This window comes from Sorangium sp. So ce327, assembly GCF_051530205.1.
GTDB classification, from domain to species: Bacteria; Myxococcota_A; Polyangia; order Polyangiales; family Polyangiaceae; genus Sorangium; species Sorangium cellulosum_B.
The window spans coordinates 11527918-11584108 of the sequence record NZ_CP150330.1 but is presented as its reverse complement, the minus strand read 5'-3'; the positions used below and the strand labels follow the sequence as shown (position 1 = coordinate 11584108).

Annotated in this window: 54 protein-coding genes and 1 pseudogene (2 of these 55 running past the window's edge); 37 read left to right on the top strand and 18 right to left on the bottom strand. The window is 71.0% G+C overall.

Annotated features, from left to right (window positions below; all coding sequences use genetic code 11):
• The 3 genes from WME95_RS43495 to WME95_RS43485 form a co-directional block, all read right to left on the bottom strand.
• Positions 1–522: the 5' end (the start) of a hypothetical protein gene (locus WME95_RS43495; RefSeq protein WP_437905108.1), read on the bottom strand. 912 nt of this gene lie to the left of the window's left edge; only the first 522 of its 1434 coding nucleotides appear in the window; it begins with the start codon at positions 520–522; the stop codon falls past the left edge of the window.
• A gap of 355 nt (positions 523–877) precedes the next feature.
• A complete protein-coding gene (locus WME95_RS43490) occupies positions 878–1774 on the bottom strand; it encodes an SUMF1/EgtB/PvdO family nonheme iron enzyme (RefSeq protein ID WP_437905107.1) in 897 nt (298 codons plus the stop codon).
• Positions 1775–2096: 322 nt separating this feature from the next.
• Positions 2097–2825: a hypothetical protein gene (locus WME95_RS43485; RefSeq protein ID WP_437911090.1), complete on the bottom strand. Its 729-nt coding sequence runs from the start codon at positions 2823–2825 to the stop codon at positions 2097–2099.
• 630 nt (positions 2826–3455) lie between these two features.
• On the opposite strand from WME95_RS43485, the gene rplV reads away from it, so the two are divergent.
• From rplV to rplQ, 24 genes and pseudogenes are all read left to right on the top strand, one after another.
• A complete protein-coding gene (gene rplV / locus WME95_RS43480) occupies positions 3456–3794 on the top strand; it encodes a 50S ribosomal protein L22 (RefSeq protein ID WP_012240567.1) in 339 nt (112 codons plus the stop codon).
• A 17-nt stretch (positions 3795–3811) separates the two neighbouring features.
• Positions 3812–4504, top strand: coding sequence for a 30S ribosomal protein S3 (rpsC, locus tag WME95_RS43475; protein WP_061609597.1), 693 nt, complete (start codon positions 3812–3814; stop codon positions 4502–4504).
• A 12-nt stretch (positions 4505–4516) separates the two neighbouring features.
• A complete protein-coding gene (gene rplP / locus WME95_RS43470; RefSeq protein ID WP_012240565.1) occupies positions 4517–4930 on the top strand; it encodes a 50S ribosomal protein L16 in 414 nt (137 codons plus the stop codon).
• Positions 4931–4938: 8 nt separating this feature from the next.
• Positions 4939–5142 (top strand): 50S ribosomal protein L29, encoded by a 204-nt coding sequence (gene rpmC / locus WME95_RS43465; RefSeq protein WP_437482390.1) that lies wholly within the window; start codon positions 4939–4941, stop codon positions 5140–5142.
• Between the two features lie 53 nt (positions 5143–5195).
• Positions 5196–5495, top strand: a complete 300-nt coding sequence (rpsQ, locus tag WME95_RS43460; protein ID WP_272102908.1) for a 30S ribosomal protein S17 — start codon at positions 5196–5198, stop codon at positions 5493–5495.
• 4 nt (positions 5496–5499) lie between these two features.
• Positions 5500–5868, top strand: coding sequence for a 50S ribosomal protein L14 (gene rplN, locus WME95_RS43455; protein WP_012240562.1), 369 nt, complete (start codon positions 5500–5502; stop codon positions 5866–5868).
• A complete protein-coding gene (gene rplX / locus WME95_RS43450) occupies positions 5868–6185 on the top strand; it encodes a 50S ribosomal protein L24 (protein WP_272102121.1) in 318 nt (105 codons plus the stop codon). The genes rplN and rplX overlap by 1 nt, the downstream gene beginning before the upstream one ends.
• Positions 6186–6187: 2 nt before the next feature.
• A complete protein-coding gene (rplE, locus tag WME95_RS43445) occupies positions 6188–6913 on the top strand; it encodes a 50S ribosomal protein L5 (protein WP_437546534.1) in 726 nt (241 codons plus the stop codon).
• 10 nt (positions 6914–6923) lie between these two features.
• Positions 6924–7109 carry a type Z 30S ribosomal protein S14 gene (locus WME95_RS43440; RefSeq protein ID WP_012240559.1) on the top strand — a complete coding sequence of 62 codons (186 nt, stop codon included), beginning with the start codon at positions 6924–6926 and terminating at the stop codon, positions 7107–7109.
• Between the two features lie 4 nt (positions 7110–7113).
• Positions 7114–7509 carry a 30S ribosomal protein S8 gene (gene rpsH, locus WME95_RS43435; protein WP_012240558.1) on the top strand — a complete coding sequence of 132 codons (396 nt, stop codon included), beginning with the start codon at positions 7114–7116 and terminating at the stop codon, positions 7507–7509.
• Positions 7509–8126, top strand: coding sequence for a 50S ribosomal protein L6 (gene rplF / locus WME95_RS43430; protein ID WP_437277607.1), 618 nt, complete (start codon positions 7509–7511; stop codon positions 8124–8126). Before rpsH ends, rplF begins: the two co-directional genes overlap by 1 nt.
• Positions 8127–8173: 47 nt before the next feature.
• Complete coding sequence (rplR, locus tag WME95_RS43425; protein WP_012240556.1) at positions 8174–8533, top strand: 50S ribosomal protein L18; 360 nt, start codon at positions 8174–8176, stop codon at positions 8531–8533.
• Between the two features lie 79 nt (positions 8534–8612).
• Positions 8613–9092 (top strand): annotated as a pseudogene (rpsE, locus tag WME95_RS43420) (30S ribosomal protein S5); the annotation flags it as partial.
• Between the two features lie 134 nt (positions 9093–9226).
• On the top strand, positions 9227–9430 hold the full coding sequence (rpmD, locus tag WME95_RS43415; protein ID WP_437295775.1) for a 50S ribosomal protein L30: 204 nt from the start codon (positions 9227–9229) through the stop codon (positions 9428–9430).
• A 50-nt stretch (positions 9431–9480) separates the two neighbouring features.
• Positions 9481–9972: a 50S ribosomal protein L15 gene (gene rplO, locus WME95_RS43410; RefSeq protein ID WP_437546532.1), complete on the top strand. Its 492-nt coding sequence runs from the start codon at positions 9481–9483 to the stop codon at positions 9970–9972.
• Between the two features lie 44 nt (positions 9973–10016).
• The gene (gene secY / locus WME95_RS43405; RefSeq protein ID WP_437546530.1) at positions 10017–11345 is read left to right on the top strand and encodes a preprotein translocase subunit SecY; all 1329 of its coding nucleotides are present in this window, start codon (positions 10017–10019) and stop codon (positions 11343–11345) included.
• 10 nt (positions 11346–11355) lie between these two features.
• Positions 11356–12003, top strand: coding sequence for an adenylate kinase (locus tag WME95_RS43400; protein ID WP_437546528.1), 648 nt, complete (start codon positions 11356–11358; stop codon positions 12001–12003).
• The gene (gene infA / locus WME95_RS43395; RefSeq protein ID WP_012240550.1) at positions 12000–12251 is read left to right on the top strand and encodes a translation initiation factor IF-1; all 252 of its coding nucleotides are present in this window, start codon (positions 12000–12002) and stop codon (positions 12249–12251) included. Before WME95_RS43400 ends, infA begins: the two co-directional genes overlap by 4 nt.
• A gap of 31 nt (positions 12252–12282) precedes the next feature.
• A complete protein-coding gene (rpmJ, locus tag WME95_RS43390) occupies positions 12283–12399 on the top strand; it encodes a 50S ribosomal protein L36 (RefSeq protein WP_012240549.1) in 117 nt (38 codons plus the stop codon).
• Positions 12400–12442: 43 nt separating this feature from the next.
• Positions 12443–12823, top strand: a complete 381-nt coding sequence (gene rpsM / locus WME95_RS43385) for a 30S ribosomal protein S13 (RefSeq protein ID WP_012240548.1) — start codon at positions 12443–12445, stop codon at positions 12821–12823.
• Positions 12824–12843: 20 nt separating this feature from the next.
• The gene (gene rpsK / locus WME95_RS43380; RefSeq protein WP_012240547.1) at positions 12844–13254 is read left to right on the top strand and encodes a 30S ribosomal protein S11; all 411 of its coding nucleotides are present in this window, start codon (positions 12844–12846) and stop codon (positions 13252–13254) included.
• 11 nt (positions 13255–13265) lie between these two features.
• Positions 13266–13895, top strand: a complete 630-nt coding sequence (gene rpsD, locus WME95_RS43375; protein ID WP_437546525.1) for a 30S ribosomal protein S4 — start codon at positions 13266–13268, stop codon at positions 13893–13895.
• A 208-nt stretch (positions 13896–14103) separates the two neighbouring features.
• Positions 14104–15144, top strand: a complete 1041-nt coding sequence (locus WME95_RS43370) for a DNA-directed RNA polymerase subunit alpha (protein ID WP_437546523.1) — start codon at positions 14104–14106, stop codon at positions 15142–15144.
• Between the two features lie 20 nt (positions 15145–15164).
• Entirely contained in the window at positions 15165–15683 is a 519-nt protein-coding gene (gene rplQ / locus WME95_RS43365) for a 50S ribosomal protein L17 (protein WP_437546521.1), read from the top strand.
• 146 nt (positions 15684–15829) lie between these two features.
• On the opposite strand, the gene WME95_RS43360 is transcribed toward rplQ, so the two are convergent.
• The gene (locus tag WME95_RS43360) at positions 15830–17920 is read right to left on the bottom strand and encodes a hypothetical protein (protein WP_437905106.1); all 2091 of its coding nucleotides are present in this window, start codon (positions 17918–17920) and stop codon (positions 15830–15832) included.
• 5 nt (positions 17921–17925) lie between these two features.
• The gene (gene yccX / locus WME95_RS43355; protein WP_012240542.1) at positions 17926–18204 is read right to left on the bottom strand and encodes an acylphosphatase; all 279 of its coding nucleotides are present in this window, start codon (positions 18202–18204) and stop codon (positions 17926–17928) included.
• A gap of 419 nt (positions 18205–18623) precedes the next feature.
• Here yccX and rho point away from each other — a divergent pair, with 419 nt between their 5' ends.
• From rho to WME95_RS43335, 4 genes are all read left to right on the top strand, one after another.
• Positions 18624–19871, top strand: coding sequence for a transcription termination factor Rho (gene rho / locus WME95_RS43350; protein WP_012240541.1), 1248 nt, complete (start codon positions 18624–18626; stop codon positions 19869–19871).
• A 116-nt stretch (positions 19872–19987) separates the two neighbouring features.
• Entirely contained in the window at positions 19988–22075 is a 2088-nt protein-coding gene (locus tag WME95_RS43345) for a GAF domain-containing protein (RefSeq protein WP_437546517.1), read from the top strand.
• Between the two features lie 49 nt (positions 22076–22124).
• Positions 22125–23219 (top strand): (Fe-S)-binding protein, encoded by a 1095-nt coding sequence (locus WME95_RS43340; protein ID WP_437546515.1) that lies wholly within the window; start codon positions 22125–22127, stop codon positions 23217–23219.
• Positions 23216–24892: an ATP-binding protein gene (locus WME95_RS43335; protein ID WP_437905105.1), complete on the top strand. Its 1677-nt coding sequence runs from the start codon at positions 23216–23218 to the stop codon at positions 24890–24892. The genes WME95_RS43340 and WME95_RS43335 overlap by 4 nt, the downstream gene beginning before the upstream one ends.
• Before the next feature lie 69 nt (positions 24893–24961).
• On the opposite strand, the gene WME95_RS43330 is transcribed toward WME95_RS43335, so the two are convergent.
• The 5 genes from WME95_RS43330 to grxC form a co-directional block, all read right to left on the bottom strand.
• The gene (locus WME95_RS43330) at positions 24962–26527 is read right to left on the bottom strand and encodes a serine/threonine protein kinase (protein ID WP_437905104.1); all 1566 of its coding nucleotides are present in this window, start codon (positions 26525–26527) and stop codon (positions 24962–24964) included.
• A 267-nt stretch (positions 26528–26794) separates the two neighbouring features.
• On the bottom strand, positions 26795–28762 hold the full coding sequence (acs, locus tag WME95_RS43325) for an acetate--CoA ligase (protein ID WP_437905103.1): 1968 nt from the start codon (positions 28760–28762) through the stop codon (positions 26795–26797).
• 307 nt (positions 28763–29069) lie between these two features.
• The gene (locus WME95_RS43320; RefSeq protein ID WP_437905102.1) at positions 29070–30302 is read right to left on the bottom strand and encodes a hypothetical protein; all 1233 of its coding nucleotides are present in this window, start codon (positions 30300–30302) and stop codon (positions 29070–29072) included.
• 7 nt (positions 30303–30309) lie between these two features.
• Entirely contained in the window at positions 30310–31965 is a 1656-nt protein-coding gene (locus WME95_RS43315; RefSeq protein WP_437905101.1) for a serine/threonine-protein kinase, read from the bottom strand.
• A gap of 190 nt (positions 31966–32155) precedes the next feature.
• Positions 32156–32449: a glutaredoxin 3 gene (grxC, locus tag WME95_RS43310; RefSeq protein WP_044966993.1), complete on the bottom strand. Its 294-nt coding sequence runs from the start codon at positions 32447–32449 to the stop codon at positions 32156–32158.
• An 80-nt stretch (positions 32450–32529) separates the two neighbouring features.
• On the opposite strand from grxC, the gene WME95_RS43305 reads away from it, so the two are divergent.
• The 4 genes from WME95_RS43305 to WME95_RS43290 all read left to right on the top strand — a co-directional run bounded on the left by WME95_RS43305 (position 32530) and on the right by WME95_RS43290 (position 36941).
• Positions 32530–35145: an ATP-dependent Clp protease ATP-binding subunit gene (locus WME95_RS43305; RefSeq protein ID WP_437905100.1), complete on the top strand. Its 2616-nt coding sequence runs from the start codon at positions 32530–32532 to the stop codon at positions 35143–35145.
• Positions 35146–35432: 287 nt separating this feature from the next.
• The gene (rplU, locus tag WME95_RS43300) at positions 35433–35741 is read left to right on the top strand and encodes a 50S ribosomal protein L21 (protein ID WP_437712533.1); all 309 of its coding nucleotides are present in this window, start codon (positions 35433–35435) and stop codon (positions 35739–35741) included.
• A gap of 14 nt (positions 35742–35755) precedes the next feature.
• Positions 35756–36013: a 50S ribosomal protein L27 gene (rpmA, locus tag WME95_RS43295; RefSeq protein ID WP_272102141.1), complete on the top strand. Its 258-nt coding sequence runs from the start codon at positions 35756–35758 to the stop codon at positions 36011–36013.
• 85 nt (positions 36014–36098) lie between these two features.
• Positions 36099–36941 (top strand): HAD family hydrolase, encoded by an 843-nt coding sequence (locus WME95_RS43290; protein ID WP_437905099.1) that lies wholly within the window; start codon positions 36099–36101, stop codon positions 36939–36941.
• Between the two features lie 73 nt (positions 36942–37014).
• Here WME95_RS43290 and WME95_RS43285 read toward each other — a convergent pair whose 3' ends face one another.
• Positions 37015–38151, bottom strand: coding sequence for a tetratricopeptide repeat protein (locus WME95_RS43285; protein WP_437546498.1), 1137 nt, complete (start codon positions 38149–38151; stop codon positions 37015–37017).
• A gap of 418 nt (positions 38152–38569) precedes the next feature.
• Entirely contained in the window at positions 38570–40993 is a 2424-nt protein-coding gene (gene recD2 / locus WME95_RS43280; protein WP_437905098.1) for an SF1B family DNA helicase RecD2, read from the bottom strand.
• Positions 40994–41207: 214 nt separating this feature from the next.
• On the opposite strand from recD2, the gene WME95_RS43275 reads away from it, so the two are divergent.
• On the top strand, positions 41208–42431 hold the full coding sequence (locus WME95_RS43275) for a LysM peptidoglycan-binding domain-containing protein (protein WP_437905097.1): 1224 nt from the start codon (positions 41208–41210) through the stop codon (positions 42429–42431).
• Between the two features lie 72 nt (positions 42432–42503).
• On the opposite strand, the gene WME95_RS43270 is transcribed toward WME95_RS43275, so the two are convergent.
• From WME95_RS43270 to WME95_RS43250, 5 genes are all read right to left on the bottom strand, one after another.
• Positions 42504–43136, bottom strand: a complete 633-nt coding sequence (locus WME95_RS43270; RefSeq protein WP_437546493.1) for an AMIN-like domain-containing (lipo)protein — start codon at positions 43134–43136, stop codon at positions 42504–42506.
• A gap of 63 nt (positions 43137–43199) precedes the next feature.
• Positions 43200–43730: a thioredoxin gene (locus WME95_RS43265; RefSeq protein ID WP_437905096.1), complete on the bottom strand. Its 531-nt coding sequence runs from the start codon at positions 43728–43730 to the stop codon at positions 43200–43202.
• A 32-nt stretch (positions 43731–43762) separates the two neighbouring features.
• Positions 43763–45094 (bottom strand): protein kinase domain-containing protein, encoded by a 1332-nt coding sequence (locus WME95_RS43260; RefSeq protein WP_437905095.1) that lies wholly within the window; start codon positions 45092–45094, stop codon positions 43763–43765.
• Positions 45095–45363: 269 nt separating this feature from the next.
• Complete coding sequence (locus WME95_RS43255; RefSeq protein ID WP_437905094.1) at positions 45364–46260, bottom strand: hypothetical protein; 897 nt, start codon at positions 46258–46260, stop codon at positions 45364–45366.
• A 52-nt stretch (positions 46261–46312) separates the two neighbouring features.
• Positions 46313–47236 carry a hypothetical protein gene (locus WME95_RS43250; protein ID WP_437905093.1) on the bottom strand — a complete coding sequence of 308 codons (924 nt, stop codon included), beginning with the start codon at positions 47234–47236 and terminating at the stop codon, positions 46313–46315.
• 696 nt (positions 47237–47932) lie between these two features.
• On the opposite strand from WME95_RS43250, the gene WME95_RS43245 reads away from it, so the two are divergent.
• Entirely contained in the window at positions 47933–49552 is a 1620-nt protein-coding gene (locus WME95_RS43245; RefSeq protein ID WP_437905092.1) for an AgmX/PglI C-terminal domain-containing protein, read from the top strand.
• An 83-nt stretch (positions 49553–49635) separates the two neighbouring features.
• Here the strand turns inward: WME95_RS43245 and WME95_RS43240 are convergent, their stop codons facing one another.
• Complete coding sequence (locus WME95_RS43240) at positions 49636–51138, bottom strand: amino acid permease (protein WP_437911089.1); 1503 nt, start codon at positions 51136–51138, stop codon at positions 49636–49638.
• A gap of 290 nt (positions 51139–51428) precedes the next feature.
• On the opposite strand from WME95_RS43240, the gene WME95_RS43235 reads away from it, so the two are divergent.
• The 3 genes in view from WME95_RS43235 to WME95_RS43225 are tightly spaced (at most 21 nt apart) and all read left to right on the top strand, a layout consistent with a single transcriptional unit that may run on beyond the window.
• Positions 51429–52352, top strand: a complete 924-nt coding sequence (locus WME95_RS43235) for an alpha/beta hydrolase (protein WP_437905091.1) — start codon at positions 51429–51431, stop codon at positions 52350–52352.
• Positions 52353–52373: 21 nt separating this feature from the next.
• Positions 52374–55445 carry a PEP/pyruvate-binding domain-containing protein gene (locus tag WME95_RS43230; RefSeq protein ID WP_437905090.1) on the top strand — a complete coding sequence of 1024 codons (3072 nt, stop codon included), beginning with the start codon at positions 52374–52376 and terminating at the stop codon, positions 55443–55445.
• Positions 55442–56191, top strand: the 5' portion of a protein-coding gene (locus WME95_RS43225; RefSeq protein ID WP_437905089.1) for a pseudouridine synthase. Its footprint extends 225 nt past the window's final position; only the first 750 of its 975 coding nucleotides appear in the window; the start codon lies at positions 55442–55444; its stop codon lies off the right edge, out of view. The genes WME95_RS43230 and WME95_RS43225 overlap by 4 nt, the downstream gene beginning before the upstream one ends.

The window sequence follows — 56191 nt, the reverse complement described above, 5'->3', positions numbered from 1 at the left end:
GACCGGTGAAGGCGCCGAGAGGTCGGTCGCCTCGAACGGAGCGAAGAAGAGACTCGGCGGGTCCAGCGCGGACGGCGTCCCTCGATTCCCGCGTGTCTCCGTCGGGAGAGCCGGGCCACGCGGACCGGTGGTGAGCACCGTGGCGCCGTCTCCGCCGACCGACCAGGTCGACCACCCCTCGCGGACGCGCCGCAGAGATCGCCAGGTCCGGCCGGCGTTCTCGGTCACGAGCGCGATCGCCTCGTTCTCGACCTCTCCTGTCACCACGGCTCGCCGCTCATCGAGCACGAACGCCCGTCGCCATCGGGTCGACGACGGCGCGAGCGCCGAATCGATGCCACGCGCCTGGCCAATGGCGGTGGTGAGCTCATCCGAGGACGCCGCGCCCGGGGGCGGCGGGACGGTGATGGGCGCTGCCTTTTCCTTCTTCCCGCAACCGAGCGCCAGGAGGGCCGTCAGGGCGGCAAGGGCGGTCGCGGCGGCGCGGCGCCGCGTGGGCGCGCTCACTATGGAGTCGGGCATCGGCAATCTCTTCGCTGGTGTCGCCCTGGCTTGCTGCGCGTCGGCCCTGGCTCCTCCACGACTCGCACGCTCGCTCGCGTCGCGCCCGAGCCGTCTTGTCGAAGCGCCCGTGGCGTCACGGCGAGATGCGCGCGCGGCGACCGCCCTGTCTCCCCGCTGCATCGCCCCGAGCTCCGCGTTCGATTCGCGTCTGCCCCATAGCGGGGTGCGGGTTCGCGCGCTCCAGGCTCATCTGCGTCGTTCGGCTCGTTGCGGCGTACCTTCGTACGCCTTACTCGTCTGCCTAGCGGCTGAGCCCGTATCACACCAACCTGCGCCCCCGCTATCCTGCCGGCCGCACGCCGCGCGGCCAGCACTAGTCGGCCTGCTCCGGATCCATGCAGCACCGGAAGCCCGTCGAGTAGTCGTGGTAGCCGAAGGAGTGGGCGGTCGTGGCATATTTGCAGCCCTCGCCGTTGCGCGTCGTGTCCATGAAATAGCCGCCACGGAAGGTGCCGCTCGGATCATCGACCCACTCGTGGAGGTTGCCTACCATGTCGAACACGCCGTAGGCGTTGGTGCATCCCGCGCGCTCGCCCGTCGGGAGCAGCGCCTGGGACAGCTGGTTGATGAGCGGGTTGTTCATCGCCGTCGTCCAGCGCTCCTCGGGCTTGATGTCGAGCAGCGCGGCGATCTCGGCGACGGGGTGAACCCGTCGCTCGTCATCGTTGCACACGGCCTGCTGGCGGAGCGCGCCGTAGGGAAACGTCGTGTCGTCCGGCCCTCGGCAGGCGGTCACCCACTCCTCCGAGGTGCACAGGCGCTTGCCCGAGGCCGCGCACGCCATCTTGGCCTGCCGCCCGCTGATGTAGCCCTGGGGGATGACCCCCTGCCAGGACACGGCGCGGACGCGGCGCTCGTTCCCGTCAATCGGATCGTAGGGCGACCAGGGGCGCTCACCGCTGGGCGTCACCTCGACCAGCGCGCCCTCCCAGCGGTCGACGCACACGCGATCGTCGACGAGGGACATCTCCGCGGGGCAGCGCGCGCTGGCCGTCGAGGAGGACATCGGGATGGCGCCGATCTCGGACTCCATCCCCGAGGCGAGCGTTGCGCTGTCCTTGACGGCAGCGAGCGCGCTCTCCTTGGCCTTGATGCGCCTTTCCGTCGGGACGGCGGCGGTGCCCTCGAGCGAGGCGCGCACCATCAGGCGCGGCGTGATCTGCTCCGCTGTCGTCGACCCCGGAGCACAGCCGGCCGACGCGACGAGCACGCCGAGCAGCGCTCCACCGCGGAATGGACGCGCCCCCGACGATCGCGGAACGGAGGCTGCCAGGCGCGGGCGGGAGGAGTCCTTGGCCACGGAGGAGCCGAGGATCCCTTCCCGCGATCTTTTTTGCAACCGAATACCGCGCTCGGGGGCTCCCCGAACGGGCCTACATGAGAGGGTGCGCGCGCCGGGGCGCTAAGGTGGGTGTGGGCTGGTGAGAGGCCCAGAGGTCATCTGGTGTGCGTCGAATGCCAGGGGAAAAGAACGGCGAGAGCAGAGCGCGCACGGTGGGCGCGCAGGCCGTGCACCCGTGGCGGCGGCCGGGTCAGTCGAAGGCCATGATCTCCTCGTAGCATGCGTCGTAAGCCTCCTGGCAGGAGACATTCGGGTTGTCGTTCATGCACGCGACGAGATCGTCCGCTGCATCTCGGTTGAGGGGGTTCATCTGAGCCGCGCACTTGGCGGTGTCGAACGTGCCGGCGTCGCAGAAGTCGGAGATGGTGTCGCAGATCTCGTCGGCCTGGTGCGGGCACGCGTTGGCGTACGTGCGGTTCATGCACGCTTGAACGGGATCCACATCGCACGCCCGCTCCACGCCGATGTCGCTCAGGCAGTCCACGAGGTCCGCGGCGTGACCCGGGGAGAAGACGGCGAAGCCGTGCTTGCAGAGCCCGTAGCCGATCGGGTCCTCGTCGCGGTTCGCGCCGCACTGGCTCGTCGCCCCCTGCGCAGGCGAGATGTTGAGCTCGTCGCAGGCCGCGACCGTGAGGTTGCCGTCCGACGCCTCGATGCAGGCGTCGCTGCCGCCGGTGCCGCCCTGGCCGCCGTCGCCGCCGGTGCCGCCGTCGCCGCCGGTGCCGCCCTGGCCGCCGGTGCCGCCCTGGCCGCCGTCGCCGCCGTCGCCGCCGCTGCTCGTGGACCCGTGGGTGACGCCGGGGCCGACCGTCTGGTCCACCTCGTTGTCGGTGTCCTCCGTGGTCACGACGCAGCCGGTGTAGATGGCGGGCAAGATGAAGGTAAGCGCGAGGAAAGAATGGCGATGGCGAGCAAGCATGGTCACGTTGCCTCCTACAATGTCAGGGAAGAGTTCCACGGCCTGGTGCGTTCGACTGAACCTGGGGCTCCCCTATTCCCCTCGCAATCCTGCTCTTCGGCCTGGTCCAGCCGTCCGACGTCGACGCTCCGGGGGTGCACCTCCGCCGTCGACGGCTCAGGCCGCCGTCGACAGCTTGTTTCAGCTGCATTTCGTCAGTGTCAAGAACAGATTTCAGCCTCGTGTTCGTCCGTCCGTCTGCCCGGGCACCAGGCTCGGCACGCCCGGAGCCCCCCGACGTCCGTTCAGGAGGATCTGAAAAGCTGCTCAGCCCGCGGGGACGCGCGAAACAAACTGAAAGGGAGCGGAAGGATCGCGCTTGCGTACCGCCCCTCCCGCTGGTAATCACCGCGCTCCGTTTTCCCGGGCGATCGGGTGTCCTCCCGGTCTCCCAGTAGAAGAGCCGTAACGGCGCTTCGATCCCAGCTCCGCCCCTTCGGCCGCCGCGGGAACCCCCCCGGTGACGCGAAGGGGGCCCACGTCGATGGACGTCGGGCTGGGACCGGAAGCGTACGACGGTGCAACCGGTTCGCAGTGAACCGAAACCCGGTACGGAGTCACTCCGCCCGCCGGTGTCGCGAGGTGTCTCGAATGGTAAGCAAAGCCAGTGCGATGTTTTCGCGGATCGCCCCGCGCAAGGCTCGCATGATCGCCGATCTCGTTCGAGGTCGCGACGCGGACGAGGCGATCCAGCTGCTCTCGTTCACGCAGAAGAGCGGAGCCCCCGTCCTGCGGAAGATCATCGAGAGCGCGGTCGCGAACGCCCAGCAGGCGGGCGCGGACATCGACGCGCTCTTCATCAGCAAGGCCACCGTCGACAAGGGGCCGAACAAGTTCAACCGCCGCTGGCGGCCGCGCGCGATGGGCCGTGCGACCCGGATCACCAAGGGCGTGTCGCACATCGTCATCGAAGTCGACGAGAGAAAGTAAGTAGAGGACCTGCCGATATGGGACAAAAGACCCATCCGTATGGCTTCCGCGTCGGTGTCATCAAGACGTGGAGCAGCAAGTGGTACGAGGACGGCGCTGCGTATCAGAAGTGGCTCCACCAGGACATCCGCATCAAGCGCGCGATCAAGCAGTACCTCTACAACGCCAACATCGCCGGCGTGGAGATCGAGCGCGCCGCCAACCGCGCGAAGGTGATCGTCTTCACCGCCCGCCCCGGCATGGTGATCGGCAAGGGCGGCAAGGGCATCGAGACGCTGAAGAGCGGGAACGTCGGCACCGCGTCGAAGGGTGAGACGCTCTTCCCCGGCGTGTCGTCGTTCACCGACAACGAGGTGTTCATCGACGTGCAGGAGGTCCGGAAGGCCGAGACCAACGCGCAGCTCGTCGCCGAGAACATCGCGACGCAGCTCGAGCGCCGGATCGCGTTCCGCCGGGCGATGAAGAAGGCGGTGGCCACCGCGATGAAGTTCGGCGCGAAGGGCATCCGCGTGCGCTGCGCCGGCAGGCTCGGTGGCAGCGAGATGAGCCGCGTCGAGACCTACCGCGAGGGCCGGGTGCCGCTGCACACGCTCCGCGCCGACATCGAGTTCGGCCTGGCCGAGGCGAAGACGAAGGTCGGCATCATCGGCGTGAAGGTCTGGATGTTCAAGGGCGAGGTCCTGCAGCGTAAGGCGCGCCGGATCCAGTAGAGGGATTGCAGAATGCTGTCTCCGAAGCGAACCAAGTTCCGCAAGATGCAGAAGGGGAACAACCGCGGCCTCGCCATGACGGGCAGCGACGTCTCCTTCGGCGACTTTGCGCTCCAGTGCGTCGAGCCTGCCCGCGTCACCTCGCGGCAGATCGAGGCGGCTCGTATGGCGATCCAGCGGCACGTGAAGCGCGCGGGCAAGCTCTGGATCCGCATCTTCCCGGACCGCCCGGTGACGAAGAAGCCGCTCGAGGTCCGCATGGGTGGGGGCAAGGGCGCGCCCGAGGAGTGGTGCGCGCTCGTGCAGCCGGGCCGCGTGATGTACGAGATCAGCGGCGTGAGCGAGGAGACTGCGAAGGAGGCGTTCCGCCTCGCGTCGCACAAGCTCCCGATGCAGTGCAAGTTCCTCGCCCGCGGGCTGACGTGAGGTAGGCGATGAAGGCGAAGGATTTGCGTGAACGCACCACCGAGCACCTGCGCGAGCTCGAGAAGTCTCTGGCGGCGGGCCTGTTCGAGGCGCGGTTCAAGAATTTCACGAATCGGCTGAACGACACGGCGACGATCCGCAAGGCGAAGCGGGATCTCGCGCGGGTGAAGACGATCCTCACGCAGCGCACGCGCGCCGAGGAGAAGGCGTAGCCATGGCGAAGAAGAAGGCAGAGACCCAGCAGCCGGCCGCTGCGGCGCCCGAGCTGGCAGCCGCGGCGCCTGCGCAGGCCGAGACCGAGGCGAAGGCGCACGGCTTCCGGCGCAAGCTGGTCGGCAAGGTGACCAGCGACAAGATGAACAAGACGGTCACCGTCGAGGTCATCCGGAACGCGCTCGACCCTGTGTACAAGAAGTACGTCCGTCAGCGGGAGCGCTACAAGGCGCACGACGAGACGAACCAGTACAAGGTGGGCGATCGCGTCGAGATCACGGAGCACAGGCCGATCTCCCGCGACAAGCGGTGGCTCGTGACCAAGCTCGTTGCCCGCCCGGTGGAGGAGTAGCGCCATGATCCAGGTGTCGACGCATCTCGAGGTCGCGGACAACTCCGGCGCCCGAATCGTGAAGTGCATCAAGGTGCTCGGCGGCTCGCGCCGCAAGTACGCCGCCCTCGGCGACGTCATCGTCGTCTCGATCAAGGAGGCGTTGCCGGGCACCAAGGTGAAGAAGGGCGAGACGGCGCGCGCCGTCGTCGTCCGCACCGCCCGGGAGTACCAGCGCTCGGACGGCAGCTACATCAAGTTCGACGGGAACAGCGCGGTCCTGATCAACAAGGAGAAGGAGCCGATCGGTACCCGTATCTTCGGGCCGGTCGCTCGTGAGCTCCGCGCGAAGAAGTTCATGAAGATCATCTCTCTCGCTCCGGAGGTCCTCTGATGAAGCGCCTCAGGGTCGGTGACCTCGTGCAGGTCATCAGCGGCAAGGAGGAGGGGAAGCAGGGCCGGATCACCAAGATCCTCGCTGACGAGGATCGCGTGGTCGTGGAAGGCCTGAACACGGTGACCCGCCACCAGCGGCCCACGCCTCGCAACCAGGAGGGTGGGAAGATCACCAAGGAGGCGCCGATTCACGCCTCGAATGTCATGCCGGTCGATCCGGCGACGGGCAAGCCGACGCGCGTGAAGGTCCGCGTCGGTGAGGACGGCAAGAAGACGCGCGTCGGCAAGAGCGGCAGCGCGATCGGTGTGGGCTAGCCATGGCGGACAAGAAGGACAAGGACAAGGCGGCCAAGGACGCCGGCAAGGGCAAGGACAAGCCCAAGTCGCAGCAGGCCAAGCCGCAGGCGCCCGCCAAGAGCAAGGAAGCCAAGGGCGCGAAGGCCAAGGGCGCCGAGGCAGAGGCCTCCGGGCCGACCGAGGAGCGCCCGCGCGACCCGAACTACGCGCCGCGGCTCCGCACGCACTACAGGAAGAGCGTGACGGCCGCGCTTGCGAAGAAGTTCGGCTACAAGAACCCGATGATGGTGCCCCGCCTGCAGAAGGTGGTCATCAACATGGGGCTCGGCGCCGCGGTGCAGAACCCGAAGATCATCGACTCCGCCGTCGAGGACATGCGGGCGATCTCCGGCCAGAAGCCGGTGGTGACCCGGGCCCGGAAGTCGATCGCGACCTTCAAGCTGCGCGAGAACCTGCCCATCGGGGTGATGGTGACCCTGCGTGCCGAGCGGATGTGGGAGTTCGTGGATCGCCTGATCGCGTTCTCTCTCCCGCGTGTTCGCGACTTCAAGGGCGTGAGCCCGAAGGGGTTCGACGGCAAGGGTAACTTCACGATGGGCCTGCGCGAGCAGATCATCTTCCCCGAGATCGACTACGACAAGATCGATGTCGTGAAGGGGCTCAACATCTCGTTCGTGACCACGGCGAAGACGGACGAAGAAGGACGCGCGCTCCTGACCGAGCTTGGCATCCCGTTCCGGCATTGAGGGATTTTCGATGGCCCGTGCAAAAGAGTTTGCGAAGCTGAACCGTCCGCCGAAGTTTTCTACGCGGCACAAGAACCGTTGCAAGGTGTGCGGGCGCGCGCGCGCTTACTACCGCGACTTCGAGCTCTGCCGCGTCTGCCTTCGGTTGTTCGCGCTCCGTGGTGAGCTCCCTGGTGTGATCAAGGCCAGCTGGTGATTCTATGATGACCGATCCCATCGCCGACATGCTGACCCGCATTCGCAACGCGGCGCTCGCGCGGCACGACCGGACCGAGGTCCCCGCGAGCCGCATCAAGGCCGCGGTCGCGGAGATCCTCAAGTCCGAGGGCTTCATCGCCGACGTGCGCGAGACCGAGGGCGAGGGTCCCAAGAAGCTCACGATCGTGCTGAAGTACGGGCGCGATCGACAGAGCGCGATCGACGGCGTGCGCCGCGTCTCCCGCCCCGGGCGCCGCGTGTACGTGCGTCACGACAGGATCCCGCGCGTGTTCAGCGGGCTCGGGATCTCGATCCTGAGCACGTCCCGCGGGCTCATGAGCGACAGGGATGCGCGCCGCCTCAAGATGGGTGGCGAGCTGATCTGCGAGGTGTGGTGATGGAAGCTCAGGCGAACGCAGCCCAGCCCGCGAACGGTGACAGCCGGCTCGCTCCGAAGACGTCGCGCGTTGGCAAGCGCCCGATCGACCTGCCGAAGGGGGTCACCGCGACCGTCAACGGCCGGAAGATCGACGTCAAGGGCCCGAAGGGCCAGCTCTCCCGCGCGATCACCGACAAGGTGGACATCAAGCTCGAGGGCAGCAAGCTGCACGTGAGCTCGGTGGCGCCGGGGCGCGACGGGTCGCGCCTCCAGGGCCTCACGCGGGCGCTCGTGGCCGCGATGGTGAAGGGCGTCGCCGAGGGCTACGAGCGGACGCTCGAGCTCAAGGGGACCGGCTATCGCGTCGAGCTCAAGGGCACGACGCTGAACTTCGCCCTCGGCTTCTCCCACCCGGTGACGTTCCCGGTGCCCACGGGGCTCACGGCGACGATCCCGGCGGACTCGAAGGGCACCGTCCTGGTCCTGACGGGCGCGGACAAGGAGCTCATCGGGCAGACGGCCGCGACGATCCGTGGCTTCAGGCCGCCGGAGCCGTACGGCGGCAAGGGCGTCCGTTACCGCGGCGAGCGCGTGCGGGAGAAGGCTGGCAAGGCCGGCAAGGGCGGCAAGAAGTAAAGGCGAGCGGCGGCGTGTACGCCGCTGCACCGAGGGACGAGACGGTCATGGGCATGAAAATCGTCGGTCGGGAGCGCCGGAAGCTCCGTATCCGCAAGAAGGTCGAGGGGACGCCGGAGCGCCCGCGCCTCAGCGTCTTCCGCAGCTCGAAGCACATTTACGCGCAGGTCATCGACGACGTGAGCGGCAAGACCCTCGCCCACGCTTCGACGCTGTCGAAGGACCTCAAGGGCTCCCTCGACGAGGACAACAAGGTCGAGGCGGCGAAGAAGGTCGGGGCTCTGATCGCGAGGATCTGCAAGGAGAGGCAGATCGACAAGGTCGTCTTCGACCGCAACGGCTATCTGTATCATGGGCGCGTCAGCGCCCTCGCCCAGGCGGCGCGCGAGGCAGGTCTCGATTTCTGACTCCCACAGCCGCTGCCCTGATGGTGAGGGCGGCGGGCGCGGTCAACTGCCGCGGCGGAGAACGTGATAGAGGACGGTTATGGCGTTCGATCATGTCGACGAAGAGAAGCTGAAAGAGCGAGTCATCCACATCAACCGCGTCGCCAAGGTCGTCAAGGGCGGCCGGCGCTTCAGCTTCTCGGCGCTGGTCGTGGTGGGCGACGAAGCGGGGCACGTGGGCATCGGCCTGGGCAAGGCGAACGAGGTGCCGGAGGCCATCCGCAAGGGGAACGATCAGGCTCGCAAGAACCTGTTCCGCATTCCCCTGGACGGCGTGACCATCCCGCACGACTCGTTCGGCCACGTCGGGGCGGGCAAGGTCCTGCTGAAGCCGGCCAGCCCTGGGACGGGCGTCATCGCCGGCGGCGCGGTGCGCGCCGTCGTCGAGTCGGCGGGGATCCACGACGTGCTGTCGAAGTCGCTCGGCACGAGCAACCCGCACAACGTCGTGCACGCGACCGTCGCGGCGCTCCGTGGGCTGAAGAGCCCGGAGAGCGTCGCCGGGAAGCGGTCGATGCAGCTCGACTCGCTCGACTACCAGCGCCGCGGTAGCACGAACACCGCGGGTCGACGGCGCGCGAGCGTGGCGCCGCCCCCCGGGAAGCCGGGCGGCAGCGGTGGCGCACCGAGCGGCGGCGGTGAAGGAGGCTCGCAGTGAAGCTCCGGGTACGTCAGAAGGCCAGCAACATCGGCCAGGTCGAGCACACCCGCAAGATCATCAAGGGGCTCGGCCTGCGTGGGCCGGGGTCCGTGGTGGTTGTCGCGAACACGCCCTCGTTCCGTGGCATGGTGAAGAAGGTCCTCCACCTCGTCGAGGTCGAGGAGGTCGCCGACGGAGCGACCTCGTCGAAGGCCTGAGAAGCGAGATCGTCATTCCAGCGGAGTCGCCGCGTACGGAAGTGTGAAACATGGACATTCTTTCTAAGCTCCAAGCCCCTGAGGGCGCCGTAACCAAGAGGCTCCGCGTTGGCCGTGGCGTGGGGTCGGGCGTCGGCAAGACGTCTGGCCGCGGACAAAAAGGGCAGAAGGCGCGGGCCGGCGGCAACATCAACAAGAAGCACTTTCAGGGCGGGCAGACGCCGATCCAGCGTCGCCTCCCGAAGCGTGGCTTCCGCAACCCGCTCGCGGACATCGTCGTCAACGTCAACGTCGGCGACCTCGAGGCGTTCGACAATGGCGCCCAGGTCGATCTGATCGCGCTCCACGAGCGCCGCCTCGTGCAGGGGCGGTTCGACGTGCTGAAGATCCTCGGCGACGGTGAGCTCACGAAGAAGCTCACGGTGACGGCGCACCGCTTCTCCAAGGGAGCGGTCGAGAAGATCGAGAAGGCGGGGGGCAAGGCGGTCGTGCTCGCGGCGCCTGCACCCCAGGGCAGCTCGACGGACTCCTCGTCCTCGTAGTCAGCGCGCACGCGCACCCACCAAGCCGGAGTCCAGGATCGCCTATGGCCAGCCTCGCGGGAATCACCAACTTCCACAAGATCCCCGAGCTCCGGCGACGCGTGATCTTCACCCTGGTGATGCTCGCGGTCTACCGGGTCGGCGTCTTCGTGACGACGCCCGGCGTCGACCGGAACGCGATGCGGCAGTACGTCGCGAAGCAGTCCGGCGGGCTCCTGAGCTTCTTCAACATGTTCTCGGGCGGCGCGCTGGAGAACCTGTCGATCTTCGCGCTCGGGATCATGCCGTACATCTCGGCCTCGATCATCATGCAGCTCATGGGCATGGTCTACAAGCCCATCGACGAGCTGCGGAAAGAGGGCGAGCAGGGTCGCCGGCGGATCGATCAGTACACGCGGTACGGCACGGTCGCGCTCTCGCTGTTCCAGGCCTTCTCGATCGCGAAGATGCTCGAGGGCCTGTCGAGCAGCGAGACCGGGGCCGGGATCGTGAACCACCCCGGCATCGGCTTTCAGCTGATGACGGTCATCACGCTGACGACCGGGACCGCGTTCCTGATGTGGATCGGCGAGCAGATCACGGAGCGCGGCGTCTCGAACGGCGTCTCGCTCCTGATCTTCGCGAGCATCGTCACGCGCATCCCGGAGGAGGTCGGCAACTACTTCGCCCAGAACGCCGGCGATCTCCAGCCCCTGACGATGGCCGCGATCGTCGCGTTCATCGTGTTCGTCATCGCCGTCATCGCGTTCTTCGAGAACGGCAGGCGTCAGATCCCGATCGTGTACTCGCGGCGCCAGGTCGGTCGCCGTGTCTACGGCGGGCAGACGGCGCACCTGCCGCTGAAGGTGAACACGTCCGGGACCATCCCCCCCATCTTCGCGTCGTCGCTGCTGATGTTCCCGCAGACGCTCGCGAACATGAACGTCCCCGGGGCCGAGCAGATTCAGGCGATCATCAACCGGGGGGACTGGGTCTTCAACACCGGCTACGCGCTGCTCATCATCTTCTTCTGCTTCTTCTACACGAACGTCACGTTCCAGCCGGTGGACGTGGCGGAGAACCTGAAGAAGCAACAGGCAAATATCCCCGGGATCAGGCCAGGCAAGCAGACGGCGGACTACATTCACCGCGTGATCCAGCGGATCACCGTGGGCGGCGCGCTCTATGTCGCCGCGGTGTGTGTGGTGCCCTCGATCGTCGGCAACCTGCTGCGTGTCCCCTTCGGCTTCGGAGGCACGTCGCTCATGATCGTCGTCGGCGTCGCGCTCGACACCGTGAACCAGCTGGAGGCGCACCTGATCACGCGGAGCTATGAGGGGCTGACGGGCCCCGGTGCCACCCGCATCCGGGGCCGCAGGCTCCCGGAAGCGTGATGGAGGGCAAATGATCTTGGTTCTGGTGGGGCCTCCTGGAGCTGGGAAGGGTACGCAGGCGAAGCTGCTGTGCGCACGCTTCGGCATCCCGCAAATCTCGACCGGCGACATGCTGCGCGAGGCAAAGCGGTCGGGGACCTTGGAGAAGCGCTATCTGGACATCATGGACTCTGGCGGACTCCTTCCGGATGAGGCCGTTATCGGCCTCATCGCGCGCAGGACGGTCGAGCCCGACTGCGACGCCGGCTTCCTGCTGGACGGATTTCCCAGGACCGTGCCTCAGGCGGACGCGCTCGACGAGCTGCTCGCCAGCGCCAACCAGGGCGGCAAGCGGATTGATGCGGTGATCCAGCTGGACGTGGCGCGTCCCCTGCTCGAGGAACGGCTGATCCATCGCCGAACTGACAAACGCAGTGGACAGATATATCATCTCGTCTATAATCCGCCGCCCCCCGGTGCGGAGCTAGAGCATCGGGCCGATGATCGGCCCGAGGCTGTTGCAAAGCGTCTCGACGCCTACGAGGCGATGACGGCCGCGCTTCTTCCGTTCTACGAGCAGAAGAAGCTGCTGCATCGCGTCGATGGAGTCGGGAAGCCTGAAGAAGTTACGCACAGGGTGCTGTCGGCCATTGGCCGGCCGGGCTCGGGTGGAGAATGAGGCGTAAGAATCAGACCAGACCGCCGAAGGAACCGAAGGGCGACAAGCTCGAGTTCGACGGCGTGGTTCAAGAGGCCCTGCCGAACGCCATGTTTCGCGTGAAGGCGGACAACGGCCTCGGCGTCCTCGCGACCATCAGCGGCCGGATGCGGCAGTACTACATCAAGATCCTGCCGGGCGACCGCGTGACCGTCGAGGTCTCGCCGTATGACCCGAGCCGAGGCCGGATCACGTACCGGCATAAGTAACGTAGTTTTTTGAGGAATCTGGAGGCTCCCCGTGAAGGTGCGCCCGAGCGTCAAGAAGATCTGCGACAAGTGCAAGGTGGTCCGGCGGCGTGGTGTCGTTCGGATCATCTGCGAGAACCCCCGCCACAAGCAGCGCCAGGGGAACTAGCTCTTTCGGCGGAAGCCCGCCCTCGTTTCGGTTTGGAGTAACCATGGCTCGTATCGCTGGTGTCGATCTCCCGCGTCGGAAGCATGTCGCCTACGCCCTGCCGTACCTGTTCGGCATCGGGCGGACCCTCGCCTTGCAAATCTGCGAGAAGACCAACATTCCGCAGAACAAGCGGGTCGAGGAGCTCAGCGACGCTGAGGTGAAGGCGATCCGCGACCTCCTGGACGCCGAGTACAAGGTCGAGGGCGACCTGCGGCGCGAGGTGCAGCTCAACATCAAGCGGCTCATGGACCTCGGCTGCTACCGAGGGCTCCGCCACCGGCGCGGGCTCCCGGCGAACGGGCAGAGGACGCATACGAACGCGCGCACCCGGAAGGGACCGCGCAAGGGCATGTTGCAGCGGCGTCCTGCCGCGACCAAGTGACGAGCGGGGATTAGGACGCCATGGCGCAAGCGAAGACGGCTGCCACTACCACGAAGGCCAAGCAGAAGAAGAAGGTCAAGAAGAATGTCTCCGCGGGTATCGCGCACATTCAGTCGACCTTCAACAACACGGTCGTGACGATCACGGACATCAACGGCAACGCGATTGCGTGGTCGTCCGCTGGCGCTCGCGGCTTCAAGGGATCGCGCAAGTCGACGCCGTTCGCCGCGCAGCTCGCGGCGGAAGAGGCGGCGCGCCGGGCGCAGGAGCACGGGATGCGTTCGGTCGCCGTGTTCGTGAAGGGGCCGGGGGCCGGGCGCGAGAGCGCGCTCCGTGCGCTCCAGACCGCTGGCTTCAAGGTGACGCTGATCCGCGACGTCACGCCGATCCCCCACAACGGTTGCCGGCCGCCCAAGCGGCGCAGGGTTTGAGGTAATTCACGATGGCTCGCTACATTGGTCCGGTCTGCAAGCTCTGCCGCCGCGAGGGGATGAAGCTCTACCTCAAGGGCGAGCGGTGCTACTCCGAGAAGTGCGCGTACACGCGGCGCCCGTATCCCCCGGGCCAGCACGGCCAGGGGCGCATCAAGCTGAGCGAGTACGCGGTGCGCCTGCGCGAGAAGCAAAAGGTGCGTCGCATCTACGGCGTGCTCGAGCGGCAGTTCAGCGGGTATTTCCAGGAGGCCAACCGGCGCAAGGGCCGGACGGGCGAGGAGATGCTCGGGCTGCTGGAGCGGCGGCTCGACAACGTGGTGCACCGGATGGGCTTCGGCTCGTCCCGCGCCGAGGCGCGCCAGCTCGTCCGGCACGGGCACGTGAACGTGAACGGCAAGCGGCTCGACATCCCGAGCTACGTCGTGCGGGCGGGTGACCGGGTCGAGCTCACCGAGGGGGCGCGCAAGTTCAAGAGCGTCCTCGCTTCGATCGGCGGCGCGGACAAGCGGCCGGTCGCGAGCTGGATCGACGTGGATCGCGCGGCGTTCACCGGTGCGGTCAAGGGCGCGCCGATCCGCGAGGATCTCAACGAGCCGGAGATCCGCGAGCAGCTGGTCGTCGAGTACTACTCGCGCTGATCGCGCGAGGGCGGCGCGGAGGAGGGCGGCGTCGCGAGCGTACCTTGCAGGGTGCGCTCGCTCGCTGCGGGCTCCCCTCGGCGCCGCCGTCCCGCGCTCGCGCGCGGGGGCATGGAGCCTAGGATGCGGGCAGGAGGCGGCGCCGACCGGTCGAGTGCGGCCGCGGCGTGAGACCTCCGCGCAAACCTCATGAAGGAAGGAGATCGCCATGACGATGAACAACCCGAACCTCACGATGATCGCCCGTAACTGGCGCGATCTGATCCGGCCCAAGGGCATCTCGATCGACGCGGACAGCGGGACCCAGTTCTACGCCAAGTTCACGTGTGAGCCCCTGGAGCGCGGCTTCGGGATCACGATCGGCAACTCGCTGCGCCGCGTGCTGCTCTCCTCCCTCCAGGGGGCGGCCGCGACGGCCATCCGCATCGAGGGCGCGCTGCACGAGTTCACCACCGTGCCGGACGTGGTCGAGGACGTCAGCGACATCATCCTCAACGTGAAGGAGGTCGTCTTCAAGGCGGCCACCCCGAAGACCTACTCGGTGCGGATCGATCGCGAGGGGCCCGGGCCCGTGTACGCGCGCGACATCCAGCTGGTCGAGGGCCTGTCGGTGCTCAACCCCGACCACCTCATCGCCGTGCTCGACAAGAAGGGCCCGCTCTCGATGGAGCTCACGGTCAACGTGGGCCGCGGCTACGTGCCCGCCGAGCGCAACAAGACGCCGACCATGCCGATCGGGACGATCCCGATCGACGCGCTGTTCTCGCCGATCCGCAAGGTGAACTACACCGTGCAGAACGCCCGCGTCGGGCAGGTGACCGATTACGACAAGCTCACGCTCGAGGTCTGGACCAACGGGTCCGTCTCGCCGGCGGACGCGGTCGCCTTCGCCGCGAAGATCCTCAAGGAGCAGCTCTCCATCTGGGTCAACTTCGAGGAGAGCGAGGAGACGAGCTACCAGGCGGTGATGAGCGACGACGAGCCGCTCAACGAGAACCTGTTCCGCTCCGTCGAGGAGCTCGAGCTGAGCGTCCGCTCCGCGAACTGCTTGCAGAACGCGAACATCACGCTCATCGGCGAGCTCGTGCAGCGGACCGAGCAGGACATGCTCAAGACCAAGAACTTCGGTCGCAAGTCGCTGAAGGAAATCAAAGAGATCCTCGCGAACATGGGGCTCTCGCTCGGGATGAAGATCGACAACTGGCCGCAGCTCCTCGAGCGCTGGAAGGCGCAGCAGGCGCAGGCGTGAGTCGGTACTGAGGGAACGTCATGCGTCACAAGAAAGCGGGCAGGCAGTTTGGTCGGGATACCTCCAGCCGCAGGGCGATGCTTCGCAACCTGACGGCGAACCTGATCACCCACGAGCGGATCGAGACGACCGACGCCAAGGCGAAGGAGCTGCGGCGCGTGGCCGAGCGGCTCATCACCAAGGCGACGCGGCTCGGCAAGGTCGCGTACACCGCGCACGGGGAGCTCACCCCCGGCGACAGAGCGCGCCGGCTCCACGCCGAGCGGCTCGTTGGCAGCTACATCCCTCGCTGGGGGGTCGCGACCGACGGCAAGAAGGTCGACATCATCGCGAAGGTGATGATCGATCTCTCGAAGCGCTTCGAGGGGCGGCCGGGCGGCTACACGCGGATCATCAAGCTCGGTCCGCGCCGCGGTGACTGCGCGCAGATGAGCCTCATCGAGTTCATCGACGCGCCGCCGGTCGCGGACGCGCCTGCGCAGGCCGCCGAGCCGGTCGCCGCGGCGGAGCCGGCCACCCCGGCGACGACCGCCGGCTGAGCCGGAACCAGGCCGGCGCCGCGTGGCGCTGGCACAACAGCAGACAGAACGCCGGGAGAGCGCTCAGCTCGCCCGGCGTTTCTGCGTTGTGAGCCCGGCCGGCGCTCAGGGGCCGGCCGCTGCGTGGGCCTGGTGCGCGCGACGGCTCAGCGGTCGGGCGGGCCGGCTGCAGGGGCGTCATCGCTCCGCGGCTCCGCCTCCTCGACAGGCTGTGCTGGCAGGTCGGGGTCCGCCTTCGAGGCGGCAGCCGGGGCCGGCTCTGGAGACATCTGGGGCTGCGGAGGAACGGCGCTGTCCTGCCTTGGAGGCGCCGAGGCAGATGATGCGGTCGGCTGCGGAGGGGGCGGCGCCGAGGCAGGTGATGCGGTCGGCTGCGGACGGGGCGGCGCCGAGGCAGGAGACGCCGGCGGGGGCGGAGGAACGGTGCCGGCTTGCGCTCGAGCGGGCGACGGCGCGCTCCGTCGCCGGGCGATGAAGAACATCGAGAGCACCGCGGCGAGACCTACCGCTCCCGCGGCGATGTGACGGTTCGTCTGGCTCTTCCGCTCCGCGACCTTGTCCCCGAGGGAGGCGAGCGCCGCCCTCGCGCCGGCGTGGGATGGATCGAGCTCGATCGCACGCTCCAGCACGAACTTGTCCGGCGTGCCGCGCTCGATGAGGAGCGCGCCTTCGAGGTAGGCGATCTCCGCTTCGATCTTCTTCGCGCGCTCGCCTGGCGCGTCGAGGCGCAGCGCCTTGCGGAGCATGGCGAGCGCGTCGTCGCGCCGGTCGGCAGACAGCGATCGCGCCCGCTCCACGTAGGCGTCCACCATCTCCTTGCGGCGCTCGAAGAGCGGCGCGCGGGCGAGCACCTTGTCGAACGCGTCGGTCGCCTCGGCGGGCGTGCCCGCGCTCGCCGCGGCGACGCCCTCGTCCATCAGCTTGTACACCTCCGCGAGGCGCGCGCGATCGTACGTCCCGAAGAGCTCGCGCGCGACACGGTCCCACGACCACTCGCGCGGCGGCTTCGCGCCGGTGAGGTCCAGGTAGGCGTCGCGGAGCTGCCAGATGCCGGGCTCGCCGATCGCGGAGATCGCCTCCCGCGCGGCGTCGCGCAGCCGCGCGCGGTCGCTGTTGCAGAAGCTCAGGATCACGCGCACGGCGTCCACGTCCCGGACGCGGCCGTAGGCGCGGAGGACGTCGGCCAAGATCTGCGTGTCATTCGACGCGATCGCCTCGCCGGGGATCGCCCGGCCGAGCAGGTCGAGCTGCTTGTTGGCCCACCGCTGGACGATCTTTGCGTCGTGCTGGCGCGCCTCGATCAGCGCGGGGACCGCCTTGTCGCGCAGCTTGGCCACCTGCCGCTGGAGATCGATGCGGAGCAGCTCGCCGAAATAGGCGTGCAGCGCGATGAGCTCGCGGACCGCAGGCGTCGTGCCTGCAGCGGCGAGCATCCGCTCCATCGCGAGCAGCTTGACGACATCGCGCCACGCGCTGTCCCGCGGCCGCGCCGCGGCCAGCATGAAATCCAGCCAGTCCCCCTCGTCCTTCTCGTCGTCAGCGCCCTTCTTGGCGCTCTGGTCGGCCTTGGCGTCCTTCTTTGCGCCCTGCTCGGCCTTGGCGTCCTTCTTTGCGCCCTGCTCGGCCTTGGCGTCCTTCTTTGCGCCCTGCTCGGCCTTGGCGTCCTTCTTCGCGTCACCGGCGCTCTTCTTCGCGTCACCGGCGCTCTGCTTCGCGTCGCCAGCGCCCTTCTTCGCGCCCTTGTCGGCCTTCGCGTCTGCAGTTTTCTTCTTGTTGCCGTCGCGCTCGTCCTCCCCCTTCATCGCCTTGCGGCCTTCTCTGCGCGCGTCCGCGAGCACGCGAGGCGCCGCGTTCCGGTCGAGCGAGCCGCGGATGTCCTGAACGCGCAGCCGCACCGCATCGACGATGCCAGGGATCGGCTCATCGAGGGCCGCGCGGGCGTTCTCCCGCGAGCGCGCGTCCTCCGACGTGATCTGGTCGAGTATCCGGTCGAGCTCGCGGACCGCGGCGATATCAGGCTCCGGGCGGGCGATCGGGGCGAGGCGCGGGAGCTCAGGGAGCGCGGAGGAGGCCGGCGCGGAAGTGCCCGCGTCGCGCTCGCCGGCGGCGCGCGCCGGAGGCGTCGCGAGCGGCGCCGCTGCGAGCAGGCCGATCAGGACGAGCCACGCGCACGCCGGCGTGCGTCGCCGCGCCGATCGCGCGCCTGCGTCTCTCGGATCCGACGTGTGGCGTGCCAAGCGCCTCAATCCGTGATGCGAAAGTCGAAGAAATCGCCGGAGAAGCCCCGCCACCGGACGTCGACGCGCTCGACCCGCGCGGCGCTCGGGCCGCGGTTCGCCCAGGCGATGAGCTCCTTCAGCTCGTCCTCCTCCCCCTCGGCGAGGACCTCGACGCTGCCGTCGGAGCGGTTTTTCACCCAGCCGGTGAGGCCGAGCCGCTTGGCCTCGCGCTGCGTGGAGGCACGAAAGAAGACGCCCTGGACGCGACCGCGGACGAACAGCTGAACCTGTTTGAGCCCCATGGAACCAGCTTGACTTAGCCGCGCGTTCCGGGGGAGGCAACTTCAGGCAGCACCTGGGAGCCACGGGCAGTTCGCCCGCGCCGTTCTTCGTACGGACGGCGCGGGCGACCTGTGTCCGTGCCGCGCCCCACGACGCGCGCGCGTCGTCCGTGCCCCCCGCCGCGCATTGACAGAGCAGACGCGCTTGATAGAGTCGCCGCCCGATCGGCAAGCACAGCCCGCCGATCGAGCGACATGAACGTGAGGGGCGCCGGTTGCGAGGCGAGCCCTCTTCCCTCTGGCGACCCGCCGACATCGACGACATGCTCGGCCCCGCCTCGGGTCCGACCCGCTAGACCCCCCCAAACAAAAACCAACGACCGGCGGCCTCCACGCCCTTGACAGGGCACGCGCCGTCGCATCCTGGAGCTTTCCGACTCATGCACCTCAGGGAACTGAAGCAGAAACCGATGGCCGAGCTCGTCCAGATGGCGAAGGGGCTCAACATCGAGGGCGCTGCCGGGCTGCGCAAGCAGGAGGTCATCTTCGCTCTCCTGCAGGCCCACGCGGCGCAGGACCAGCCGGTCTACGGCGAGGGCGTGCTCGAATGCCTGCCCGACGGCTTCGGCTTCCTCCGGGCGCCGGACTACAACTACCTGCCGGGTCCGGACGACATCTACGTCTCGCCGTCCCAGATCCGGCGCTTCAACCTCCGCACCGGCGACAGCGTGAGCGGCTCCATCCGGCCGCCGAAGGAGCGCGAGGCGTACTTCGCGCTGCTCAAGGTCGACAAGATCAACGGCGAGCCCCCCGAGGTCGCGCGCGACAAGATCCTGTTCGACAACCTCACGCCCCTCTACCCGCAGCAGAAGTTCAACATCGAGAACGGGACGAAGAGCTTCTCGACCCGCATCATCGACATGCTCTGCCCCATCGGGAAGGGGCAGCGCTGCCTCATCGTCTCGCCGCCCCGCGCGGGCAAGACGGTGCTGCTCCAGCAGATCGCCAACGCGATCTCCGCGAACCACCCGGACACGACGCTGATCGTGCTGCTCATCGACGAGCGCCCGGAGGAGGTGACCGACATGCAGCGCACCGTGAAGGGCGAGGTGATCAGCTCGACCTTCGACGAGCCCCCGACGCGCCACGTGCAGGTCGCCGAGATGGTGATCGAGAAGGCGAAGCGCCTCGTCGAGCACAAGCACGACGTCGTGATCTTGCTGGACTCGATCACCCGCCTGGCGCGCGCCTACAACACGGTCGTCCCGCCGAGCGGCAAGATCCTCTCCGGCGGCGTCGACTCGAACGCGCTGCACAAGCCGAAGCGGTTCTTCGGCGCCGCGCGCAACGTCGAGGAGGGCGGCTCGCTGACGATCGTCGCCACCGCGCTCGTCGACACGGGCTCGCGCATGGACGAGGTCATCTTCGAGGAGTTCAAGGGCACGGGTAACAGCGAGATCCACCTGGATCGCAAGCTGATGGAGAAGCGGATCTTCCCCTGCCTCGACATCAACAAGAGCGCGACCCGCAAGGAAGAGCTGCTGCTCCCGGAGTGGATCCTCCAGCGCGTGTGGCTGCTCCGCCAGCTGCTGCACCCCCTCAACGTCATCGACTCGATGGAATTCCTCCTGGACAAGGTGAGCCGCACCGAGACCAATCAGGAATTCCTCGAGAGCATGAACCAGTAACGGCGCGTCCTAGGGGCGCTCCCGGCGGTCGTCGGGAGCGCTCTCTGTCACGCGAACGGTCCGCGCAGGGGCCCGCGCGCGCGCTCCTCCGGGCGAAGTCGTGTTAGCGTCTCCTGGTGACCGCGAAGGCGGAACAACGCACGAAGGCGCTGCAGGCTCGCGTACAGGAGCTCGAGGCGCGCCTCGCCCACGCCGACAAGACGGTGCGGGCGCTCCGGGATGTCGGGCTGGCCCTTGGCAGCACCCTGGATCTCGACCAGCTCCTCGCGCTGATCCTGAACAAGATCACCGAGCTGCTCGACGCGGACCGCGCCACCCTCTACCTGCTCGACGAGCAGCGGCAGCGGCTCTTGTCGCGCATCATCATCGGCGAGGAGGCGCGCGCGATCGAGCTGCCCGTCGGCGCGGGGATCGCGGGCCACGTCGCCAAGATGGGGCGCACCGTCCGCGTGAAGGACGCCTACCGGGATCGCCGGTTCCAGCGCGACTGGGACGAGGTCACGGGGTATCGCACCCGCTCGATCCTCGCCGCGCCGATGAAGAACCACGTCGGCCGGACCATCGGGGTCATCCAGGTCCTGAACAAGCACGGGGAAGGGGAGTTCTCGGTCCACGACGAGGAGCTGCTGAGCGCGCTGGCGACGCAGGCGGCCGTCTCGATCGACAACTCGCGGCTGTTCCTCTCGGTGATCCAGAAGAACACGCAGCTCGTGGAGACGAAGGAGCAGCTCGAGCACCGCGTGAGCGACCTCAAGCTGCTCTTCGACCTCGAGAGCGCGATGGGCCGCGCGACCACGATGGAGGACCTCGCGCGCGCGGTCATCACGGAGGCCGGCAGGGCGTGCGAGGCGCGGGCGGGGGGGATGCTCGTCGACGAGATCGAGGGCGGGCTGTTCCTCTACTTCTTCGATCTTGCGGCGTTCGACGGGGGCAGCGCGCCGCCCCGCGCGCCCGCCCTCGGAGAGGAGCCGGAGGGCGTCGTGGGCGTGGCCCCCCCGGGGCCGGCGGTGAAGCGCATCGCGATGCGCCGCGGCGAAGGGGTGGTCGGGCGCGCCATGGTGAACAACGAGGCGGTGTTCTTCTCGCGCGAGGGCGGGGGCCGGGAGCCGGACGACACGCTCGTGTCGCCGCGGCTCGCCCAGCTCGTCGGCGCGGAGCTCAGGACGGCGATCGCCGTGCCGCTCGAGGGCGAGGACGCGGTGCCGATCGGCTCCATGGCCCTCTACAACTCCAGGAACCCCCACGGCTTCTCGAAGGACGATCGCGCGCTGCTGCGGCTCGTGTCGGCGAACGCGTCGACCGCGCTGCGCCTGTTCCGGTCGCGCCTCGAGCGGGAGCAGAGCGAGCGGCTCACCACGATCGGGCGCCTGCTCTCGGGCGTGATGCACGACATGCGCACGCCGCTCACGGTGATCAGCGGTTACGTCCAGCTCATGGCCGGCGCTCCCGACGCGGCGACGAGGGAGGACCACGCGCGGCTGATCCTCAAGCAGTTCGACGTCATCAGCGCGATGCAGCGCGAGGTGCTGGAGTTCGCGCGCGGCGAGCGGAGCATCCTCGTGCGCAAGGTGTACTTGACCAAGTTCTTCGGCGACATCGAGAAGCAGCTGGAGCACGAGCTCGCCGGGACCGGCATCTCGCTGTCCCTGGAGCTCGAGGACCGAGGGACCGCGCGGTTCGACGAGGCGAAGATGACGCGGCTCCTGCACAACCTGGTCCGCAACGCGGTCGAGGCGATGCGGCCAGGCGGGGGCACGGTGACGATCCGCGCCTACCGCGACGGGGGCGACCTCGCGATCTGCGTCGCGGACACCGGGAAGGGGATCCCCAAGGAGATCCAGGGCCGCCTCTTCCAGTCGTTCGTCACCTCCGGCAAGCGCGGCGGCACCGGCCTCGGGCTCGCGATCGTGAAGAAGATCGTCGACGAGCACGCCGGGACGATCACGGTCGCGTCGTCCGACAAGGGCGCGAAGTTCACCATCCGCCTGCCCCAGGAGAGCGCGCCGTCGCGGTCTCCCGGGACCGCAGGGGGGCAGCCCCAGCTGGTGTCGACGGACGGTGGCTCGGCGACCAAGGCGGGCGCGAGCGTCGCGCCGGTCGTCCACGAGGGCATCCCCCGCCGCAGGCCGGCGGGCTCAGCTCCCTCCGTCACCCCAGTGAACGAGCGGGGCCGACGCTCGTCCAGCAACGGCTCGGGCGCCTGACGCGCTCCCGCCGCTTGCGCGAGGCGCACCCGATGGAGAGACTCGAACGGTGTCCCAGCTCCGCCTGAAGCTCCTCGAGCCGCACCGGACGTCGCTCGAGAAGTGCGTCTACTGCCCAAAGCTCTCGCGCGCCGCTTGCCCCGTGTCGAACGTCGAGGCGAACGAGACGGTGACGCCGTGGGGGAAGATGTCGATGGCGTACTTCGCCGCGCGCGGCGACGTGCCGCTCGACGCAGGCCACGCCGAGCCGGCCTGGGCGTGCTCCGCGTGCTTCGGGTGTCGCGAGCGCTGCGATCACAAGAACGAGGTGGCCACCGTGCTGACGGACGCGCGCGCGGAGCTCTTCGCGCGCGATCTCGCGCCGGAGGGGGCCAGGCGCGTGGCGGAGCGCTTCTCGGCCCGCGAGGAGGGCCGCGCCGGTGAGCTCGACGCGCGCTCTCGATCGGCCGCGGCCGCGCCTGACGCGGTCCACGTGCTGCTCGGCTGCGGCTACGAGCGTCACGCGCCGGACGTGGCCCGCGACGCGCTCGACGCGACAGAAGCGCTGGCGGGCGCCCCGGCCCGCCCGGTGCGCGCCTGCTGCGGGTTGCCGCTCCTGTACGCCGGCGATCGCCCGGGCTTCGAGGCCGCCGCGCGGCGGCTCGCCGCGGAGGTCGCGCCCGGGGGGCGCTTCGTCGCCGTCGATCCCGGGTGCGCGCGCGCCGTGCGCGTCGAGTACCCGCGCGCGGGGGTGAGCGTGAAGGCCCCGGAGCTGTTCGTCGATCTCGCGCGCTCGTCGCTCGACAGGCTGCAGCGATCGGCGTCGGAGCGACGGGTGCGCTACCACGATCCCTGCCAGCTCGGGCGCGGCCTCGATCGCTACGACGCGCCCCGGGAGATCCTCGCCCGCATCACGGGGCGCCCGCCGGAGGAGTTCATCCACCGCCGCGAGCACGCCGACTGCAGCGGCGGCGGCGGCCTCCTGCCCGCCACGCGTCCCGCGTCGTCCGCCGCCATCGCCGACGCCAGGATCGCGGAGCACCGCGCGCTCGGCGGCGGGCTGCTCGTGACGCACTGCGCGCAGAGCCTCCAGCGGTTCAGGACGCGGGGCGAGCCGGCGGAGGACCTCGCGAGCCTCGTCGCGCGGGCCGTCGCGCCGCGATGACCGCGCCGCCGCCAGCCGCGGACGAGGCGCGCGGCGGCGCCGCGGGGCCGGAGGAGCGCGCGCCCCAGAAGCGGCGCACGGTCGCGGGGAGGCTCCTCGCGAGCTACCTCGTGGTGCTCGCCGCCTTCGCGCTGACCGTCGGCTGGAGCGTCCAGGCGCTGCGGGCAGCCTCGCGCGACGCCCAGCTGCTGCGCGCCGGGTACGTCCCGCTGCTGCTCCGCATCGGCGAGGTCCTGGCCGAGCAGAACGTCTTCAACGCCCAGCTCAACCACATCACCGCCGCGAAGAACCCGGGGGACGTGCGCGAGTGGATCGAGACCGCGAGGCGGACCCGTCCGCTCGCGTTCTCGATCGTCAAGGACGCCGCCCGGGCGCTCGCCGGCGCCGATGAGAAGGCGACCGGCGAGGACGCCCGCGTCGGGCATGCGGCCGCGTCGTCCGGCGTCCGCCGGTTCAGCGACGAGGTCGCGGCCGAGGTGGCGGCGATCGAGCGGCTCGTCGGCGCCAGCCCGGAGCGGTTCGCCCAGCTCTTCCAGGCGCTCGCCGTCGGCGACCGCGACCTCGCCGAGCGCACGCGCGACGAGCTGGTCAAGCGAGAGGTCGAGGGCGCGCAGCGGCTGCGGGCGATCAGGATCCGCGTCGAGGGGCAAATGGCGAGCCTCACCGACGAGGCGGAGCTGCGCGAGGAGCGCTCGATGCACCTGCTCCTCGGGCTGGGCGTGCTGACGCTCCTCGTCGGCGTGATGATGTCGCTGTACGCGCGGCGCGTGCTCGCCCCGCTGACCGCGGTCACCGAGCGGGCCAACGCCGTCGCGCGCGGCGACCTCACCCCGAAGCAGGCGCTCGCGACGAACGACGAGATCGGCGAGCTCGCGACGACGTTCGAGGACATGGTCGCCGCGATCCGCCGCGCGCGCGCCGAGCTCGTGAACGCCGAGCGGCTGGCGGCGATCGGGAAGATGGCCGCGCACGTCACGCACGAGATCAGGAACCCGCTGTCGTCGATCGGGCTGAACCTGGAGCTGCTCGAGGAGGAGGTGGCGCGCGCCTCCGCCGCGGACACCCCTGACGCGGAGCTCAGGCCGGTGATGAAGGAGTCGGCGCAGCTCGTCACCGCCATCCGGGCCGAGGTGGATCGCCTGTCTCGCATCGCGGAGCAGTACCTCAGCGTCGCCCGCCGCCCCCGCCCGCGCGTGGAGCCAGAGCGGGTGGACGACCTGGTGCAGGAGCTGGTGGCGTTCGTGAGGCCCGAGCTCGACCGCGCCGGCGTCGCGGTCCGCGTCGAGGTGGAGGAGGCGGGGCCCGAGATCCTCCTCGACGAGTCGCAGATCCGTCAGGCGCTCCTGAATTTGCTCCGCAACGCGCGCGAGGCGATGCCGAAGGGCGGCGAGATCGTCGTGAGCGTCAGCTTCTCGAGCGGCGCCGCGACCATCGCGGTCGACGACACGGGCCCCGGCGTGCCGGAGGAGCTGCGCACGTCGATCTTCGACCCCTTCTTCACGACGAAGCAGCGCGGCACGGGGCTCGGGCTTGCGGTCACGCGGGACATCATCGAGGCGCACGGCGGCACGATCTCGTGCGAGCCGCGCGAGGCGGGGGGAACGCGGTTCCGTATCGCGCTGCCCGCCGGGCGCTCACCGGCCCTGGGCCGCGCCGCGGACGCGGTGCCGTGAGCCGCGCCGGCCGCGGCGCGCTCGCGCGGCGGAGAGCGGCACGTCCGACGCCGAGCCGCTGCGCGCGGCCTATTTCGGCATGTCCAGGTACTCGAGGGCATACCCCATGAGGAGGAAGCCCACGACGGCGAACAGGATCGCCGCGAGCACATAGACGATGGTTCGAAGCGTCCGCGCTGGCGGCGGCGCCGGAGGCCGCTGCTCGATCGGCTCTGGCTCACCGGCGGTGGCAGGCCCCAGGCTCACCGAGCCCATGCTTGGCCGCACGGGTCTGTAGACGAGCGTCGGACCCTGGCCGGTCGTCGACCCGCCCGAGCTGTCCTCGGAGAAATCCGGGAGCGTCCGCGGCGTCACGGGGTGGGACACGAGCGGGGGCACGAGCTCTCGGGCCGCGTTGTTGAGCACCATGGTGCCGTTCGGGCCGGTCCACTGGACGGGCGCCACCGGCGCCTGTCCGCCCGGCGCGCGCCCGCCAGGCATGTACGGCGGGAGCTGGCCCTCGTTCTGCGTGAGCGGCGGCTCCCCGAGAGGGTGGGCCGGCCGCTCAGGCTCGCCGTGCGGGCGCACCCCGGTCTCGACGCGCGGTTGCGCCCCCGGGTCGGTCGCCGTGCGGATCAAGATGGGGTCGATCGGCGGCACCGGGAGCTTGACCGCGCCGGAGGACGGGGGCTTGTAGCTCGGGTGCGCTGGCGGGATGGGCGAGCTGAGCGCATGGCCGGAGGCGCTGCTTGCCGGCAGCGTGGAGATGGGTGAGCCGCTGATCGGGTGGCTGGAGCTCCTCGCCGGCCGCAGCTCCCGCCAGGCGGTGAGCCCCTCGAGCGCGCTCTGGAAGCGGTCCGCGGGCTCCCGCGCCAGCCCCTTCGCGAGGAACGCCTCGAGCCGCGGGTCGACGGGCCCGTCCATCGCCTCGGCCAGCCTCCGCGCGTCGGTCTTCTGCTTCATCTCGACCATGATGAGCAGGTTGCGCGCCTGGTAAGGCAGCTGGCCGCTCATCGACTGGTAGATCATCGTGGCGCAGGCGTAGATGTCCGCGCGGTGGTCGACCGTCTTCGCCTTGCCGATCTGCTCGGGCGGCATGAACGAGAACGTGCCCAGGCTCTGGCCCATCTCGGTCAGGGTCTCCGCTCCCATCTCCTTCGGCAGCTTGGAGATGCCGAAGTCGAGGATCTTGACCCGCTTCGACCCGTCGGGGCGCGCCTCGATGTACACGTTCGACGGCTTCAGATCGCGGTGGATGATCCCGGCGCGGTGCGCGTCGGCGAGCCCCATCCAGACCTGCTCGATGATCGGGTGAAGCTCCTCGAAATCGATCGGTCCCGTCCGCTTCAGCCGATCGATCAGCGACTCGCCCTCGAGCAGCTCGAACACGAGGACGATGCCGTGCTCGGGGTCCTCCTCGACGTCGAGGATCTCGGTGACGTGATCGCTGTTGATGGATCCCGCGGCGCGCGCCTCGCGCCGGAACCGCTCGGCCGCGGACGACTTGGTCTTCGACTCCGCGCGCAGGAGTTTGATCGCCACCTGGCGGCCGGTGCGGATGTTCTCCGCGGCGAACACCTCGCCCATGCCGCCGCGGCCGAGCTGGCGGATGATGCGATAGCGGTTCGCAACGACGGTTCCAGCTTCGAGCTCCAAGCGCGCCCTCGCCCCAGAGTATCCTCCGCGACGATGCAGAGGATCAAATTCTCCGGCGCGAACGAGGTGATCCGACCGTAAGCCGCGGGATGCCGGTCGTGGGCCGCCGTCGCTCTTCCCTGGGCCGAGCGCGGCGGGAGAGCCGCAGTATCGAGCTCTTCCGTGGGGTCTCCTCCCCTCCGCCGAGGAGCAGGCGCTTCGCCGTCGCGCGCGGCGCCTTCGCGTCGGTCGCAGGGGCACGGCCGCGCCCCTGCGCCGCCGCGGGGCTCACTCCTCTTCTTGCTGGCGGAGCTTCGCCATGACGCTCAGGTCCTCGAGCGTCGAGGTATCACCGGTCAGCTCTCGACCAGCGGCGACGTCCTTCAGGAGCCGGCGCATGATCTTGCCGCTGCGGGTCTTCGGCAGGGCGTCCGCGAAGCGGATGGCGTCGGGGCGCGCGAACTTGCCGATCTCCTTGGCGACGTGCTCGGCGAGCTTTGCCTGGAGCTCCGGCCCGGCCTTCACCCCCGGCCGGAGCGAGACGAACACCACGAGCGCCTGTCCCTTGAGGTCGTCCGGGCGACCGACCGCGGCCGCCTCTGCGACGGAGGGGTGAGACACGAGCGCGCTCTCGATCTCGGCCGTCCCGATGCGGTGGCCGGCCACGTTCAGCACGTCGTCGATGCGGCCGACGACCCAGAAGTAGCCGTCCTCGTCGCGGCGCGCGCCGTCGCCGGTGAAATAGCAGCCCTCGACGTCGCTGAAGTATTGCTTCCGGAAGCGATCGTCGTCGCCCCACACCGTGCGCAGCATCGACGGCCACGCCTGCTTCAGGACGAGCAGCCCGCCCTCGCCCGCCGCGACGGGCTTGCCGTCCTTCGTCACGACCTCGGGCACGACGCCGAACATCGGCAGCCCGGTCGACCCCGGCTTCGAGGACGACGCGCCGGGCAGCGTGGTCATCATGATCGAGCCCGTCTCCGTCTGCCACCAGGTGTCCACGATCGGGCAGCGGCCGCCGCCGATGGTCCGGTGGTACCAGACCCACGCCTCGGGGTTGATCGGCTCGCCGACCGAGCCGAGGAGCCTGAGGCTCGACAGATCGCTCTTCGCGGGCCACTCGTCGCCCTGCCGCATGAAGGCGCGGATGGCCGTGGGGGCGGTGTAGAGGATGGTGACCCCGTGCTTCTCGATCAGCCTCCAGAAGCGGCCCCAGTCGGGGAAGTTCGGGGCGCCTTCGTACATGAGGCACGTCGCGCCGTTCGAGAGCGGGCCGTACACGATGTAGCTGTGGCCCGTCACCCAGCCGACGTCGGCGGTGCACCAGTAGACGTCGTCGTCGCGCAGATCGAAGACGTACTTCGTCGTGACGTGCGCGCCGACCAGGTAGCCGGCGGTCGTGTGGAGCACCCCCTTGGGCTTGCCGGTCGAGCCGCTCGTGTAGAGGATGAAGAGCGGGTGCTCGGCGTCGACGACCGTCGGCTCGCAGGCCGGGGCGGCCCCGGCGAGGAGGTCGTGCCAGAAGACGTCGCGGCCCTCCGTCATCTCCACCTCGCAGCGCTCCTTGCCGAGGTGCTGGTACACGACGACGCGCGTCGCGCTCTTCGCCTCCGGCTGCGCGAGCGCCTTGTCGACGGTCGCCTTCAGCGGCACGACCTGCCCGCGCCGGTACGCGCCGTCCTGCGTGATGACGAGCTTGGCCTGGCTGTCGTGGATGCGGTCGCGGAGCGCGTCCGCGGCGAAGCCGCCGAACACGACGGTGTGCACCGCGCCGAGGCGCGCGCAGGCGAGCATCGCCACGGCGACCTCTGGGACCATGCCCATGTAGATCGCGACCCGGTCCCCCTTCTCGATGCCGAGCCGCTTGAGCGCGTTGGCGAGCAGCAGCGTCTCGCGGTGGAGCTGGGCATAGGTCAACGTGCGCGTGGCGCCGTGCTCACCTTCCCAGATGATGGCGGCCTTGTTCTTGGTGGCCGTCGTCAGGTGTCGATCGAGGCAGCTCTCCGTGACGTTGAGGGTCGCGCCGAGGAACCACTTGGCGTGCGGCAAGGACCAGTCGCTGGTCGTGGTCCACGGCGTGCGGAACACGAGGTCGCTCGTCTCCCGGCGCCAGAACGCGTCCGGCTGCTCGATGCTCTCGCGGTAGAGCGCCTCGTAGGTCGCCTGCGCGCCGACGCGCGCACGACGCGAGAACTCGGCCGGCGGCTCGAACCGGCGCGTCTCCTTGAGCAACGACGTGATGGCATCCTGCGACATGGTCACCCCTTGAGGGGACGGCGGCAGCCGATCCCCGACTGACGTTGAAGGGGACGGCGGCAGCCGATCCCCGGCTGACGTTGAAGGGGACAGCGCGAGCCGATCCCCGGCTGACATTGAAGGGGACGGCAGCAGCCGATCCCCGGCTGACACGATTGAAGAGGACGGCAGCAGCCGATCCCCAGCCCATGCTCCCCGCTGGAGAGCGCGGCGAACCCTCTACGGCTCACCGCGAGGGCGTGCGAGGATACATCCGTCAAGCGGCAGAACAAGGATGGAACGAGCGGCCGGGATCGGCAGAGGCCGATCACCAGAACGCATAGCCGGCGTGCAAGCTGCCTCCCAGCTGCAGCAGCACGGCCGAGTAGAGCGTGACGTCGTCCTGATCGCTGTTCTTGTAGCTGATGCCGCGCGACGACTGGAAATAGCTGTCGAGCGAGAACCCGAGGAGCACGCCCCCGAGGTCCAGCTCGACGCCCACCTCGGAGAACACGAACGCGTTCACCCCTGCGGCCTTCTGGCACAGGCCATTGCAGATGTCTCCGTCCTGCGTCTTGATGCTGTCGAACTTCACGGAATCGTAGGTGAGACCGCCCCCGATCGAGCCCACGAACCGCCAGGTCTGCCCAGGGGTCATCAGGCGGACGTTCAGCCCGAGGCGCGTCGAGCCGAGCGTGTAACTGGCGTTCGGGTAAGCGGGGTCGTCCGAGCCGGTCGCGATGTTCGCGTACTGGAGCATCACGTCGAACGCCGCGGGGGTGTTCACGCGGTATCCCACCCGGATCGAGCCAGCCCCGCCGCTGTTCGCCTCCGGCGCCGGGAAGGCTCGCGGGTGGCCGAGCGGCCAGAGCAACGACGCGGCGCCGATCACGTAGTAGCCCTGCGGCGGGAGCGAGAGGGGCACCGGCTTCGGCGGAGGGGGCAGGGGCGGCGTGAACGGCTGCGCCGCCGGGGTCGCGGGGGCTCTGTCCGGGACCAGCGCGAGCTTCACCTTCTTGTCGCGCTCGCCGCTCACGACGGTGACGCTCTCGTCGGCGCTCGCGTGCCCCTCGGCGCGCGCGCCGATGCGGTGCACCCCCGGCCCGAGCTCCACGACCCGCGTCCCCGAGGACGACGGGGGCTGTTCCTCGCCGTCGATGATCAGCGTGGCGGTCTGTGGGCTGAGCTCGATCGTGAGATGGGCGAGGAGCGCGCGCATCTCCTCGATGGCGCTGCGCGCCGTCTTCTCGTCGCCCTCATCCATCGTGTCGCGGTGCTGCGCGAGCGCGCGCTCGAGCGCCGCGATGGCCCTCGGGTAGTTGAAGAGGGCCTTCTCGGCGAGCGCGATGTTGAACAGCGGGCTGGCCTTCGGCTTCTCCTTGTAGGCCGCCTCGAACTCGACGACCGCGGCCCGGTAGTTCCTGTCCTGGAACAGCTTGATGCCGTTCTCCATGTGCTGCCGGTACGGCTCGACCTGCGCGAGCGCCGGCGAGAGCTGCACGGTCAGGCCGAGCGTCGCCGCGCAGAGCGCCAGCGTGAGTCGTCCGAGTGATCTGCCCAATCCCGCCTCAGTCGACCTTGAGCTGCAAACCAGCCGCGACCCCCGCGGGCTTCTGCGTCGCGACCGCCGGGGCGGCCTGCGCCGGACCGGCGGCCTTCGCCCCGGCGCCAGCGCCCCTGGGGCGGGCCGCGAAGGGGAGCGCCGTCGCCTTCTTCGGGCTGGGCTCGGCCTTGGGCGCCGGAGCGAGCGCGACGGGCGCCGCGGTCGTGGCCTCGGCCGGAGGCGGCGCCGGTGTCACGGCCGCCGGCAGCGGGTGGAGCAGGACGTCGATCGGGGAGTTGCCGTCCTGGAGCGTCACCTCTTTGTCCACGGGCGTGTAGCCGGAGGCCTCGATCCGCACACGCTTCGTCTCGCCCGTGCGGCCGCGCAGCGTGCGGTCGGCCAGCGCCGCGCCGTCGACGGTGAAGAGGGCGCCTTCGGCGTTCGTCCGGAGCTCGACGGAGACCTGGGTGGGCAGCGCAGGCGCGGTGGCCACCGTGCCCGCCTCCGACGAGCGGCGCGCGTGAAGGACCGCGCCGGCGAGCCCGCCAACCAGCGCGACAAGCGCCACCGCGGCGAACGCGAGCCGCCGCGGGCCGCGCGCTCCCGTCTGCCCGCTGCTCGACCAGCCCACCTTCGAGCCGCTCCCGTGCACCTCGAGCGTCGGATCCAGCCCGATGCTCGGATCACCCGGTGTCTGCTTGGCCGGCGTCTGCCCGAGGGCGCCAGGAGCGCTCGTCGTGTGCGCTCCGAGCTCGTCGCTCGAGCTGCGCCGTGACGCGAGGAGCCCGCCGGCGCCGGCGACGAGGGCGTCCAGGAAATCTCGCGCGGAGGAGAACCTCGCGTCCCTGTCCCGCGTGAGCGCCTTCGCGATCACGCGCGCGATCGGCTCGGGGACGGCCGGGTTGCTCATCCGCACGTCGAGGGCGTCCTTCATGCAGATGTTGACGATCACCTGCTCGTACGAGCCGCCGCTGTGCGGCGGGTGTCCCGTGAGGCACTCGTAGAGGATCGCGCCGACGGCCCAGAGATCCGTCCTGCCGTCCACGTCGGGCATCGCCTGCGCCTGCTCCGGCGACATGTAGAACGGCGTTCCGAGCACCGTGCCCTGCCGGGTCAACGTGTGGGCCGGAGCGCCGTCGGCGCGGCGCACCTTCGAGATGCCGAAGTCCAGGATCTTGGCGAAGTTCGGGTCGTCGTCGCGGTCGACCAGGAAGACGTTGTCCGGCTTGAGGTCGCGGTGGACGATGCCCGCCTCGTGGGCGCGGTGGAGGCCGCGGAGCAGCTGCGCGGTCACGTGGAGCGCCTCGCCGAGATCGAGCCTGCCGCAGCGCCGGATGCGGTGGCCCAGATCCTCGCCCCGGAGCAGCTCCATGACGAGGAAGGGGATGTCGTCGGCGAAGCCGGCGTCGAAGATCTCGACGATGTGCGCGCTCTCGACGGCGCTCGCCGCCTGCGCCTCGCGGTGGAACCGCGCCACCGCGTCCTTGTTCTGCGCGAGATCGGCGTCGACGAACTTCATCGCGACGCGCTTGCCGATGGCGGTATTCACCGCCTCGTAGACCGTGCCCATCCCGCCACGCCCGATCGTCCGTACGATTTCGTACTTCTGAACCCGCTTTCCGACGTACGCCCCCTCGGCCAGCTGGGTCGCTGCGGCGGTGGTGTCGGTGCTGCTAGGCATGGCGGTTCGACGTGGGGGAAGCGGACGAAGCCCGTGAAGCCCTTTGGACGAACCGCATCAAAGAAAGCTGCGCCCCGTCCCCGCGCGGCAGCTTATCACCTCCCCACGCCGGGGTGCACCTTCGCCGGCGCGGCCCGAGGGGTGCGTCCGACGAGGATTCTCCGTCGTACCTTAGCCACCCTCATCCGCCTCAGCGCGGCATGGGGGGTGCGTCCGCGCTCGGCGCCTCGCCGAGGCGCGGATCGAGCCCCCCCTCCTTGTCCAGGGCCGACAGGTCGCTGAATCCGCCGATGCTGGCTCCATTGATGAAGATCTGAGGAACCGTCCGCTGCCCGGAGGCCTTGACCAGCCAGGCGCGGAGGTCATCGCGGTTCTCCACGTTGATCTCCGTGAAGCGCGCCTGCTTCTGCGTCAGCAGGCGCTTCGCCATGGCGCAGTATGGGCAGTAGTCGGTGACGTAGATGGTGACTTCGGCTGCTTGCATGGGCATCTCGTCCTCTTTCCTTTCCCGGGCAGGCCAAAGATGCAAGCGCACAGGGCTCCACCTTGCGGTAGGCTGCGCGCATGGCCGAGAAAGAGGGCACGATTCACCTCGATCGCTATACCGGCGACGCGAAGCAGGTCGTCGCCGGCGCACAGCAGATCGCGGACGAGCGCCAGCACGCGGAGGTCACGCCGCTGCACCTGCTCATGAGGTTGCTGGAGCGCGACCGGGGCGTGTCCGAGGTCTTTCGGCGGGCGGGCGCCGACCCGAACGAGGTGCTCCAGCTCGCCGAGAACGCCCTGAAGAAGCTGTCCAGGGCGGGCAGCAGCGGTGTTGCCTACGTGAGCCCTCGCCTGCTCGATCTGCTCGGGCGCGCCGAGCGGGAGGCGACCCGGGACAAGTCGCAGAACGTGGGCATCGAGCACCTGTTGCACGCGCTCGCCCAGGAGATCCGCGGGCCTGCCGGGGAGATCCTCTCTTCGTTCGGCATCGGTCCGGGCGCGTTCCGGCCGCACCTCGGGGCGCTGGAGGCGGCCTCGCGGGAGCCCTCGCCCGCGCCAGCCAACGCGGCCGAGCCGGGTCAACCCGCGCCCTACACGCGGGACCTCGTCGCTGACGCGCGCGAAGGGCGGTTCGACCCGGTCATCGGCCGTGACGTCGAGGCGCGCCGCTTGCTGCAGATCCTCGAGCGGCGGTTCAAGAACCACCCCCTCATCGTCGGTGAGCCCGGCGTGGGCAAGACCGCGCTCATCCGGGGCCTGGCCGACCGGATCGCGCACGGCGACGTGCCCACGAACCTCGCGGGCGCCCACCTCTACGAGCTCGACACCGGCGCGCTCGTCGCCGGCGCGAAGCTCCGCGGGGAGATCGAGCAGCGCCTCAAGGTCCTGGTCGATCGGCTGCGCGGCGAGCAGGACGCGGAGAGCATCCTCGTCGTCGAGGATCTCGACGCGCTCTTCGGCCAGGGGGTGCAGGGCGCCGGCGTGGGCGAGCTCCTGAAGCCGCTCCTGTCGCGCGGGGAGATCCGGATCATCGCCACGACGACGCCCGAGGGGGTGCGCAAGATCAACGAGCGCGATCCCGGGATCATCCGGCGCTTCTCGACGATCACGCTGGAGGCGCCGAGCATCGATCAGGCGACGGAGATCCTGCGCGGGATCGCCACGAAGTACGAGGCCCACCACCGCGTCCGGGTGGGGGAGAGCGCCATCACCTCGGCGGTCGCGCTGGCCAAGCGGTACATCTCGGATCGCGCGCTCCCCGACACGGCGGTGGACCTGCTCGACGAGACGTCCGCCCGCAAGCGGGTGGAGGTCGACGGCGTGCCGGCCGAGCTCGACACGCTGACCCGGCGTGTCGACGCGCTCCGCGCCCAGATCGCCGCGCTCGCGGACGACGAGGACAAGCTCAGCGTCCAGACCCGCACGCGCCTGGAGGCGGAGCTCGCGGAGATCGAGCCGAAGGCGTCGTCGATGCGCAGCCGTAACGCGTCGCGCCGCGGCGTCATCGCGGCGTGCCAGGCCATCCGCCGGGAGCTCGTCGCCGCGACGGAGGCCTTGAAGGCTGCCCAGCGCGACAAGGCGTTCGCCAAGATCGGCGAGCTCGAGCACGTCACGCTCCCGGAGATCAGGCGGCGGCTCCAGGCCGCGGAGGAGGCCGCGCAGCGGGAGGGGGTCGCGCCGACCTCGAACGTCGTCGGCGAGTCGGACGTGGCGGCGACGCTCAACGACTGGACCGGGATCCCGGTGGCGAAGATGCTCGAGGGCGAGGCCGAGAAGCTCCTCAAGATGGAGGCGCGGCTCGCGCAGCGGGTGGTGGGTCAGGACGAGGCGGTGCGCGCGATCGCGAAGGCGGTGCGCCGCGGGCGCGTCGGCCTGCGCGATCCGGGCAAGCCGATCGGCTCGTTCCTGTTCCTCGGCCCGAGCGGCGTCGGCAAGACGGAGCTCGCGAAGGCGCTCGCCGAGTTCCTGTTCGACGACGAGCAGGCGCTGACGCGCATGGACATGAGCGAGTTCATGGAGCGCCACATGGCCCAGCGCCTGATCGGCGCGCCCCCGGGCTACGCGGACAGCGAGCAGGGCGGCTTTCTCACCGAGGCCGCCCGGCGCCGGCCGTACAGCGTGCTCCTGTTCGACGAGGTCGAGAAGGCCCACGCGGACGTGTTCAACCTGCTGCTCCAGATCCTCGACGACGGCCGGCTCACCGACGGCCGCGGGCGGCTCGCCGACTTCTCGAACACGGTCGTCATCATGACCTCGAACATCGGGTCGAAGCGCGTGCTCGAGACCGACGCCAAGCTCTGGACCACGGAGGACGGGCGCGAGGCGATCCGCGATGTCCTGCTCGAGGAGCTGCGCGGGTTCTTCCGCCCCGAGTTCCTGAACCGGGTCGACGACATCGTCGTCTTCAAGGCGCTCAGCAAGGAGGACCTCCGGGGCATCGTCGACATCCAGCTCCGTCGGCTGGAGCAGCTGCTCACGGACAAGGACATCCGCCTCGCCCTCACGGACGCCGCGAAGGCCCGGCTCGTCGAGCTCGGTTACGAGCCGAGCCTCGGCGCTCGCCCGCTGAAGCGGGCGATCCTGCGCGAGCTCCAGAACCCGCTCGCCGAGACCATCCTCGCCGGCGGGTACCAGCCCGGCCAGACGATGCAGGTCGACGTGGTCGACGAGAAGTTCGTCTTCACCAAGGCGTGAGGGCGAAACAGGCGCGCGGTACGCGACGAGCGGCGAGCGCGACCCGCGCCGCGACCGGGCGCGCGGTCCGGGCTGCGCTTTGCAGGGGCTTTCCAGGGCCTTGCCCACGCGCGGAGGCCGCGGGCGTCGCTCCGGCGAAGAACCTGGGCGACGCCGCTGCGAACCACTTGCCAAGCCGGAGAAGGTCCGTATACTGCCGCTCCCGCGCTCACCGGGCCCTCCGATCGAGGGCCATTTGCGTGACGTATGGCGAGGGATCGCGGTCCCCAGGTTGAGGAAGACGCACCATGTACGCGGTCATCAAGACGGGCGGCAAGCAGTATCGAGTCGCCGAAGGTCAGAAGCTCCGGGTTGAGAAGCTTGTCGGCAATGCCGGTGACAAGGTCACCTTCAGCGAGGTGCTCCTCGTCGGCGGTGACTCTCCCAAGGTTGGCAAGCCCCTCGTGAGCGGCGCCTCCGTCGCCGCCGAGATCACCGGGCAGGACCGCGGCAAGAAGATCGTGGTCTTCAAGTTCAGGCGGCGGAAGAACTACCGTCGCAAGAACGGCCATCGCCAGCCGTACACCGAGCTCAAGATCACCGGCATCACCGCCTAGCAGGAGAAGTAGAGATGGCTCACAAAAAAGGCGGCGGCTCCTCCAGGAACGGCCGCGACTCAAGCGCACAGCGCCGTGGGGTCAAGGTGTACGCCGGGGCGCCCGTACGCGCTGGCAACATCCTGGTCCGGCAGGTCGGCTCCTCGATCCACGCCGGCCACAACGTCGGCACCGGCCGCGACTTCACGCTCTTCGCCCTCGTCGACGGCGTCGTCACGTACGAGTGGAAGTCCAACACCAAGAAGCAGGTGTCGGTCTACCCGGCTTCCTGAGCCTCCCTCACCGGGAGGGCGTCCTGATCCGTTCCATCCCGTCCCGCCTGCTGCGCTCCACGCGCTTCCGAGCTACTCAAGCGCGGTGACGACCTACAAACTCCTCGCCCTCGACGTCGACGGGACCCTCGTCCGTCGTGATGGGTCCATCCACGACGAGGACCTCCGCGCCATCCAGCGGCTCCAGGATGCCGGCGTCCCGGTCTCGATCGCGACCGGGCGTCTGTACTCGGGGACGCGCGAGGTCGCGCGGCGGATCGGCGTGCTCGGCCCCATCGCGTGCGTCGACGGCAGCCACATCGTGCACACCGAGGGCGACGCGCACCTGTACTCGCGCACGATCTCCGGCGCCGAGGCGTCCCTGCTGCGCTCGATCACCGAGCGGCATGCGACGGCGTCGTTCCTGTTCGCGCAGGACAGCATCGTGCACGACGCGACCGGCGCGCCGCACGTCCACTATGTCCGGGGCTGGTCGCACGCCATCGCCGAGGTCGAGCGCGTCTCGTCGCACCCGTACTGGGAGCACGACCACGGCCTGCTCGCGCTGGTCGCGCTCGGGACCGAGCTCCAGGTCGCGGCGGCCGTCGAGGAGGTCCGAGCCGAGCTCGGTGAAGCGGCCTTCGTCGTCTCGTTCCCCCTCATGCGGGACGACCAGACGAGCCTCTTCGCGATGATGGTCCGGGCCGCTGGGCCGACGAAGGGCACGGCGATCGCGTGGCTCGCGGAGCACCACGGCTGCGAGCTGTCGGACGTGGTCGTCGTCGGCGACTGGCTCAACGACGTGCCGATGTTCGAGGTAGCGGGGCGCTCGTTCGCCATGGCGCAGGCGCCCGAGCAGGTGAAGCAGGCAGCGACGGACCGCCTGAAGGCCGACGGCCTGGTGGGCGGCGGCATCGCCGAAGCCATCCGCCGCGCCTTCGGTCACTGAGCGCCGGCAGACGGGGAGCGCCGAGGGCAGCGGAGGAGCGCCGCTCAGCGCTCCCCCACCGCCTTCGTGCCCGTCAGGCCTTGCGCTGCTGCGCCGGCTGGGCCGCCGCGGCGAGCTGCTGCTGCTGCTGCTGCAGGTACTGAGCGACGGCGCGCGACCGCTCGATGGCGAACTGCTTGACCTCCTTGTTCGGAGAGCCCGCGAGGGCGTTCAGCAGCTTGGTCACCTTCTCGAGCTGGCGCGACTGGAACAGCGCCTCGAAGTAGTTGTTCGCCAGGCGCACGTCGCGGCTCATCTTCGCCTCGTGCGGCTGGAGCAGGCGGACCACCGCCTCGAGGTCGTTCTTCTGCCCGTAGAGCGCCGACAGGCAGAGCAGCGCCAGCGGGTTGTCCGGGTTCTGCGCCACCGCCTTCTTGGCGTACTCGACCGCCTTGTCCCGCGTCTCCTCGTTGGCCGCGTAGAAGCCCTGGATCGCGATGTACGGCGCGGCCGTCTTCTTGTCGGCCGAGAACTTCTCGATCGCGGCGACCGCGCTCGCCTCGTCGCCGCGCTGCTTCTCGTACTGGAAGAGGTAGGCCCACGCGTCGATACAGTCCACGTCGATCGAGAGCGCCTTCTCGATGAACTCGCGCTCCTTCGCGTCGTCCTTCTTCGCCTGGTAGAGCTTCGCGAGGTGCAGCGAGGGGTAGGGGTTGTCCTTGAGCAGGTTCTGCGCGCCCTTCAGCGTCCCCTCGGCCTTGTCGTGCTTGTCCTGCGAGAGCTGCGCGATGCCGAGCGCGAGCCAGTCGTCGCCCGTGCCGCCCTTCGCGACCACCTTCGAGAGCACCTGCTCGGCGCGCGCCAGCCGGTTGTGCTTGAGGAGCTCCTGCGCGTAGATGCGCCCGCGGTTCAGGTCGTCAGGCTGCTCGGTCCAGTGCTTCTCGAGCCCCGCGAGCAGGTCCTCCAGGCCGATCGCGATCGGGCGCCCCTGATCGTCCTGCACCTGCACCGCCGGCCCGTTGAAGCCGAGGAGCTGCCACATCTGCTCGAGGGTCACCGCCGCGGGACCCTGCTCCAGCAGGCCCTTCAGCTCGTCGGTCGGCTTGTTCATCGGGATGACGATGAGCGCGTTCCCCGGCACGCCGTTCGGAAACGCGCTCACGGGCGCGACGATCGCCGCCCCTCCGGTGATGTTGAGCCCACCCGCCTGCTGCTGTCCGTTGGTCGTCATCGTCGATGCTCCGAGATCTCTCCCCCACGCGCGCCGAGGCGCAGGCATCGCCCAGCCTCGCCCCGGTACCCTGCGCGCCGTCATGATGGGGGCCGTAGTTCGTGTAGAAGGGGCGCGAACGCTAGCAGGGAGGGCCCAGCCGGGCAACGGGGGAGCTCGGAGCGCGCGCGGCCTCATCGCGGCCGTCGCGTTCGGGCCAGACGCGCTTCCGCCGCTTCCGCCGCCTCCACCGCTTCCACCCGTGAATCCGCGCGTCGCGACCGTGAACCTCGCCGCGGTCCCGGTGCTCGAAGCCGGCTGCGCCGCTGCGGTTCGCGTCGCCGTCGCCGCCTCGCGGTCGCTCGTGTGATCCCTGTCGTGCTCGCTGTCGCTATCGCCGTCTCGGACGCCCATCTCGCTCGCCCTCTCGGCCGCCGTCCTAGTCGAGTCGTGGGCCGGCGGCGAGGGGTGCCTCGAGCGTGCGCGCCGATCCGGGGCGCGCCGGCGCGCCGCCGCGCAGCCGCTCCGCGAGGTGCGTGCGGCGCTCCTCGCGGCGGGTCTCCGCCAGCGCCAGCGACACGGCCCGCGGATCCGCCACGAGCACCACGAGCCGCTTGCCGCGCGTCACCGCCGTGTAGATGAGGTTGCGCGACAGCATCACGAAATGCTGGGTGAGGATCGGCACGATCACCGCCGGATACTCGCTCCCCTGGCTCTTGTGGATGCTCGTCGCGTAGGCGAGCGTCAGCTCGTCGATCTCCGCTTCCTCGTAGCTGACCTCGCGATCGTCGAAGCGCACCTGGAGCTTCCGCTCCTCGGTGTTCACGTCCGTGATGAAGCCGACGTCGCCGTTGTACACCTCACGGTCGTAGTCGTTGCGGAGCTGCATCACCTTGTCGCCGAGCCGCAGCGTCCTCGCGCCGCGCGTGACGCTCGGGCCCTCGGGGTTCAGCGCCGCCTGCAGCCGCGCGTTCAGCGTGATCGCCCCCGCCTCGCCCTTGTGCATCGGCGTCAGGACCTGGACGTCGCGCCGTGGATCCAGCCCGAACCCCTTGCCGATGCGCTCCGTCACGAGGTGGAGGATCAGATCCGCCGCCGCCTCGGCCTCGATGCGCTCGATCACGTAGAACTCGCCGCCGGGACCGCGCGCGCCCTCCGGCGGCTCGCCGTCGTGGATCCGGTGCGCGTTCCGGACGATGAGGCTGCCCTCGGCCTGGCGGAAGATCTGCGTGAGCCGCACCGTGGGCACCTCGCCGGAGGCGATCACGTCCCGCAGCACCGCGCCCGGCCCCACCGACGGGAGCTGATCGACGTCGCCCACCAGCACGAGGCGCGCGCCGTCGGACGTCGCCTGCAGGAGCGCGTCGGCGAGCGCCAGGTCGAGCATCGACGCCTCGTCGACCACGATGGCCCCCGCCTCGATCGGCCGGCCCCGCTGGCGGCCGAACTTGCGCTGCTTGGGATCGAACTCCAGCAGGCGGTGGAGCGTGACGGCCTCGCGCCCGGTCGCCTCGCTCATCCGCTTCGCGGCGCGGCCCGTGGGCGCGGCGAGCCGCACCGGGAGCCGGGCGCGGTCGAAGAGCGCCAGGATGGCCCGGACGATGGTCGTCTTGCCCACGCCCGGGCCGCCCGTGATGACCAGCACCTTGTTCCGCGCCGCCTGCGCCACGGCGTCCCGCTGGGCAGGCGCCAGCGAGACCTGCGTCTTCGCCTCGAACGCGGCGACCGCGGCGTCGACGCCCTCCACGAGGCGCGCCTCGGGCGCCGCGCCGTCCTCGCCGTCGCCCAGCAAGGAGCGCATCCGGCGGGCGAGCCGCACCTCGGCCTCGTGGAGGTCCTTCGGGTAGACGGCCACCTCGCCGGTCTCGAGCGTCTCGACCCGCACATGGCCGCTCGCCACGAGCGCGTCGATCGCGCTGTCGACCTCGGCGGCGTCGCGCTCGAGCATCGTCGCGGCGAGCTCCGCGAGCTCCGGCCGCGCCGCCAGCGTGTGGCCGCGCGTCGACAGATCGACCAGCGTCTGCAGCACGCCCGCCTGCGCCCGCTCCGGCGAATCGGCCCGGACGCCGATCGAGCGCGCGATCCGGTCGGCGGTCTTGAAGCCGATGCCCCACACGTCGAGCGCGAGCCGGTACGGGGAGCGGGAGACGATGTCGATCGCGTGGGGGCCGAAGCGCTTGTAGATGCGGCTCGCCAGCGCCGGGGAGGCGCCGTGCGCCTGGAGGAAGATCATGATGGCCCCGATCGCCCGCTGCGCCGCCCACGCCTTCGCGACGGCCTGCGCCCGCCGCTGGCCGAGCCCGGGGACCTCGGCGAGCCGCTCCGGCGACCGATCGAGGATCTCCAGCGTATCCGTGCCGAACGCCTCCACGATCCGCTTCGCGTACGCCGGGCCGATGCCCTGCACCATGCCGGACCCGAGGTAGCGCTCGAGCCCATCGAGCGTGGCGGGGGCGATCGGCAGCAGGGTCTCGACCTTGAGCTGCTCGCCGTGCTTCGGATCGCGCTCGTAGCGCCCCGTCGCGCGCACGCGCGTGCCCGGCCCGACCGGCGGGAGCACGCCTACCCAGACCTCCGGCGGGGCGCCGGGGGTGACCTCCACCCGCAGCACCCGGAAGCCGCTCGACTCGCTCTCGTACGTGACGCGGACGACCTCGCCCTCGACCGTCGCCGGCCCGTTGCCCGCCGCCTCCCGGGCCGAGAAGAGCTTCTGCTGGCTCCCGCCGCCCGGCTGCCGCTCGCCGGTCCCGCCCGTGCGCTCGCCGCGGTCGTCGTGGCGCGGCGCGTTGTCCGGCGCCGGCGCCGGCGCGGCTGCCCCCCGGGCCGCCCGATCGGGGCGGCCGCTCCGCTGGGACGGTTGCACGAGGGCAGCATGTAGCCGCCGGCGCGGCGGCGGCAACGTCCTCGTGCGCGGACGCGAGCGCCGCTGCAGAACATCGCGCAACGCCGCATAGCGCCCCGTAACCTGGGCTCACGCTGAACGCGCGTCGCGTGGAGCGCGCCGCACGCGAGCGCGGGGCCGCGGTTGGCGTCGCTCCCTCGTGTCAGTATAGTGGCCTGCGATGGGGCGCCGCAGCTTGGTTTCCGTCCTCTGCGCCCTCCTCCTCGCGGGCTGCGCCGGGAGGGCGCCGGAGGCGGCGCGGTCCAAGGATGGCCTGCTGCGCGCGGCCTCCGGGGTGTCCTCGGAGCAGCGCGGCGCCTCGCCTTCGCCCGCGCCCGGGACGGCGGCGGAGGAGGCCGCGCTCGCGGACGCCCACGATGGCGAGGTCGACGACGACGAGGGTGAGGTCGACGACGGCCTGGAGCTGCCGGCGGATCCGGGGACCGGGGCGCGGGCGCACTCGCCGCTCTCGGCGATGACCGAGGCCCAGATCGAGGAGCTTTTCTCGAAGGATCCCGCGGCGCTCGGGCCGATGTCGCTGGGCGCGACCAACGCGGGCGCGCTGTTCAACGGCGTCCGGATGCCCGAGGGCGATCGGTGGGAGCTCGTCGATCCGGCCCACGCCTGGGGGACGCGCGAGACGATCGACGCGCTCGACCGGGCGATCGCCGAGGTGCACCGGCAGTTCCCGGGGAGCCCGAAGCTCTACATCGGGCACATCAGCGCCCGGGAGGGCGGCCGCCTCTCGCCGCACAAGAGCCACCAGGCCGGGCGCGACGTCGACATCAGCTATTTCCTCGACGCCCGGCACCGCTGGTACCAGCGGGCCACGGCGGCGAACCTCGATCGGGAGCGCACCTGGGCCTTCGTCCGGGCGCTCGTCACCGAGACCGACGTGGAGCTCATCCTCATCGACAGCAGCGTGCAGCGGCTGCTCAAGGAGCACGCGCTGAAGATCGGGGAGGACAAGGACTGGCTCGACGAGGTCTTCCAGCTCGGGTCGAGGAAGCTGCGCCCGCTCGTCCGCCACGCCCGCGGGCACGCGAACCACATCCACGTCCGGTTCTACAGCCCGATCGCGCAGGAGTCGGCCGCGCGCGCGTATCCGCTGCTCGTGAAGCGCGGGGCGATCAAGCCCACGTCGCAGTACGTGCGCCACACCGCGAAGAAGGGGCAGACCCTGGGCTCGCTGGCCCGGCAGTACGGCACCACCGTGGAGGCGATCAAGCGGGCCAACGGCCTTCGATCCACGGCGATCCAGGCGAAGCGCGTCTACAACATCCCGCGGCCGTCCAGCGGCCCCGCCGCGCCGCCGAAGCAGGTCGTCGTGCCGCCGCGGCGGCTGCCCCCGCCGAAGGCGGCCGACGCGCCTCCACCGCCGGCGCGCCACGGCGAGCCCGGGCCCGCGCTGGACGGCTGAGCGGCGGGAGGCGCGCCGCGCCCTGCGGCCCGCCCGCGGCGCGGGGAGCCGCAGGGTGCCGTGGACGCGGCCTCAGTGCTTCACGTCGACGACGAGCCGCGCCGGCTTGGTCAGCTCGAGGACGCGGTACCGGTTCGGCGACGAGACCCCGAGCACCCAGGTCACCTCGGCCTCGAAGTCGCACGTCCGCTCGATCTCGCGCGCCACGCCGAGCGCGAGCTTCCGCTCGCGGAACGGGACCGTGGCGTTCCCCGCGTCGTTGTGCGCCGCCGCGGGGGTCATCCGCACCGCGAGCCATCCGTCGCCCGCGATCTCCGTCGCCTCGCCCGAGCCGCACTGGCGCACCGGCTTGTCGATGTAATCGATGTGGTAGCCCGGAACCGCGTCCCCCTCGAACTCGAACACGACGCGGTCGTAGTGCTCGTGCCGGGCCGTTCGCACGTCGCGCAGGACCGCGACCTTCGCGCCGGCGCGCGGCTTGTCGGTGGCGCCCGCGGTGCCCTCGAACGCGTCGGTGCTCGTGGGATCGGCCTCCTTCGGTGGCCGCGGGGTGGGCGGCACGTCGTCCACTGCCGGCTCGGCGGAGGCGCGCGTGTCGATCGGCGTGACGTTCGGCATGGGCTGGGCAGGCTCGCTGCCGGCGCCGTTGCGGCAGCCCGCGGCGAGCGACACGGCGGCTGCGAGCAGCAGGGCGGCGGTCCTCATGAGGTCCCTTCCATGGTGCCGCGGCCTCCGCGCGTCCACCGAGACGCCGGCGCGCCTCGAGGATCACCGCGCCGAGGCCCGCGCTCGGCTCAGGATGGCCGAGAGCCGGGGCACGATCTCGTCCACCGCGCGCTCGCCCTTCACCGAGCCCTCGACGCGGAGGGGCGTTCCCCGGCCGTCCTCGCCGGGCACGACGAAGAGCGGGATCATCTCCGACGCGTAGCCGGCCTCGGCGAGCCGCTCCCGATCGCGGTCGAGGTCGAACTCCAGCAAGCGCAGCGCAGGCAGGACCGCGTCGAGCTGGCCGGCCTTCACCGCGTCGTGAAACCTCGTGCACGGCTCGCACCAGGGCGCGCCCACGTAGACGACGAGCTCGCGGCCCTCCCGCCGCGCGCGCTCCCGCGCCTGCTGCACCAGCGCGGCGAGCTCGCCGCCCTCCGGCGCCGGCTCGAGCTCGGCCCGCTGCGCCGCCGGCCGCGTGGCCCCGCTCCCGGCGGCCGGCTGGGAGGTCTCTTCCCGCGAGCAGCCGAGCAGCGCCGCGAGACAGAGGACCAGCCCAGCGCAAACCGACCCCTTCCTGCCATGAGCGTTCACGTCGTCGTTTGCCTCTCGGCCAGGGTCTTTGCTCAGGGCCGGCCGCGCTGCCAGCGATCAGGGCAGCACCAGCTCGAGCGAGAACACGTAGTCGACGTTGACGCCTCGACGGGCATGGGGGCGGCCTGGACGGCGGCAGGGGTGTTCGTGGCGTCCGGCCCGCGCCGGCCGAGCGCCAGCACCAGGCCCCCGCCGACGAGCGCCGCCACGAGCGCGACCAGGTAGAGGGACACGGTCGCGTGACGGGGCGGGGCGACGGAGCCGCTGAAGGTCGCGGGGGCCTGCGGCGGAGAGAGCGAGTCGAGCTGCGTCGGGCGAAGCGACACGAGCTGCTCGCTGGGAGAGGGCGAGAAGGCCGAGATGCGGAGCTCCGAGATCGACGACGCGGAGGGCAGCGCGCCCCGGGGCTGCGCCAGGGACAGGCGGTCCGGGACCGAGGCCCGTGAGGCGTGCGAGACGTGCGAGACGTCGAACGGCTCGCCCGCCGCGCTCTTCAGCGCGGTGAGGCACTCCCTCATCGACTGGAAGCGCCTGTCAGGGCTCTTCTCGAGACACCGCATCACGATGGTCGTCATCGCCGGCGACACGAGCGCGCCCTGAGCGCCATCGGCGAGCGGCGGCGGCGGCTCGCTGACGTGCGCCATGAGCGTCGCCGAGGCCACCTTCCTGTCGAACGGCGCCCTGCCGCAGAGCATCTCGTAGAGCAGGACGCCGAGCGCATAGACGTCCGCGCGCGGCGAGAGCTCGTGGCCCATCGCCTGCTCCGGAGCGGTGTACTTGGGAGAGCCGATGAACACGCCCCTCTGCGTCAGCTCGTCCAGCTGCCGCCCCGAGACGTCCTTGACCAGGCCGAAGTCGAGCACCTTGACGAAGTCCTTCTCGTCCTCCTGGTCGACGAGGAGCACATTGCCCGGCTTGAGATCCCGGTGCACGAGGCCGAGGCCGTGCGCCTCGGCGAGCGCGCGGCAGATCTGCCGCGCGATCCGGCCCGCGCGCGCCTCCGGGAGCGCGCCCTCGTCGTGGAGCACGCGGTGGAGCGTGCGCCCGGCGATATACTCCATGGCCATAAAGTAGATCCCGCGCGGATCGTCCCGGCCGTAATCGAAGACCGTGACGGAGTTCGGGTGGGTGAGCCTCGCCGCGGTCGCGGCCTCGCGCGAAAAGCGTCGAAAGAACTCCGGATCTTGCTCGAGGCGCTCATCGGGGAGGAGCAGCTTGAGGGCGCAGATCCGGCCCAGCGCGAACTGCTCTGCCCTGTAGACCCTGCCCATCCCCCCGCGCGCGATGAGCGAGATGATCCGGTATCGATCGGCGATCGTCGCGCCGATGAGGGGGTCTTGACCGCTGCTCCTGGCCGCGCCCATGGTTTTTACTATATGCGCGATGACGGGCGCGCCGCCACCCCAACTCGTGTGTTCTGGCCGACTGCGCGGCTCTGGATCAACGATGCGGCTTGGATCGTACGGCGGTGGAGCGCGAGCGATGCGGCGAGTTGCCGACACGTTTTCCTGACGGCCTCGCTCCACGGGTCCGCCGCGGTTAACCAGCGAGCGCCGAACCGTTGCGATCCGGTTTCGCGCGGCCCGCGCCCGCGCGCTGTCCAGCGCCGGGCGCCTCTCCTCCCGCGCGCCCGTCACAGCGCGGCGACATCGATGTCGACCTCGCGCGGCTCCTCGGTGACGCCGCTCGGCGTGGCCCCGGCGCCCAGGATCGCGCCCACGGTCAGGGTCAGGGTCACCTCTCCGCTCGTGAGGGGCGTGGCGACGTACTTCCAGCGCAGCCGCACGCTGCCGCCTCTCTCCCCCTCTGCCGAGAGCGCCTCCACGGCGCGCCGCTCGATCTCCGGCGCCGTGAGCGCGGTGCGGAGCCGGTGGCCCGTCGAGGCGATGGCGGGCCAGCGGATGAGGGCGCGGTTGAAGGTCCCATCGAGCGTGTGGGTCACGACCGCGCGGTGCCCCTGGACCCGGACGCCGTTCACGGCCCGGAACACGAACGTCTTGTAACGATGGACCTCCGGGGCGGAAGCCGCCGTTCCGTCCTGATCCTCGCGCAGCGTCCTCCGCTGCACAACGGCCCCGATCTCGTCGTTCGGTATGCCCCAGCTGTTCAGGCGCGCCAGCGCGTTCCGCTGGAAGAGCGCCTCATCCGGCGAGATCCGCGGCCCGCTCGGCGTCTTTCGCAGGACGAGCACCTGGCCGTTCGACGGGTCCTTCTCGTAGGTCCAGTCCGCCGACTCGCGCTCCGTCCGGCGCCCCAGCTCGCTGAGCGGCGTGAACTGCTGATCGGCCCCGATGAGCGAGCGCTGGATGAGCGCGTCATCGAATGAACGCAGCGTCAGCCGGGCCGCCGGGAGCCTCGCGGCGGGCGCCGTGGCGAGCTCCCGCGCGTCGAACGTGAACCCCTCGAGCGCCTGCGCGGCCGCGGCGATCTCGCTGTCTTCGCCGCCCCCTTCGGTCGCTACCTCCGGCGCCCCGCAGGCGATGAGGGTCATCGAGAGCGCGGCCCAGAAACCAATCGTTCGCGTCGTCATCGTCATGTCTCCTGTCGTTCGAATCCTTCGGGCAACACGCAGCGTTCGTCGTTCATCCGCCGGGCAGCACGCGCCCGTTCGAGGGGTCGCAGCCGGCGATGTAGTAGATGGTCGAGCCGGTCTTCAGTCCGGTGTTCTTCCGGTCGCGCCACCCGCCGTACTCGTACATGAGCTCCCGCGACGCGAACGACGAGCCGAACACGATCGAGACGGGGCAGTCGTCGTCGTTGCTGAACTGGCTGTCGTCGTAGGCCTCGTCGATCCAGTTCTCTCCCACCCCGTTGGAGATGGAGCTGATCGAGTAGTCACCCACGTAGTCCTTCACGTGATTGCCGCACGACGAGTCGCCGTGGAACGCGTTCCACATCGTCATGGTGCTGTCCGAGGTCGTGATCTGCTGACGGTATCCGCCGTTCTTCCACACGTCGTAGTCGCCCGACTGGCACGCTTTGACGACCGCGATCTCCAGATCCCCGCCCGTGCCCGGGTTGCCGAAGAGCATGTTCTCGTTCGTCAGGACGCGGCAGTCGTAGCTGCCGTTGCCCATGACCAGGCCGCTGAAGGCCGGCGTCGACGAGGTCCCGGCGTCGTGCCAGCCGTGCGTGTGGATGAAGACGACATCGGCCTCGTCCGCGCCCGAGCCGGACGCCATGTCGTTCGCCGAGCAGGCGCAGGACGCCGCCTGGCTCGAGTCGGTCCAGTAGCTCCCCCGGGCGCTCGTGTTGTTGCGCGTCGAGACCTCGTCCCAGAGGGAGACCATGCTGAGGAGGTTGAACGTGCTCGCGAAGGCGGCGGCGGTGCTCGTGTGCACCGAGTGCGACAGGCTGGTGTCGTCCTCGCACTCCCCCGTGTGTCCGAAGTTCGCGATCCCGTAGACGTGCGTCTCGTGCTGCGCGCGCGCCGACGACGGCATCGCAAGGAGGCACCCGAGCACCGGAACCCCTGCGAGGACATGGAACAATCGCCTGTTGCTCATACGCTAGACTCCTTCGTTGTCTCGAACGGTGGATGTTCGCCGCGACCCGCCGCCCGGCGCGCGCTCCATGGGCGCGCCGCCCGTGGACCTCGGGCGTGGACCTTCGCCGGGCAGCGTCGACGGGCGCGGGCGTCAGCGCGCCGCGCTCCGTTCAGCGCGGTCGCGCGTCGTTGACGTCGACAACGGCGTCGACCTCGACGACGTCGCCAACGCACCCACGTTGTTCGCAGCTTCCGTGCCATCGCCTGGCGTCCGCCAGCGGGGGCATCGCGTCACCCCAGGCTTGAGCGGTCTCCCTGGGATACGCGGGGATCGCGCCCACCCGGGCGCCGTCGACCGCCGTCAGCTGCCGTCGGCCGTCCTACGGTTCCGCTCGAGGTGGCGGCGCGATCCCGCGGGGTGATGGCGCGGGCCACCACCACCTCGAGGCGCCGGGCGGCGGTCCAGAAACTGGAACCCCCCGGCGCCCGGATGCGCCGCTGAAAATCGCGGCGCGGCTCCGGAACCTGGGGCGGGCGGCGCTGTCGATCCCTGGCGTGGACGCGGTGAGCCGCGGCGCACGCAGAGAGCGGTGAAGCTCGCCGCGCGTGCGCCGGGGCGCGCCGAGAGAGGCGGGCCCTCGAGGGCTCGCTCCATTCAGACCGCTCGCCGCGCGGACATGCGCGCGAGCGCGAGCAGGGAAAGGGCTGTTCTCCGATGGACACGTTCAAGATGGCTCCGGGCATCGCACCCTCGAATCCGTTCCTCAGCAACCTGCCCTTCAGCCCGTATCCGGCCATCGAGGCCGACGTGCCCGTGGACGCGCCGGAGGGCTCCTATACGTACGCGCTCGTCAAGAGCGCGCCGGACGTCCCCGCCGATGAGTGCGAGACGGACGCGCTGTCGCTCGAGGTGATCATCCGGTGGGGGAACACCCCGCTTCACGTGGCGCACCTGACGCCGCCGCGCGCCTTTCATGTCGGCGAGGCGGAGGGTGCCGGGGGCGTGTGCGACTTCTTCCTACCTGCGGAGCGCCTCGGCGCGGCGCGGGCGCCGCTCGTGCTCGTGAGCGAGGGCGGTGAGGTGAGCGCCGTCATCCCGCCGGGCGCGTCGGGATCCATCGATTTCGGCAGCTGCAGGATGACGATCGCCCAGGCGATCGCCGCCGGCCGCGCGGCGCCGTGCGCGGAGCTCGACGGGGCGCGGCGGATCGCGCTGCCGCCCGGCGCTCGCGCGAGGCTCGAGCTCGGCGATTTCGGGTTCGAGGTGGCGGTGGGCAGGGCGGGCCGCCGCGTCGCGGGCAAGGTCGGCATGGACCGCCGCAACCTGCCGTTCACCGCGCTCTCGACGCTGCTCCACGTCGGCCTGCTCGGGGCCATGGCCGCGTTCATGCCCCCGCTCGCCATGGCCGACGACGGCGGCGTGAGCGCGGAGCAGGCCTACCTCATGGCGCAGGCGATCGGCGCGATCGCCGAGAAGGAGCTGCCCGAGCCGAAGGACGTCACCGACGCGAGCGGTCAGACCGAGCGCGAGGGCGGCTCCGGCGCGGCCGCGATGGGCGAGTCGGGCAAGGCCGGGAGCGAGACGAGCCGGAAGACGGGCGGGCGCTTCGAGATCCAGGGGCCGAAGGACAACCGCGACGTGCGGATCTCGCGGGCCCAGGCGCTCGACGACGCGGCGCGCTTCGGCATGATCGGCGTGCTCCAGGCGGGGTCCGGCGGCGATCCCAACGCGCTCTCGGCGCCCTGGGGCGGCCCCGACACGCTCGGCAACGGCGAAAGGAGCGTGATCGGCAACATGTGGGGCGAGACGATCGACGAGTCGGGCGGCGTGGGCGGGCTCGGGTTGACGGGCGTCGGCGAGGGCGGCGGCGGGCATCTCATGGGCATCGGGATCGGGTCCATCGGCACCATCAACCACGGGAGCGGCGTCGGCGATGGGCCGGGCTTCGGCCCTGGCGGCGGCGCGTCGCGCTTCGCCAACGGCCCTGGCCACAAGGTGAGCGCGCCGCGCATGCGGGTCGGCTCGCCCTCGGTGTCGGGCCGGATCCCGCCCGAGGTCATCCAGCGCATCGTGCGCCAGAACTTCGGCCGCTTCCGGCTCTGCTACGAGAACGGGCTGCGCAACAGCCCGAACCTCACCGGGCGCGTGTCGGTCGGCTTCGTGATCGGCCGCGACGGGGCGGTATCGAGCGTCCACAACGGCGGCTCCGATCTGCCGGACGCCGGCGTGGTCTCCTGCGTGGTGCGCTCGTTCTACGGGCTGTCGTTCCCGCCGCCGGACGCGGGCATCGTGACCGTGACCTATCCCCTCCTCTTCAGCCCCTCTGGCGGCTGATTCCTCGCCTCGACTCCCCGAGAGGCTGATTCGCCTTCTCAGCCTCTCTGCCGGCTGCTGCGTCCCTCTCTTCCGCCGGATCCCTAGGGCCCGCCGCGCGCGGCGATCTGCCCGACGGCCCGCTCCGCCTCCGCGATCTCCCGCTCTCGCTGCTGGATCATCACCCCCTGGGGCGGGCCCTGGAAGCGGCGGCGCTCCAGCGCGAACCAGACGACGGCCGTCACGGCGAAGACGATGAGCATGATGCCCAGGGCCTTGTCGTTCGGCGGCTGGACGCTCACCACGATCAGCATCAGGCACGCGAGGACGCTGATGATCGCGAGCGGCCGGTACAGCGGGCCGAGGTCCCACGGGCCCATCTTCACCCAGGTGCGGCCGTAGGCGCGCACGCCCATCATCGTGGGCATCACGTACGAGATGTAGAGGAAGATCACGCAGACGGCCGTGATCGTCGAGTAGACGGGCGTGTACACGGTGAAGCCTATCGTCAGCGCGCTGACGACCCAGATCGCCGTCGCCGGCGTCCGGAACTTCGGGCTCACCTTGCGCAGCTGCTCCGAGAGCGGCAGCCCCCCGTCGCGGGCGAACGCGAAGGTCATGCGGGAGGCGGACGTCACCGTCGCCAGCCCGCAGAGGTACTGGGCCACCGAGATGCCGGCGTAGAGCGCGATCCGGAGGTTCTCCGGGATGACGCGCTCCATGACCCAGAAGAAGACGCCGCCCCCCTTCGACGCCGCCTCATCCATGTCCGGGATCGCCAGCACGATCGCGCTCAGCATCAGCGCCCCGAAGACGCCGGAGACGAGCACCGCCCGGACGATGCCCCGCGGGACCGTCTGCGCCGCGCCGATCGTCTCCTCCGACGTGTGCGCCGACGCGTCGTACCCGGTGATCGTGTACGCGGGCAGGAGGAAGCTCAGGAGGAACAGCGTGGTCATGCTGCCCGTCTCCGGCCACACGTCGCCCCCCTTCGGGCCGCTGTAGTTCGTGAACGTGACGAGCCGGCCGGGGTCGATCGCGGGCGCGTAGAAGAGCATCGCGGCGGTGAGGATCACCGAGACGACGAGGATGAGGTACCCGCTGAAGTCGGTGAGCAGCGTGGTGACGCGGATGCCGAGGTGATTGAAGAGCGCCTGCGTCCCCGTGATGAGCGTGACCCCGACGGCCTGCGTCACCAGCGCGCGATCCGGGGGCATCGCGGCGAGATCCACGCCGAACAGCGGGCCGAGCGAGCTCATGATGAACAGGTAGGCGCCGACGTTGATGGCCGCGAGGACGGTGATCAGCCCGATCAGGTTGAACCACGCGGTGGCCCAGCCGAAGCCCCGGCCGCCGAGGATCGAGGCCCAGTGGTACAGGCCGCCCGCGGTCGGGAACGCCGACGCGACCTGGCCCATCGTGAGCGCGATACAGAGCGTGAGCGCGCTGCACACCGGCCACCCGATGCCGATGCCGGCGCCGCCGACGCTGCAAAAGCCCATCTGGAACGACGTGATGCCGCCCGCGATGATGCAGATGATCGAGAACGAGATCGCGAAGTTGGAGAAGCCCCCCATCCTGCGCAGCAGCTCCTGCGCATAGCCCATGCTGTGGAGCGTCTTCACGTCGTCCGCGATCACGCCCTCCACGCTGCCCGGCGCGCCGCCTGCGCGCGGCCCGACGTCCCCCTTCGTCTCACGGCTCATGAGCGGTCCCCTTTCGTCACGGGTCTCTCGCCCGGGGCCGACGGAGCCGTTCGGGCCTCGTCAGGATCGGCGCGTCTCGCCGATGAGCGCTCCCCCGTTCGAGGGCCCTCGCCCGGACCCATGCAGCCTACATGGGGGCACGTGGGCCTGCCCAGGGCTGCGCCCGCGCCCCGCTGCTACCCTCGCCGCCGATGGCCGCCACGACGATCCCCCCGCTCTCGCGCCGGCGCGCGCTGCTCGGCCTCGCCGCGCTCGCCGCGCCCTCGTGCCGGCGAGGCTCCTCACCGCCGGCGCCGGAGGAGGCGTCCCCCTCGGCCTGGAAGGATCTCCCGTTCGAGCCCGCCTCCGAGGGCGAAGGCCCGCAGCGCGCGCTGCTGCTCGCGCCCGAGGCCGCGCCGGCGCCGCCGCTCCTCGTCGCGCTGCACGGGCGCGGCGAGGCGGTGCGAGGCCTCGAGGTCGGCGCGCGCGGGTGGCGCGACGACTACAGCCTCGACGCGGCCCTCCGGCGGCTCCGCTCGCCGCCGCTCACGCCGGACGATCTCGGGCAGATGGTCACGCCCGAGCGGCTCGCGCAGCTCAACGCCTCGCTCAAGGAGCACCCTTACCGCGGGCTCTGCATCGCCACGCCGTTCACGCCCGACCTCCGCGACCGCTCCGTCGAGGGGGCCGCGGGCTTCGGCCGTTTCCTCGTCGAGCGGCTCCTGCCGCGCGCGCGCGCCGAGGGCGGCTGCCAGGCCACGCGCGAGGCCACCGGCATCGACGGCGTGAGCCTCGGCGGCCGCCTCGCGCTGCTCGTCGGCCTGTCGTTCCCCGACGTCTTCGGCGCGGTCGGCGCCCTGCAGCCCGCGGTGCGGGCGGGCGAGGCGGAGATGTTCTCCGCGCTCGCGCGCCGGGCCATGGAGCGCCGCGCGGTCGCGCTCCGGCTCGTGTCGAGCGAGGCCGACCCCTTCTTGCCCGCCATCCAGGCGCTCAGCGATCGGCTGCGGCAGGACGGCGTGATCCACACCCTTCTCGTCGTTCCCGGCCCGCACGACTACGCCTGGAATCGGGGGCCGGGCGGCGTTGAAATGGTGCTCTGGCACGAGCGGATCCAGCGCGGTTTGCCGCCGCCGTGATCGCGGCGGCCCGGCCGTCACATGCCCCTGACCCAGGCCGCCGAACCGTGTTACTCCCTCGGCATCGACGTGGCCGACCCCACACGCACCGCCCGCGCCGACGGCGCGACCGACCCGCCCACCGTGCGCGAGTGGCTCAAGCCGCTCGAGAGCGCCGGCCTGCGCCGCCACACGAGCGCGAAGCGCGTCGGCGGCAAGGCGGCCTCGCTCGGCCGCCTGCTCCGCGACGGCTTCCCGGTGCCGCGCGGGTGGGTGCTCGACGCGCGGTGCTTCACGGAGCTCGTCGACCGGCAGCTGCCGCCGGGGCACGACCTCGCCACGCTGATCCGGCTCTCGGGCACGAGGGCGGGCGTCGACCGGGCGGCGCGCGCGCGCGACCGCATCCTGAGCGAGCCGCTGCCCGAGGCGCTCTCGACCGCGCTGCGGGCGCTCTGGCAGGCCGTCGAGCAGGAGGCGCCGTGGGGCCTCGCGGTGCGGTCCAGCGCCACGTGCGAGGACAGCGAGGAGACGTCGATGGCGGGGCTCGCGACGTCCGTGCTCGGCGTGCGCGGCGAGGCCGGGCTCGACGCCGCGATCCGGCAGGTCTGGGCGAGCGCCTTCCTGCCGCGCGCGCTCGCGTACCTCGCGCACGCCGGCATCCGCGACGTCGCGATGGGCGTCGTGCTGCAGGTCATGGTGCGCGCCGAGGCCGCGGGCGTGCTGTTCACCGCGCCCCCGCCTGGGCTCGAGGGCGAGCACTGGCACGCCGGCGAGCGGCTCGTGAACGCCACGCTCGGGCTCGGCGCGCCGGTCGTCGACGGCGCCGCGGCGGCCGACACGATCCGGCTCGCGCGCGACGGCGGCAGGGTCGTCGCGTCGGCGGTGGCGCAGAAGCGGCGCGCGCTCGTCGTGGGCGCGGCCGGGCTCGAGGAGGTCCCTGTGCCCGAGGCGAGCGCCGAGCAGCCGGCGCTCGGCGAGGCCGCGCTGCGGCAGCTCGCCGAGCTCGCCGAGCGGCTCGAGCAGGGCGGCAAGGGCCCGTTCGACGTGGAGTTCGCGGTCGAGGCGGTCGAGGAGCGCGGCGAGGGCCCGCCCGGCGCGGCGCTCGTGGTCGACGGGGAAGCGCCGTCCGACCCGCCGGAGGCCGCCGCCGCGGCGGGCGCGTCCGCTCCGGTGGCGCGGGAAGCCGGCGAAGGCGCGCCCTCCCCGGCGGCGTCGGAGGCCGGCGAAGGCGCGCCCTCCTCGGCGGCGCGGCGCGTGTGGCTGCTCCAGGTGCGCCCGGTGAGCGGCGGCGGCTTCCCCGAGGGCGGCGACGCCGACACGATCTGGTCGCGCGCCAACGTGGGCGAGGCGCTCCCCGGCGCGGCGACGCCGCTCACCTGGTCGGTGGCGCGGGCGTTCTCCGACCGGGGCTTCCGCGAGGCGTTCGCCGCGCTCGGCTGCCGCGTGCCGCGGGGCGCGCGCCTCGTGGCCAACGTGCACGGGCGCTTCTACCTCAACCTCACCGCCTTCATGCGGATCGCGGCGCAGGTCCCGGGGCTCTCGCCGCGCGCGCTGCTCGGCATGAGCGGCGGGGCGAGCGAGGCGCTCATCGCGCGGCTCGCCGAGCAGAGCGAGGGCGTCTCGCGGCGCGGCTTCTATGCGCGGCTGCCGCTCACGGGGCCGCGGCTCCTCCTCCGGCAGGCGCGGCTCGAGCGCGAGGTGGCGGCCTACGAGGGCGAGGCGCTCTGGGCGCAGCGCGCCCTCTCCGAGCTCGACATGACGCTCCTGCCGGACGACGCCATCGGCACCACGCTCCGGAGCGTCTTCCTGCTGCTCGAGCGGACCGGCACGCGGATGCTGCACTGCGCGTCGGCGTCGCTCGCGAGCCACCTCGCGCTGTGCAAGGCGCTCGAGCGCATCGCGGGCCGCCGCGCCTCCGCGCGCTCCGCCTCCGGGGAGGCGCACCTCGACGCGCCGGCCGGGCGCGCGGAGACGAACGTCGAGCACCTGGCGCAGGTGCTCGCGGGCGGCGTGCGCGAGCTCGACAGCGCGGGGCCGGGCATCGAGCTCGCGCGGGTCGCCGAGCTCGTCATGCAGGATCGGACGGCGCGCGAGCGGCTCCTCGCCGGCAACGTCCTGTGGCCGCGCGACCTGCCCGAGGGGCCGGCGCGCGACGCGTACGCGCGGTTCCTCGACGCCTACGGCGATCGCGCCGTGCGCGAGGCGGAGCTCGCGACGCCGCGCTGGCGGGAGGACCCGTCGCCGGTCGTCGCGATGCTCACGGCGTCGCTGCGCGGGGCGCCGGGTGATCCGGAGCGCGCGCTGGCGCGCGCCCGGGCGCTCGCCGATCGGGAGATGGCGATGCTCGAGACGCGCGTGCCGCGGCTGGAGCTCGCGCTCCTGCGCACGCTCGTCGGCCGCGCGCAGCGCTACGTGCGCCTGCGGGAGCGCATGCGCACGTGGGTGACGCGCGTCCTCGGCATGCTGCGCAGGGTCGCGCTCGACATCGACCGGCGCCTCCGGCGCATCGATCCCTCGCTGGAGCCCGGGAGCGTCTTCTTCTGCACCTACGAAGAGCTCGCGACGGCGCTCTCCAGCGGTCGCGCCGACGTGGGCCACCTCGTCCGGCTGCGGCGCGCCGAGCACCTCCGCGACGCCGCGCGCCCCGATCCGCCGGCCACCTTCATCGGCCGGCCGCCGCCGGTCGTGCTGCCGCCCGCGTCCGGGGAGCGCCTGCTCGGGCTGCCGGCGAGCCCTGGGGTCGTCGAGGGGCGGGCCCGCGTGCTCGATCCGGGCGCCTCGGCGCTCGACGCGGTGGCGCCGGGGGAGGTGCTGGTCGCGCGCACGACCGACGTCGGCCTCTCGCCCCTGTTCCTGGTCGCCGCCGCGGTCGTGACCGAGCTCGGCGGCCCCATGTCGCACGCCTCGATCGTCGCGCGGGAGTACGGCATCCCTGCGGTGGTGAACGTCCCCGGCGTGACGCTGGCGATCAAGACGGGCGATCGGCTCCGCATCGACGGCGATCGCGGCGTGGTCGAGCGCCTGGACGAGCGCGCCTCGCCGTCGTCGCCGGGCGTCGTCGCCGGGGGAGCTCCCGGGGGCGGCGTTGCCCCGCGCGCGGCGCTGCCCGGATGACGGCCGCGCGCTTCCGCGTCGGGCCCTCGGACGGCCCCACGGTGGCCGACGTCCTCGAGCGCGCGGGCGGCGCGTCACGGGGCCTCGCGGGCGCGGCGGCGGAGGGGCGCGCGTTCCTGAACGGCCGGCGCGCGCGGCCCGGCGACGCCGTGGCCCTCGGCGACGAGCTCGCGGTGTGGCCGGCGCGGCGCGACGCGCCGGGGGCGCCGCCGGTGGAGGTGCTGGCGCGCTGGGGGGAGCTCCTCGTCGCGTCGAAGCCTGCGGCGCTGCCGACGGAGCCGGAGCGCCGGGGCACGCGGTCGCTGGTCACGGAGATCGCAGAGCTGCTCGGGCTACGCGACCCGCCGCACGCGGCCTCGCGGCTCGACGTCGGCGTGAGCGGCGCGGTGCTGTGCGCCACGGGCGCGCGGGGCCGGCGGCACCTCGCGGCGATGCGCGAGGCGGGGCGCATCGCTCGGGTCTACGTGGGCATCGCCGGGGGTCGCGTCGACGGGGCGGGCACGTGGGATGCGCCCATCGGCGCGGCGCGGGCGCGGGGCGGTCGCAGCCTGCCTGCGGTGGGCGGCGCGGACGCGAAAGACGCGGCGACGCGTTACCGCGCGGTCGCCTCGGCGGGCGGCGGCGCGGCGCCGGCCACGCTGCTGCGCCTGGATCCGGTGACGGGCCGCACGCACCAGCTCCGGGTGCACGCGGCGCATGCGGGGGCGCCGCTGCTCGGTGATCGCGACCATGGCGGCGCGCGCGCC

What these genes read in the sequence shown, in the direction of transcription:
- rplV (WP_012240567.1), top strand. Translation starts at nt 3,456, where the DNA reads ATGGTAAGCAAAGCCAGTGCGATGTTTTCGCGGATCGCCCCGCGCAAG.
- rho (WP_012240541.1), top strand. Translation starts at nt 18,624, where the DNA reads ATGCACCTCAGGGAACTGAAGCAGAAACCGATGGCCGAGCTCGTCCAG.
- WME95_RS43255 (WP_437905094.1), bottom strand. Translation starts at nt 46,260, where the DNA reads ATGACGACGCGAACGATTGGTTTCTGGGCCGCGCTCTCGATGACCCTC.
- rplF (WP_437277607.1), top strand. Translation starts at nt 7,509, where the DNA reads ATGGAAGCTCAGGCGAACGCAGCCCAGCCCGCGAACGGTGACAGCCGG.
- WME95_RS43305 (WP_437905100.1), top strand. Translation starts at nt 32,530, where the DNA reads ATGGCCGAGAAAGAGGGCACGATTCACCTCGATCGCTATACCGGCGAC.
- WME95_RS43270 (WP_437546493.1), bottom strand. Translation starts at nt 43,136, where the DNA reads ATGAGGACCGCCGCCCTGCTGCTCGCAGCCGCCGTGTCGCTCGCCGCG.
- WME95_RS43235 (WP_437905091.1), top strand. Translation starts at nt 51,429, where the DNA reads ATGGCCGCCACGACGATCCCCCCGCTCTCGCGCCGGCGCGCGCTGCTC.
- rpsH (WP_012240558.1), top strand. Translation starts at nt 7,114, where the DNA reads ATGATGACCGATCCCATCGCCGACATGCTGACCCGCATTCGCAACGCG.
- WME95_RS43485 (WP_437911090.1), bottom strand. Translation starts at nt 2,825, where the DNA reads ATGCTTGCTCGCCATCGCCATTCTTTCCTCGCGCTTACCTTCATCTTG.
- WME95_RS43440 (WP_012240559.1), top strand. Translation starts at nt 6,924, where the DNA reads ATGGCCCGTGCAAAAGAGTTTGCGAAGCTGAACCGTCCGCCGAAGTTT.
- rpsC (WP_061609597.1), top strand. Translation starts at nt 3,812, where the DNA reads ATGGGACAAAAGACCCATCCGTATGGCTTCCGCGTCGGTGTCATCAAG.
- rplQ (WP_437546521.1), top strand. Translation starts at nt 15,165, where the DNA reads ATGCGTCACAAGAAAGCGGGCAGGCAGTTTGGTCGGGATACCTCCAGC.
- WME95_RS43370 (WP_437546523.1), top strand. Translation starts at nt 14,104, where the DNA reads ATGACGATGAACAACCCGAACCTCACGATGATCGCCCGTAACTGGCGC.
- yccX (WP_012240542.1), bottom strand. Translation starts at nt 18,204, where the DNA reads ATGGGGCTCAAACAGGTTCAGCTGTTCGTCCGCGGTCGCGTCCAGGGC.
- acs (WP_437905103.1), bottom strand. Translation starts at nt 28,762, where the DNA reads ATGTCGCAGGATGCCATCACGTCGTTGCTCAAGGAGACGCGCCGGTTC.
- WME95_RS43400 (WP_437546528.1), top strand. Translation starts at nt 11,356, where the DNA reads ATGATCTTGGTTCTGGTGGGGCCTCCTGGAGCTGGGAAGGGTACGCAG.
- rpsM (WP_012240548.1), top strand. Translation starts at nt 12,443, where the DNA reads ATGGCTCGTATCGCTGGTGTCGATCTCCCGCGTCGGAAGCATGTCGCC.
- WME95_RS43240 (WP_437911089.1), bottom strand. Translation starts at nt 51,138, where the DNA reads ATGGGCTATGCGCAGGAGCTGCTGCGCAGGATGGGGGGCTTCTCCAAC.
- rpmC (WP_437482390.1), top strand. Translation starts at nt 4,939, where the DNA reads ATGAAGGCGAAGGATTTGCGTGAACGCACCACCGAGCACCTGCGCGAG.
- rplR (WP_012240556.1), top strand. Translation starts at nt 8,174, where the DNA reads ATGGGCATGAAAATCGTCGGTCGGGAGCGCCGGAAGCTCCGTATCCGC.
- rpsD (WP_437546525.1), top strand. Translation starts at nt 13,266, where the DNA reads ATGGCTCGCTACATTGGTCCGGTCTGCAAGCTCTGCCGCCGCGAGGGG.
- rpmA (WP_272102141.1), top strand. Translation starts at nt 35,756, where the DNA reads ATGGCTCACAAAAAAGGCGGCGGCTCCTCCAGGAACGGCCGCGACTCA.
- rplU (WP_437712533.1), top strand. Translation starts at nt 35,433, where the DNA reads ATGTACGCGGTCATCAAGACGGGCGGCAAGCAGTATCGAGTCGCCGAA.
- rplE (WP_437546534.1), top strand. Translation starts at nt 6,188, where the DNA reads ATGGCGGACAAGAAGGACAAGGACAAGGCGGCCAAGGACGCCGGCAAG.
- WME95_RS43335 (WP_437905105.1), top strand. Translation starts at nt 23,216, where the DNA reads ATGACCGCGCCGCCGCCAGCCGCGGACGAGGCGCGCGGCGGCGCCGCG.
- rpsK (WP_012240547.1), top strand. Translation starts at nt 12,844, where the DNA reads ATGGCGCAAGCGAAGACGGCTGCCACTACCACGAAGGCCAAGCAGAAG.
- WME95_RS43285 (WP_437546498.1), bottom strand. Translation starts at nt 38,151, where the DNA reads ATGACGACCAACGGACAGCAGCAGGCGGGTGGGCTCAACATCACCGGA.
- secY (WP_437546530.1), top strand. Translation starts at nt 10,017, where the DNA reads ATGGCCAGCCTCGCGGGAATCACCAACTTCCACAAGATCCCCGAGCTC.
- rplO (WP_437546532.1), top strand. Translation starts at nt 9,481, where the DNA reads ATGGACATTCTTTCTAAGCTCCAAGCCCCTGAGGGCGCCGTAACCAAG.
- rplX (WP_272102121.1), top strand. Translation starts at nt 5,868, where the DNA reads ATGAAGCGCCTCAGGGTCGGTGACCTCGTGCAGGTCATCAGCGGCAAG.
- WME95_RS43250 (WP_437905093.1), bottom strand. Translation starts at nt 47,236, where the DNA reads ATGAGCAACAGGCGATTGTTCCATGTCCTCGCAGGGGTTCCGGTGCTC.
- rplP (WP_012240565.1), top strand. Translation starts at nt 4,517, where the DNA reads ATGCTGTCTCCGAAGCGAACCAAGTTCCGCAAGATGCAGAAGGGGAAC.
- infA (WP_012240550.1), top strand. Translation starts at nt 12,000, where the DNA reads ATGAGGCGTAAGAATCAGACCAGACCGCCGAAGGAACCGAAGGGCGAC.
- WME95_RS43260 (WP_437905095.1), bottom strand. Translation starts at nt 45,094, where the DNA reads ATGGGCGCGGCCAGGAGCAGCGGTCAAGACCCCCTCATCGGCGCGACG.
- WME95_RS43245 (WP_437905092.1), top strand. Translation starts at nt 47,933, where the DNA reads ATGGACACGTTCAAGATGGCTCCGGGCATCGCACCCTCGAATCCGTTC.
- WME95_RS43315 (WP_437905101.1), bottom strand. Translation starts at nt 31,965, where the DNA reads ATGCCTAGCAGCACCGACACCACCGCCGCAGCGACCCAGCTGGCCGAG.
- WME95_RS43230 (WP_437905090.1), top strand. Translation starts at nt 52,374, where the DNA reads ATGCCCCTGACCCAGGCCGCCGAACCGTGTTACTCCCTCGGCATCGAC.
- rplN (WP_012240562.1), top strand. Translation starts at nt 5,500, where the DNA reads ATGATCCAGGTGTCGACGCATCTCGAGGTCGCGGACAACTCCGGCGCC.
- grxC (WP_044966993.1), bottom strand. Translation starts at nt 32,449, where the DNA reads ATGCAAGCAGCCGAAGTCACCATCTACGTCACCGACTACTGCCCATAC.